The 57,671-nt window shown below is 64.5% G+C and carries 53 protein-coding genes, 2 tRNA genes and 2 pseudogenes (1 of these 57 running past the window's edge); 37 read left to right on the top strand and 20 right to left on the bottom strand.

Annotated features, from left to right (window positions below):
* A protein-coding gene (locus tag IEW02_RS07285; protein ID WP_188544166.1) for a helicase HerA-like domain-containing protein crosses the window boundary here: on the bottom strand, positions 1-57 show its start. It extends 1,599 nt beyond the left edge of the window; 57 of the gene's 1,656 nt are visible here — the first part of the coding sequence; its start codon is at positions 55-57; its stop codon lies beyond the left edge, outside the window.
* A 113-nt stretch (positions 58-170) separates the two neighbouring features.
* Between IEW02_RS07285 and orn the strand changes: the two genes are divergently transcribed.
* The 3 genes from orn to IEW02_RS07270 all read left to right on the top strand — a co-directional run bounded on the left by orn (position 171) and on the right by IEW02_RS07270 (position 2,121).
* Complete coding sequence (gene orn / locus IEW02_RS07280; RefSeq protein ID WP_188544164.1) at positions 171-782, top strand: oligoribonuclease; 612 nt, start codon at positions 171-173, stop codon at positions 780-782.
* A gap of 49 nt (positions 783-831) precedes the next feature.
* Positions 832-904: transfer RNA gene (locus tag IEW02_RS07275), tRNA-His, on the top strand.
* A gap of 392 nt (positions 905-1,296) precedes the next feature.
* Complete coding sequence (locus IEW02_RS07270) at positions 1,297-2,121, top strand: M23 family metallopeptidase (protein WP_229745871.1); 825 nt, start codon at positions 1,297-1,299, stop codon at positions 2,119-2,121.
* A gap of 3 nt (positions 2,122-2,124) precedes the next feature.
* Here the strand turns inward: IEW02_RS07270 and IEW02_RS07265 are convergent, their stop codons facing one another.
* The 4 genes from IEW02_RS07265 to IEW02_RS07250 form a co-directional block, all read right to left on the bottom strand.
* Positions 2,125-3,336: a L,D-transpeptidase gene (locus tag IEW02_RS07265; RefSeq protein ID WP_188544163.1), complete on the bottom strand. Its 1,212-nt coding sequence runs from the start codon at positions 3,334-3,336 to the stop codon at positions 2,125-2,127.
* Between the two features lie 162 nt (positions 3,337-3,498).
* Positions 3,499-4,020 (bottom strand): hypothetical protein, encoded by a 522-nt coding sequence (locus tag IEW02_RS07260; protein ID WP_188544161.1) that lies wholly within the window; start codon positions 4,018-4,020, stop codon positions 3,499-3,501.
* 1 nt (position 4,021) lies between these two features.
* Complete coding sequence (locus IEW02_RS07255) at positions 4,022-5,287, bottom strand: molybdopterin-dependent oxidoreductase (protein WP_188544159.1); 1,266 nt, start codon at positions 5,285-5,287, stop codon at positions 4,022-4,024.
* A gap of 70 nt (positions 5,288-5,357) precedes the next feature.
* Entirely contained in the window at positions 5,358-5,978 is a 621-nt protein-coding gene (locus IEW02_RS07250) for a TetR/AcrR family transcriptional regulator (RefSeq protein ID WP_268236713.1), read from the bottom strand.
* Positions 5,979-6,309: 331 nt separating this feature from the next.
* On the opposite strand from IEW02_RS07250, the gene IEW02_RS07245 reads away from it, so the two are divergent.
* The 6 genes from IEW02_RS07245 to IEW02_RS07220 all read left to right on the top strand — a co-directional run bounded on the left by IEW02_RS07245 (position 6,310) and on the right by IEW02_RS07220 (position 11,190).
* Positions 6,310-7,005, top strand: coding sequence for a hypothetical protein (locus tag IEW02_RS07245; RefSeq protein ID WP_188544157.1), 696 nt, complete (start codon positions 6,310-6,312; stop codon positions 7,003-7,005).
* A gap of 186 nt (positions 7,006-7,191) precedes the next feature.
* On the top strand, positions 7,192-7,608 hold the full coding sequence (locus IEW02_RS07240; RefSeq protein ID WP_188544155.1) for a TOBE domain-containing protein: 417 nt from the start codon (positions 7,192-7,194) through the stop codon (positions 7,606-7,608).
* Complete coding sequence (gene modA / locus IEW02_RS07235) at positions 7,605-8,411, top strand: molybdate ABC transporter substrate-binding protein (protein WP_188544154.1); 807 nt, start codon at positions 7,605-7,607, stop codon at positions 8,409-8,411. Before IEW02_RS07240 ends, modA begins: the two co-directional genes overlap by 4 nt.
* Positions 8,408-9,208: an ABC transporter permease gene (locus IEW02_RS07230; protein WP_229745870.1), complete on the top strand. Its 801-nt coding sequence runs from the start codon at positions 8,408-8,410 to the stop codon at positions 9,206-9,208. Before modA ends, IEW02_RS07230 begins: the two co-directional genes overlap by 4 nt.
* Positions 9,205-10,272, top strand: a complete 1,068-nt coding sequence (locus tag IEW02_RS07225) for a sulfate/molybdate ABC transporter ATP-binding protein (protein WP_188544152.1) — start codon at positions 9,205-9,207, stop codon at positions 10,270-10,272. The genes IEW02_RS07230 and IEW02_RS07225 overlap by 4 nt, the downstream gene beginning before the upstream one ends.
* Positions 10,273-10,425: 153 nt before the next feature.
* Positions 10,426-11,190, top strand: a complete 765-nt coding sequence (locus IEW02_RS07220; RefSeq protein ID WP_371829943.1) for a cyclase family protein — start codon at positions 10,426-10,428, stop codon at positions 11,188-11,190.
* Here the strand turns inward: IEW02_RS07220 and IEW02_RS07215 are convergent.
* Entirely contained in the window at positions 11,106-12,746 is a 1,641-nt protein-coding gene (locus IEW02_RS07215) for a GGDEF domain-containing protein (protein WP_188544147.1), read from the bottom strand. The two genes, IEW02_RS07220 and IEW02_RS07215, sit on opposite strands and share 85 nt — an antisense overlap.
* A gap of 157 nt (positions 12,747-12,903) precedes the next feature.
* On the opposite strand from IEW02_RS07215, the gene IEW02_RS07210 reads away from it, so the two are divergent.
* Positions 12,904-15,564, top strand: a complete 2,661-nt coding sequence (locus IEW02_RS07210) for a helix-turn-helix transcriptional regulator (protein WP_188544145.1) — start codon at positions 12,904-12,906, stop codon at positions 15,562-15,564.
* Here IEW02_RS07210 and IEW02_RS07205 read toward each other — a convergent pair.
* From IEW02_RS07205 to bcp, 5 genes are all read right to left on the bottom strand, one after another.
* Positions 15,529-16,308, bottom strand: coding sequence for an AfsR/SARP family transcriptional regulator (locus tag IEW02_RS07205; protein ID WP_188544144.1), 780 nt, complete (start codon positions 16,306-16,308; stop codon positions 15,529-15,531). The two genes, IEW02_RS07210 and IEW02_RS07205, sit on opposite strands and share 36 nt — an antisense overlap.
* 72 nt (positions 16,309-16,380) lie before the next feature.
* A complete protein-coding gene (locus IEW02_RS07200) occupies positions 16,381-17,016 on the bottom strand; it encodes a response regulator transcription factor (RefSeq protein WP_229745869.1) in 636 nt (211 codons plus the stop codon).
* Entirely contained in the window at positions 17,013-18,212 is a 1,200-nt protein-coding gene (locus tag IEW02_RS07195) for a sensor histidine kinase (RefSeq protein WP_188544142.1), read from the bottom strand. Before IEW02_RS07195 ends, IEW02_RS07200 begins: the two co-directional genes overlap by 4 nt.
* On the bottom strand, positions 18,209-18,769 hold the full coding sequence (locus IEW02_RS07190; RefSeq protein ID WP_188544141.1) for a DUF3159 domain-containing protein: 561 nt from the start codon (positions 18,767-18,769) through the stop codon (positions 18,209-18,211). Before IEW02_RS07190 ends, IEW02_RS07195 begins: the two co-directional genes overlap by 4 nt.
* 127 nt (positions 18,770-18,896) lie before the next feature.
* Positions 18,897-19,370 carry a thioredoxin-dependent thiol peroxidase gene (gene bcp / locus IEW02_RS07185; RefSeq protein ID WP_188544139.1) on the bottom strand — a complete coding sequence of 158 codons (474 nt, stop codon included), beginning with the start codon at positions 19,368-19,370 and terminating at the stop codon, positions 18,897-18,899.
* A gap of 92 nt (positions 19,371-19,462) precedes the next feature.
* On the opposite strand from bcp, the gene IEW02_RS07180 reads away from it, so the two are divergent.
* A complete protein-coding gene (locus tag IEW02_RS07180; protein WP_188544137.1) occupies positions 19,463-19,684 on the top strand; it encodes a DUF3618 domain-containing protein in 222 nt (73 codons plus the stop codon).
* Positions 19,685-19,754: 70 nt separating this feature from the next.
* Positions 19,755-19,827 (top strand) — tRNA-Lys (locus IEW02_RS07175).
* A gap of 77 nt (positions 19,828-19,904) precedes the next feature.
* Here IEW02_RS07175 and IEW02_RS07170 read toward each other — a convergent pair.
* The 7 genes from IEW02_RS07170 to IEW02_RS07140 form a co-directional block, all read right to left on the bottom strand.
* The gene (locus IEW02_RS07170; protein WP_188544135.1) at positions 19,905-21,098 is read right to left on the bottom strand and encodes a tyrosine-type recombinase/integrase; all 1,194 of its coding nucleotides are present in this window, start codon (positions 21,096-21,098) and stop codon (positions 19,905-19,907) included.
* Between the two features lie 534 nt (positions 21,099-21,632).
* Positions 21,633-23,054 carry a cytochrome P450 gene (locus IEW02_RS07165; RefSeq protein WP_229745868.1) on the bottom strand — a complete coding sequence of 474 codons (1,422 nt, stop codon included), beginning with the start codon at positions 23,052-23,054 and terminating at the stop codon, positions 21,633-21,635.
* A gap of 9 nt (positions 23,055-23,063) precedes the next feature.
* Positions 23,064-24,233, bottom strand: coding sequence for a DUF6545 domain-containing protein (locus tag IEW02_RS07160; protein WP_188544133.1), 1,170 nt, complete (start codon positions 24,231-24,233; stop codon positions 23,064-23,066).
* A gap of 7 nt (positions 24,234-24,240) precedes the next feature.
* Positions 24,241-24,705 (bottom strand): regulator, encoded by a 465-nt coding sequence (locus IEW02_RS07155; RefSeq protein ID WP_229745867.1) that lies wholly within the window; start codon positions 24,703-24,705, stop codon positions 24,241-24,243.
* A gap of 59 nt (positions 24,706-24,764) precedes the next feature.
* Entirely contained in the window at positions 24,765-25,160 is a 396-nt protein-coding gene (locus tag IEW02_RS07150) for a hypothetical protein (RefSeq protein WP_188544131.1), read from the bottom strand.
* 23 nt (positions 25,161-25,183) lie between these two features.
* Entirely contained in the window at positions 25,184-25,657 is a 474-nt protein-coding gene (locus tag IEW02_RS07145) for a hypothetical protein (protein ID WP_188544129.1), read from the bottom strand.
* 329 nt (positions 25,658-25,986) lie between these two features.
* Positions 25,987-26,421 (bottom strand): helix-turn-helix transcriptional regulator, encoded by a 435-nt coding sequence (locus IEW02_RS07140; protein ID WP_268236727.1) that lies wholly within the window; start codon positions 26,419-26,421, stop codon positions 25,987-25,989.
* Between the two features lie 378 nt (positions 26,422-26,799).
* Here IEW02_RS07140 and IEW02_RS07135 point away from each other — a divergent pair, with 378 nt between their 5' ends.
* The 14 genes from IEW02_RS07135 to IEW02_RS07070 all read left to right on the top strand — a co-directional run bounded on the left by IEW02_RS07135 (position 26,800) and on the right by IEW02_RS07070 (position 42,404).
* On the top strand, positions 26,800-27,789 hold the full coding sequence (locus IEW02_RS07135) for a hypothetical protein (RefSeq protein WP_188544126.1): 990 nt from the start codon (positions 26,800-26,802) through the stop codon (positions 27,787-27,789).
* A gap of 297 nt (positions 27,790-28,086) precedes the next feature.
* A complete protein-coding gene (locus IEW02_RS07130; RefSeq protein ID WP_188544124.1) occupies positions 28,087-28,446 on the top strand; it encodes a DUF8176 domain-containing protein in 360 nt (119 codons plus the stop codon).
* Positions 28,443-30,332, top strand: coding sequence for a cutinase family protein (locus tag IEW02_RS07125; RefSeq protein WP_188544123.1), 1,890 nt, complete (start codon positions 28,443-28,445; stop codon positions 30,330-30,332). The genes IEW02_RS07130 and IEW02_RS07125 overlap by 4 nt, the downstream gene beginning before the upstream one ends.
* A 33-nt stretch (positions 30,333-30,365) precedes the next feature.
* A complete protein-coding gene (locus IEW02_RS07120; protein WP_188544122.1) occupies positions 30,366-31,406 on the top strand; it encodes a C40 family peptidase in 1,041 nt (346 codons plus the stop codon).
* Positions 31,407-31,425: 19 nt separating this feature from the next.
* Positions 31,426-31,902 (top strand): hypothetical protein, encoded by a 477-nt coding sequence (locus tag IEW02_RS07115; protein WP_188544121.1) that lies wholly within the window; start codon positions 31,426-31,428, stop codon positions 31,900-31,902.
* Positions 31,899-32,270 carry a hypothetical protein gene (locus IEW02_RS07110; protein WP_229745865.1) on the top strand — a complete coding sequence of 124 codons (372 nt, stop codon included), beginning with the start codon at positions 31,899-31,901 and terminating at the stop codon, positions 32,268-32,270. Before IEW02_RS07115 ends, IEW02_RS07110 begins: the two co-directional genes overlap by 4 nt.
* Positions 32,170-33,015: a DUF8175 domain-containg protein gene (locus tag IEW02_RS25550; protein WP_503633833.1), complete on the top strand. Its 846-nt coding sequence runs from the start codon at positions 32,170-32,172 to the stop codon at positions 33,013-33,015. Before IEW02_RS07110 ends, IEW02_RS25550 begins: the two co-directional genes overlap by 101 nt.
* A gap of 28 nt (positions 33,016-33,043) precedes the next feature.
* On the top strand, positions 33,044-34,465 hold the full coding sequence (locus tag IEW02_RS07100; protein WP_188544117.1) for a TrbL/VirB6 family protein: 1,422 nt from the start codon (positions 33,044-33,046) through the stop codon (positions 34,463-34,465).
* A 19-nt stretch (positions 34,466-34,484) separates the two neighbouring features.
* The gene (locus tag IEW02_RS25465) at positions 34,485-35,981 is read left to right on the top strand and encodes an SCO6880 family protein (protein WP_188544115.1); all 1,497 of its coding nucleotides are present in this window, start codon (positions 34,485-34,487) and stop codon (positions 35,979-35,981) included.
* A gap of 103 nt (positions 35,982-36,084) precedes the next feature.
* Positions 36,085-37,596: a putative type IV secretion/conjugal transfer ATPase gene (locus tag IEW02_RS07090; protein ID WP_229745863.1), complete on the top strand. Its 1,512-nt coding sequence runs from the start codon at positions 36,085-36,087 to the stop codon at positions 37,594-37,596.
* 37 nt (positions 37,597-37,633) lie between these two features.
* Entirely contained in the window at positions 37,634-38,263 is a 630-nt protein-coding gene (locus IEW02_RS07085; protein WP_188544111.1) for a hypothetical protein, read from the top strand.
* Positions 38,257-40,104, top strand: a complete 1,848-nt coding sequence (locus IEW02_RS07080) for a type IV secretory system conjugative DNA transfer family protein (protein WP_188544110.1) — start codon at positions 38,257-38,259, stop codon at positions 40,102-40,104. Before IEW02_RS07085 ends, IEW02_RS07080 begins: the two co-directional genes overlap by 7 nt.
* Before the next feature lie 32 nt (positions 40,105-40,136).
* Positions 40,137-40,499 carry a DUF4913 domain-containing protein gene (locus tag IEW02_RS07075; RefSeq protein WP_188544108.1) on the top strand — a complete coding sequence of 121 codons (363 nt, stop codon included), beginning with the start codon at positions 40,137-40,139 and terminating at the stop codon, positions 40,497-40,499.
* A gap of 228 nt (positions 40,500-40,727) precedes the next feature.
* On the top strand, positions 40,728-42,404 hold the full coding sequence (locus IEW02_RS07070; RefSeq protein WP_188544106.1) for a hypothetical protein: 1,677 nt from the start codon (positions 40,728-40,730) through the stop codon (positions 42,402-42,404).
* An 85-nt stretch (positions 42,405-42,489) separates the two neighbouring features.
* On the opposite strand, the gene IEW02_RS07065 is transcribed toward IEW02_RS07070, so the two are convergent.
* Positions 42,490-43,509, bottom strand: coding sequence for a hypothetical protein (locus IEW02_RS07065; RefSeq protein WP_188544104.1), 1,020 nt, complete (start codon positions 43,507-43,509; stop codon positions 42,490-42,492).
* 511 nt (positions 43,510-44,020) lie between these two features.
* Positions 44,021-44,500 (bottom strand): hypothetical protein, encoded by a 480-nt coding sequence (locus IEW02_RS25095; protein WP_229745861.1) that lies wholly within the window; start codon positions 44,498-44,500, stop codon positions 44,021-44,023.
* A gap of 48 nt (positions 44,501-44,548) precedes the next feature.
* Here IEW02_RS25095 and IEW02_RS07060 point away from each other — a divergent pair, with 48 nt between their 5' ends.
* The 11 genes and pseudogenes from IEW02_RS07060 to IEW02_RS25090 all read left to right on the top strand — a co-directional run.
* Positions 44,549-46,477, top strand: coding sequence for a hypothetical protein (locus IEW02_RS07060; RefSeq protein WP_229745860.1), 1,929 nt, complete (start codon positions 44,549-44,551; stop codon positions 46,475-46,477).
* A gap of 237 nt (positions 46,478-46,714) precedes the next feature.
* Entirely contained in the window at positions 46,715-47,710 is a 996-nt protein-coding gene (locus IEW02_RS07055; RefSeq protein ID WP_188544100.1) for an MFS transporter, read from the top strand.
* An 81-nt stretch (positions 47,711-47,791) separates the two neighbouring features.
* Positions 47,792-49,471: a TnsB C-terminal domain-containing protein gene (locus IEW02_RS07050; protein WP_094648402.1), complete on the top strand. Its 1,680-nt coding sequence runs from the start codon at positions 47,792-47,794 to the stop codon at positions 49,469-49,471.
* A gap of 4 nt (positions 49,472-49,475) precedes the next feature.
* A complete protein-coding gene (locus IEW02_RS07045; RefSeq protein ID WP_121113358.1) occupies positions 49,476-50,414 on the top strand; it encodes a TniB family NTP-binding protein in 939 nt (312 codons plus the stop codon).
* A complete protein-coding gene (locus IEW02_RS07040; protein ID WP_229745858.1) occupies positions 50,411-51,643 on the top strand; it encodes a TniQ family protein in 1,233 nt (410 codons plus the stop codon). Before IEW02_RS07045 ends, IEW02_RS07040 begins: the two co-directional genes overlap by 4 nt.
* Before the next feature lie 505 nt (positions 51,644-52,148).
* Positions 52,149-53,351: pseudogene (locus IEW02_RS07035) on the top strand (site-specific integrase).
* A 101-nt stretch (positions 53,352-53,452) separates the two neighbouring features.
* Positions 53,453-54,442 carry a site-specific integrase gene (locus tag IEW02_RS07030; protein WP_052059180.1) on the top strand — a complete coding sequence of 330 codons (990 nt, stop codon included), beginning with the start codon at positions 53,453-53,455 and terminating at the stop codon, positions 54,440-54,442.
* Between the two features lie 259 nt (positions 54,443-54,701).
* Positions 54,702-55,688, top strand: a complete 987-nt coding sequence (locus IEW02_RS07025; RefSeq protein ID WP_080729192.1) for a DUF302 domain-containing protein — start codon at positions 54,702-54,704, stop codon at positions 55,686-55,688.
* Positions 55,689-56,240, top strand: a complete 552-nt coding sequence (locus IEW02_RS07020) for a sigma-70 family RNA polymerase sigma factor (protein ID WP_027494238.1) — start codon at positions 55,689-55,691, stop codon at positions 56,238-56,240. It begins immediately after the preceding gene.
* Positions 56,237-56,914 carry a zf-HC2 domain-containing protein gene (locus IEW02_RS07015; RefSeq protein ID WP_027494239.1) on the top strand — a complete coding sequence of 226 codons (678 nt, stop codon included), beginning with the start codon at positions 56,237-56,239 and terminating at the stop codon, positions 56,912-56,914. Before IEW02_RS07020 ends, IEW02_RS07015 begins: the two co-directional genes overlap by 4 nt.
* Positions 56,915-57,418: 504 nt before the next feature.
* Positions 57,419-57,671: pseudogene (locus tag IEW02_RS25090) on the top strand (uracil-DNA glycosylase); the annotation flags it as partial.

Below are 57,671 nucleotides of genomic sequence, written 5' to 3'. Positions count from 1 at the left end.
GGCCGCGGCGCGAGCGGCGGCCACGCGATCGGCGGGACTCTGGGGTGCTTCGCTCATCGAGTTCGACTCTTCTCGTCGGGTGCGTGGGTCCACCGCAGACACTAACGCCAAGCCGGGAAGGCCGGAGGCCGGAGGCCGGTCGTTGAGCAAGCCCCCACTACTGTGGAGCCGTGCAGGACAAACTTGTGTGGATCGATTGCGAGATGACCGGGCTCGACACCGGATCGGACAAGCTCATCGAGATCGCGGCTCTGGTCACCGACAGCGACCTCAACGTGCTCGGCGAGGGTGTCGACATCGTCATCCACGCCGACGACGATGCTCTGGCGGCCATGCCCGAGGTTGTGACGGCGATGCACGCCAAGTCGGGGCTCACCGAGGAGGTGCGTAACTCGACGGTCAGTCTGCGAGAGGCCGAGGAGCAGGTGCTCGCCTACATCCGTGAGCACGTGACGTCGCCCGGGACGGTGCCGCTGGCCGGCAACTCGATCGGCACCGACCGCGGATTCATTGCGCGCGACATGCCCGAGCTCGACAATTACCTGCACTACCGCATGATCGACGTGAGCTCGATCAAGGAGCTTGCTCGCCGCTGGTTCCCGCGGATCTACTTCGGTCAGCCGCCCAAGGGATTGGCGCACCGAGCCCTGGCGGACATCAAGGAATCGATCCGCGAGCTGCAGTACTACCGCCGCACGGTGTTCGTGGCCGAACCCGGCCCGTCGAGCAGCGAGATCGCCGCGGTCGTGGAGTCGTTGACACCCGCAGCCGATACCGATTAGCCGTAGCCCCACGCGGCACGCTAATATTCTTCCGCGCGCAAGCGTGATGGTGGCTGTAGTTCAGTTGGTAGAGCACCAGGTTGTGATCCTGGCTGTCGCGGGTTCGAGTCCCGTCAGCCACCCGAGTAGAGGCCCCGGTTTCCCACAGGAAGCCGGGGCCTTTTCCGTGCCTTCGGCACCTGTGCGCGATGTCCTGAAACAAGGCAGTACCTCGGGAGGTATGAAAAGGCGCACAGGCGCGAAGCGCCTAATTACGTTGTTGTAATTCATCATTCGAGTTACCAATGGGTACTCGTGTGACGTAACGTGACCTTTGGCGCTCTTGGGGAAGGTGCGCACTGAGTGACTGCATGATGCTTGTGAGACGTTGCGGGAAGGCCGGAGGCCGGCCGTAAACTCTCGAGAAGGCCGGAGGCCGGTCGCAATTCTTGGGAAGGACGTCTGGCTTGCGCGTGCTGGTTGCCGCCTGCCCTCCCCCGACCGCGCCGTCAGCGAGTCGACTCGGAGGTAACTGATGGGCCTGGAACACACGACACGAACCGCGCGCCGACGCCGATGGGGATCCGGCGTCGTCGCGGGTGTGGCCGTCACCGGTTCGCTCATGTTCGTCGCACCACCCGCGGCGATCGCGGCGCCGGCACCGCCGTCGCTGCCTGCCTTTCCGCTGGACGCGTTGCTGCCCTACCTCGACCTGTCGTCGTTCGACCTGACGACGCTGTCTGCGTTCGAGATCCCCGCCATCACGATCGACGCCGCACAGCGCGCTGCCATCCTCGCCGCCGTGTTCGACGCGACGGGTGTGCTGATCCAAGAAGTCGCCGGACTCGTCGTCGGTGACACCACGACGATCGTTCCCGACGTCACCAGTCCCCTGCCGTCCGCGGACGTCCCGGCGACCGTGGGCGTCGGTGGAGCGCGACTACCCCTCGACCGTGGTGCGTACCGGCTGACGTCCAACTACGGAGTGCGCGACAACCCGACGGGTGCCGGCCGACGTAACCACCAGGGCATCGACCTCGCCGCGGACTCGGGAACCCCGATCTACGCGGTCACCGGTGGCACCGTGGTGCAGGCAGGCGACAACGGCGACGGCTACGGGAATCTCGTGCGCATCAAGAGCGGCAACACCGAGGTGTACTACGGGCACCAGTCCTCGGTCGGCGTCAACGTCGGTGACACCGTCGCTGCGGGCCAACGCATCGGATCTGTTGGCAGCACCGGTAATTCGACCGGGCCGCACCTGCACTTCGAGGTTCGTCGCGGTGGAGCCAGCGTGGACCCGACGGGTTACCTCACCGCCCTGGGACTGAGCGTCGCAGGATCGTCCGCTCGCGATTGAGGCCTAGACGCTGGAAGCGTTTCCTGCTCTCCACGTCTCCCAGGGAACGTTCCAGTCGCCGAGTCCGTCTGTGCCCGAAAGCGTTCCACCGACGGTGTTCTTGACGACGGCGATGTCACCGCGCTTCATGTTGTCGTAGATCCACTTGGCGTTGCTGGGGCTCAGGTTCAGACACCCGTGACTGGCGTTGCTGTAACCCTGCTGTCCGACGGACCATGGCGCGGAGTGGAAGAAGATGCCGCTGTAGGACATTCGTGTTGCCCAGTCGACTTCGGTGCGGTAACCCGCAGGTGAGTCGACGGGTACGCCGTAGGTCGACGAGTCCATGACGAGGTGCGAGAACTTGTCGCCGACGATGTAGACACCGTTGTCGGTCGGGGTACTGTCCTTGCCCATCGACGTGGGCATGGTTCGGACGTCCTGACCGTTGATGTTGATGGTCACCTGCTTGGTGTTGTCGTCCGCGGTGGCGATGATCGCATCGCCGATGGTGAATCTGGTCGACGCGTCCTCCTGACCGAACAGTCCGTCACCGAGGTTGCGGCCGAACACCTTGACGTTCACGTCGACCGTGGTGCCCGGCACCCAGTAGTTCTGCGGGCGCCAGCGAACTTCCTTCTGGTTGACCCAGTAGAAGGCGCCCTCGACGGGCGGGTTCGTGGTGATGGTGATGGCGTTCTGCGCGGCGATCTTGTCCGGGATGGTCTCGTCGAACTGGATGGCGACCGGTTGCCCGATACCGACGACCTCGTTCTCCGACGGCAGCAGATACGGCTTGGTGTAATTGCCGGGTGAGGTGGTGGTGAAACTGGACGCGGCGCTGGTGGCGCCGCCGAGGCCGTACGCGTCGGCGCGCAGTTGGTAGGTGGTGTTGTACTTCATCGGCTGGGTGTTCACCCACGACAGCCCGTCGGGCGCGATCTCACCGGTCAACGGCACACCGGCCGGGTCCAGCAACGACACCGCGGCCAGCCGGCCACCGTCGACACGAGCAGTCACGGGATCACCCGGCGAGAATCCCACCGAGGCGTCCAGTGCGGACAGTTCGATCTTCGGCTTGAGAAGTTCCGACAGCGGGTTGGAGTCGATGGGAACGACGGGAGCCTGTGCGGCCGGCGCCGACTGACTGCACCCGGTCAAGAACGCCAGTGCGACCACGACGGGTAGAGCCGCCATCCGCATCCGCCGTCGACCCGTCATTGCACGCACGCTCATTCTCGATCTCGCTCCACATCATTTCATCGAACCGACGCCCTGAAACCGACGCGTTGGTTCTCATGGTGCCAGGGCGCACACGCTTCTTCCACCTGCAGCGAGGTAACGGCGATAACGGGTCAGTACCGATCGAGCGACGGTGGTTTCGAAGCCGACCAGCGCTTATCGTTCGGTGGCGGAAACCGGGCTCGATCCCCGTTTTTGAACAATGGCGCACCGAATTGCGTACAGGACCGCACTCGAGGCAAACATCACCGCGACGAGCACGATCCACCTCAGCAGGTACGGCTCCTGCGTCAACCCGGTGGCGGCAACGTAGGCCTCCTTCCCCTGCTCGATGATGCCGGGAAAGAACATCAGGAACGTCAACCCGGTGGCCAGCACGGGCACGCGAATGTAGTTGAGCACCGGCACAAGTGGCGGACGCGAGCGACGTCGGCCGCGCATGGCATCGAGCCCGGACCGCAACGACAGGTCGGCGACCGCGTACAGCGGAAAGAGCACCAGATCGTGCGCTACGGCCGCACCGACGAACCAGACCGCGATCGACTGCCACCAGATATCGGTGTTCCAGAACGTCATCGGTCCGGCCGTGTAGACAACCGCCAGGCCGAGAACGAAACAGAAGATCATCGCCAGGAGATGCAACGGGTTGGCGCCGTAGAATTTCGCGAATTTCGTCATGTCACACCTGCCTGAATTCGATCGACCGGACCCATTTCGTTTGGTGAACACCCGGAATTCCAGGAATCATGATGCGCGCCGGAAATCCATGGTCGAGCGAAAGATCGACGCCGTTGACCTGCAGGGCCAGAAGCGAATCTCCGTCCGAGAATTGGTTGGCGGGGAAGGTGACGCGATTGAACGAACCCGCCCGCTCCAACGACTGCACCTCGGCGTTGTCGATGCTGTCGACTCCGACCGCTGCCTGCAGGTCACGTAGGCGGACCCCGGTCCACGTCTGCACCGTCGACCAGCCCTCGACACACGCGATGGGTAGTCGCACGGTGGTTTGCGGCATGGCCTGAAGTTGCGCTCGTGTCATCTCCAGCGGAGCGTCGCCGCCGAGGAGTGTCAGTCGCCAGCCGTCACCGACCTGGTCCGCTGTGACCCCGGCCGCCGCCGACGTCCTGTTGACCTGGAAGTCGTTCGGGCCGTCTCCGTACGAGCGTCCGCGTGGAAGCAGGATCGCAGCGTTCCGCAGAAACCCGCCCGTGGTCTGCCCCGCCGTGAGCACCGCGACGAAGAGCGCTCCCCCACCGACCAGCGCCAGGGCCCCGCGCCGACTGACGGTGGCGGGAGCAGGGTCGGTCGCGACGAGGCCCGTGTCGTCCCGCTGTTCGGGTTCGGTGTCCGCGACGCGCTGACGCATCACGTCCATGAACGAGCGACCACGCAGGGTGCGCACCATCACCGGTACCTTGACCACGACGTGCGCGACGAATCCACCGATGAAGACCCATGCGCCCCAGTAGTGCGCGGTATAGAAGCTGAACCCGAAGATGTAGTCGTACTGGATGTTCAGAACGCCGGTGACGATCTCGAACAGCACTCCGCCGACGAGGGCCAGCAACGACACGCGCTCGAGCGCCTGCGCCGGAGACCGCACCGGCGGGAACTCGAAGAACTTGGGAATGACCGACCACAGCTTCGCCAGGACGATCGGCACCAGCACCAACCCCAGCCCGACGTGCAGACCTTGGTTCAGCCGGTAGATCCACGACGGTCGCGTCGGCCAGTCGAAGTACGGCAGATGCAACCACGCGACGTCCCCGGGCATCGACTGCCCGAACCGCGGACCGTAGGCGACCCAGGACAGCAGACCGGTGACGGTGACGACGGGCAGCGCGATCAGCAGGACCGCTCCGAACACCGAGGTGAGCCACGGCCCTCGAAGAGGGCTTCGGAAGCGAGGACCACGCGGCCTTGACCTGTGCGTCGTATCGGTCATGTCGTCTGCCCGCTTTCTGTACTGTCCGGTACAGCTTGGTCGATTCCGGACGCTCGGTCAAGGGTGCGCATCATTTCGCCCGCAACTCGGCAACGCGACTGACCGCAGCGTCGAGAAGGTCTCGTAGCGGCGCGACATCTCCGGCTATGCGCCCCAACAACATTCCCCCTTGCAGTGCCGCCACGAGCATGGCCGCGAGCCGCGACGGGTCGGCGTTCACGGCCAGGTCACCTCGTGTCTGCATCGCCGTCAAACCGTCCGCCAACGGCTGCTCCCATCGCCGAAAGGCGGCGTCGACGACAGGTCGAAAAGTGGCGTCGTTCTTCAGCTCCGCGGCAAGCGAACCCAAGGGGCATGCGAACGGACCGCCCTTCGCCGTGTGCTGCCTGACGACGGCGTCGGCCCACGCCGTGATGCCCTCGACAGAACCCACGCGCGCGAGCTCCGGTTGCGCATTCAATACCGAGTCACGCTGATGCTCGATCACCGCGATCACGAGATCCGCCTTGTCTGCGAAATAGTGGTACATCTGCGATTTCCCGGTCCCGGACGCCACCAGGACGTCGTCGAGACTCGTTGCAGCGACCCCTCTCTCGTACATCATGTCCGCCGCCGCGTCGACGATCGCAGCACGAGTACGCCGCCCACGTGCGGTGGCGGGCAGGGCCCGCGCGGGTCTCTCAGCGCTCACGTACCGAACAGTACATGCGCCGTGGACCTGCGGAAACGTACCTTTTTCTTGTTTCTCGCAGTCTTTTGGATTTGCTTGCGATCCGGATAGCGATCGGTTACGAATAGGAGATATCGGGATCCTTGATTTCGGTAGATCGACCCACTCGCACCCGATGGTGTGGATGGCGAACTATTAGCTGTGGAAGCCAAAAATTCGCTGCTCCAACGTTTTTCGATTTGGTTCACGGTCCGGTCCTCACCCGATTCGGATGTCGTTCCAATCCGGAGCACAGGGGGCGCCGAATTACCCACATCTTCAAGCCGACTACCACGAAGGGCAATTCAAGAAAATGTTCACTCTCCGCAAGGCCGTAGTAGCCACCGCCATCGGTGCGCTCGCCATCGTTCCGCTCGCAGCGTGCTCGTCCAGCGACGACTCGTCCACCGCGACCACGTCGTCGGCCTCCTCGGAGTCCTCCGAAGCAGCCACGACTTCCGCCGAGCCGGCTCCGGCCGCAGAGGTTCCTTCGCTCACCGGTCGTGACACGGCAGTCAAGCTCGACGCCGGATTCGCCGAAGCACTCACCACCCTCGGACTGACCCCCGGCACGGTCGGCACCGCGACCCTCGTCGACGGATCGCTGATCTTCCCGATCACCGGCGGCAACGTGAAGTACTGGACCCCCGGTACTGTCGACCCGTACGTCCAGGGCGAGATCCTGCACAACGGAAGCGGCTTCTCCCTCACCGCCGGTGGAACCACCGTCGAGCTCACCAACTTCGACATCGATCCCGGCACCTCGGTGCTGACCGGTGACGTCGCCGTCAACGGCCAGAGTGCCGCCACCGGCGCCGTGTTGTTCGACCTCGACGGCCGCACCCTTCAGCCGCTCGCCACCGGACCGGACAACACCGCGATCCTGACCGGCACCACCGTCCACATCTCGGCCACTGCAGCTGACCTGCTGAACACCACGTTCAACACCACTGCCGTCACCCCGGGCCTGCTCGTCGGCGTTGCGACCATCACGGTCAACACCGCGTAGTCACCCCTCTCCACTGCACCAGCCACGGGCGGTGCGTCGAGCCTTCACCGGTTCGGCGCACCGCCCGTTTCGCATGTGCGGATCGCGGCGGTGTACGTCGTTCCCGACCCACTCTCGGCTAGAGTTTCCTCTCGTGCCGCATCTACGACTCTTCCGTGTCGATCGACCCGCAGATGCGGAGTCGGTGTGAGCACCATTCGGATCAAGGACGCAGCCGATCTCCTCGGCGTCAGCGACGACACCGTCCGCCGCTGGATCGATCACGGCAGCCTCACCGAACACCGCGACGACTCCGGTCGCAAGGTCGTCGACGGCGCCGAACTCGCCCTCTTCGCCCGCGACCATGCGACGCCTCCCGCCGACCCCTCCAGCGGGACGAGTTCTGCGCGCAACCGCATGGTCGGCCTGGTCATCAAGGTCACGCTCGACACCGTCATGGCCGAAGTTCAGATGCAGTGCGGCCCGTTCACCATCGTCTCGCTGATGAGCGCCGAATCGGCCACCTCGCTCGGACTCGAACCCGGCACGGTCGCCGTTGCCGTCGTCAAAGCCACCACCGTCATCGTCGACAGTCCTCTGAACACCAGCAAAGGATCATCATGAAACTCGTACCGGGTGCGGCTCTCGCCGCGCTGTCCGTCCTCGCCCTGGTCGCCGGTTGCAGCTCGGACTCGGGCAGCGAAGCCGACCCGTCGACGACTGCGGCGCAATCGAGCTCGGCCGACGCCGTGACCGGAGACCTCACTGTCTTCGCCGCCGCATCGCTGAAGTCGACGTTCACCGAACTCGGATCGCAGTTCGAAGCCGCGCATCCCGGAACGACGGTGAACTTCAGCTTCGCAGGATCGTCGGATCTGGTCACCCAGCTCACTCAGGGCGCACCGGCAGACGTGTTCGCCTCCGCCGACACCGCGAACATGACCAAGGCGGTCGACGCGAACCTGGTGTCCGGTAGCCCCGTGAATTTCGCGACGAACACGCTGACGATCGTCACCGCAGCCGGAAATCCCAAACGCATCACCTCGTTCGCCGATCTGAACAAGCCCGACACCGCGGTGGTCGTGTGCGCGCCGCAGGTGCCGTGCGGTTCCGCGACCACCAAGGTCGAGCAGTCGACGGGCACCGCGCTGACACCTGTCAGCGAAGAGTCGTCGGTGACCGACGTTCTCGGCAAGGTCACCTCGGGTCAAGCCGACGCAGGCCTCGTCTACGTCACCGATGCGTCCGGGGCCGGAGACAAATTGACCGCAGTTCCGTTCCCGGAAGCGAGCGGCGCCGTCAACACGTACCCGATCGCCACGTTGACCGGAACGACCAACGATGCTGCTGCGCAGGCCTTCTTGGATCTCGTCACCGGAGAAGACGGTCGGAGAGTACTGGCGGACGCCGGATTCGCAGGGCCGTGAGAGGGTCACCCGATACCTCGGGCCGCCCACCCCGGTGGGTGCTCGTACCCGCCGTCGTCGGCGCGCTGTTCGTGGTCCTTCCTCTCGTCGCCATGATCCTGGCGGTCGACAGATCCCGGTTCATCCCCCTGATCACATCCGAATCATCGCGCGCAGCACTCTTTCTCAGCCTCAGAACGTCCACTGCGAGCACCGTCGTCTGTGTGATTCTGGGCGTTCCGATGGCGCTGGTCCTCGCGCGATGGGATTTTCCCGGCCGCACGCTCGCTCGCTCGCTCGTGCTGCTGCCGTTGGTTCTTCCTCCGGTGGTCGGGGGCATCGCTCTGCTCTACACCTTCGGTCGGCAGGGTCTGCTCGGTCAGCACTTCGAGGCGTTCGGACTTCGGATCGCTTTCTCGACCACAGCGGTGGTGATCGCTCAGTCGTTCGTCGCGTTGCCGTTTCTCGTGTTGAGCCTCGAAGGTGCACTGCGCACCGCCGGAACACGATTCGAGACCGTTGCCGCGACGCTCGGCGCCGGCCCGTCCACCGTCCTGTGGCGCGTCACCCTCCCGCTGGCGTTGCCCGGTCTCGTGTCCGGAGCAGTCCTGGCCTTCGCCCGATCGCTGGGTGAGTTCGGCGCAACCCTCACCTTTGCAGGATCTCTGCAGGGCGTCACCCGCACCTTGCCGCTCGAGATCTATCTCCAACGCGAGACCGACCCCGATGCGGCCGTGGCACTGTCACTGGTCCTCGTGGTCGTCGCGGCGCTGATCGTGATCGTCACCCGCGGACGCCGCATAGCGGGCGCGCTGTGACCGGATTGGCCGTCCGTGCCCGAATCGCGGTGCGCAACATCGACTACGACATCGAGGCTCCGTCTGGTTCGGTACTGGCGGTCATCGGCCCCAACGGGGCGGGCAAGACGTCTCTGCTGTCGATCGCCGCCGGCCTGCTCCGGCCGGACGACGGGCGAGTCGAACTCGACGGTCGCGTCCTGACCGACACGAGCGCAGGTATTCACGTTCCGACCCATAGACGCGGGATCGCGACCCTGTCGCAGCAACCCTTGCTGTTTCCGCACCTCACCGCGGAAGCGAATGTGGCGTTCGCCCCGCGCAGCGCCGGCGTCGGGCGCTCGCGATCGAAAGAGGTTGCGCGTGAGTGGTTGTCCCACGTGGGCGCCGCCGAGCTCGCCGGCAGGCGTCCCTCGGAATTGTCCGGTGGTCAGGCACAACGAGTGGCAGTCGCACGGGCACTGGCCGCCGACCCCGCTCTGCTCCTGCTCGACGAACCGTTGGCCGCGCTCGACGTCGAGTCCGCCCCGGCGGTTCGCCGACTCCTACGGACCATGCTGCAGGAGCGTCGACGAACCGCCGTGCTGGTGACACACGACGTTCTCGACGCACTGGCACTCGCCGACACGGTCGTCGTGATCGACGACGGACGCGTCGTCGAACGTGGGCCTGTCCGTTCCGTTCTCGCCGCACCGCGCAGCACCTTCGCCGCGCGTATCGCCGGTCTGGACCTCGTCGACGGCACCGTCGTTGCGCCGGGGACCCTGCGCACGCCCGACGGCATCACCGTCATGGGGACGGGTGACGTCGAGGTCGGTTCCGCGGCCGTCGCCGTCTTCACCCCGAGTGCGGTCGCGGTGCACGCCGAGCCACCACACGGGAGCCCACGCAACGTCTTTCGTGCCACGGTGTCCGATATCGAGGTGCGTGGCGCGAGCGTGCGCGTGACCGCGCGGGTGTCGTCGACTCTCGCTCTTTCTGCCGACGTCACCGCCGCCGCGGTCGCCGATCTCGACCTCGTTCCCGGTCACATCGTCCACCTCGCGGTCAAGGCACACGAGGTCGCGCTGCACGGCGCGCCGTAGAAAGGCTGCCGGCCCGAGCGATTCGACGTATCGTCCCTCTCGAAGCACGATCCGTCGGGGGTCGTTCCGTTGGAAGCGATGGATCTCGGTATGGACAGACGGCGCCTGTTGGGCAGCGCAGCAACGGGTCTGGCGTTGGCGGTGGGTTCGCAGATGGTGAGTTCGGGAACGTCCGAGGCACTTCCGCTTCCGACGGTTCCGCTGGACAGGCTGCTGCGGATCGTGTCGCTCTCGCACGTGAACGACCCTGCGACCACACCGATCTTTCCCGGTGACCCGGAGTTCACGCTCGAACCGGCCGCCACGATCGCCGCCGACGGCTTCTACCTCCAGTACGTCAAGGAAGGCGAACACACCGGCACCCATTGGGGCGCACCGGCGCACTTCCAGGAGGGAGGGCGAACTGCCGACCAGCTGGACCCCGAGGACCTGTTCCTGCCCGCGGTGAAGATCGACATCAGGACACAGTCGGCGGGGAACGCCGACTACGCGGTGACGGTCGAGGACCTCGTCTCCTTCGAGAGGGGCAACGGACGCATTCCCCGCGGCGCCGCGGTGATCCTGTGGACCGGGTGGGAATCACGCTGGGGCACAGCCGCATACGCCAACGTCGGTGCCGACGGTCTGCCGCACCAGCCCGGTTTCAGCGCCGCGGCGGCGCAGTGGCTCATCGACACCGGTCGCCTGGACGTGCGCGGCGCACTCGGTACCGACACCTTCGGGCCGGATCTCGGCAACGACGAGACGTATCCGGTGTCGACGGCTCTCTACGACAAGCGTCGCATCAGCCTCGAGAACATGAACAACTTGAGCGCCATCCCGGCGACGGGTGCCTACGTTCTGGTCGGCGGCGCCATCAATCGTGCCGGTTCGGGTTCACCCGCAACGATATTCGGATTGGTTCCCCGACTGCCCTGATGCTCGGGCGGGACGAGCGCTTCGAAGGTGTGGTCTGCTCGGTACAGGAATGCGCGACCCTTGCCGTCACGCTTCGCCTCGTACATCGCGCGGTCGGCAAGGCGCAACAACGCGTCCGGCGTCGGCTCACCCATGACCGACCCGAATTCGACGACACCGACGCAGACCCCGGTCGACATGTGCTGACCGTCCACGTCGAGCGTCCCGGAGACGGCGTCGACGATCCGGAACACGATCTCCCCGGCGTGGTCGGCCGTCGAGTCGACGAGCACGACGAATTCGTCGCCCCCGAACCGCGCCACGTGGGCATGGGCTCCCGACGCGGCGGCGAGCCTCTCGCTGACCAACTTGAGCGCTTTGTCGCCGGCCGCATGGCCGTATCTGTCGTTGATGGTCTTGAAATCGTCGAGGTCGGCGAGCATCAACACGTACGGGTTGCCGGTGCGGGTGAACACCTCGATCGCGGCGCTCAGGTGCTCGTCGAACGACACGCGGTTGGCCAACCCGGTCAACCCGTCGAAATGGGCACGGTACGTAAGTTCCGATTGCGCGTCGAAGATGCGGCGTAGAAGAGCCTCGTTCTCGAGCAGTGTCAGGACCTGACGTATCAGCGACAGGGCGAGGACGAGGACTCCGATCACCACGACGACGGTGTCGACGTTGCCGACGGTCAGCCACTGCAGGCCCACGATGGATGCGATGACCAGGATGAGGACGTACGGAACGAGCAACTGTGTGCGTCGACTGCGCCACGTCGCGGTCGATCGAACCCCGAGCCGCGTCCGGCTGGCCGGTACCGATGCAGCGAGTGCGATCAGCGGCGGCCCTGCAATGTATCCCGCGTCGGCGAGCGGTGACACCGTGTTCCCCCCGGCCGCAACCAGATACGCGTATGCGCTGTCCGAGAGCGCCAGCGCCACCATGCCCGCGAGGAGCAACCACAACTGTGCTCGGAACCGGGCGACGACCTTCGGAATCACCGCCAGGATCAGAACGATCCCGACCAGAACGAGGTCGGTGATGGGGTACATGACCGCGACCAGGAATCCCAGTGACGACTCCGGCGGCGAATGGGCGAGGGCTCCCAACGCCGTCGTCCAGGACAGGACGAACAGCGAACCGACGATGACGGACCCGTCCAGGATGGCGAACGCCCACATCCGGGTGCTGCCCCGAGGCCGCACACGCTGCGAGATGACCAGCGTGAGCAAGGCCGGTGCGGCGAACACGGGAAACACGAAGAAGCCGATGTCTGCGATCGACGGAGACGGCAGCGGGGAGTCGAACACGGTCCGGTACAGACCCCAGAACACCATGCCGATGCTCCATCCGAACATCCCTGCGCCCATCAGAATGCGCCACCGCCGCTCGGCTCCGAGCCTGCTGCGGGCCGTCCACCAACATGCCGCGGTGGCAACCACGCCACCCACCAACTGGGACACGTCGTCGAGCATCACCGAGTGACGGACGTCCAGCAGACCGGAACTCGAGATCAGGACGATCACGACCACGATTGCGAGAACGATGCGGACGCGCGTCTTCAGAGAGTCGACCATCGAGTCTCCTCACCGGCGCGGATCTGAGTGGAAAGGCCCCCCGGTCGGTGCCAGTGTACTGAGAAGTGGGTACCGCGGACCTCACTGCGACATACTCGTGAGCCGAACTCGTCGAGTGACGGTCGCCTCACCGCCCGAGGACCCTCATAATGCGTCCATGGACCCACTCCCCCGCGGTGAAGTACCGCTGGTCGGGCGGGAGAACGAGCTGGCCAGAATTCTCGAGTCGGCGGACCGATTCGGCGGAATCGCGGTCAAGGGTGTGCCGGGAGTGGGACGCACCCGATTGCTGACCGAGGCCACCGCGAGGCTCGGACGTCTCGGTTGGACCGTGATGCGCATCGTCACCTCGGCCCCCGACGACGGTGGCACCGGCCTGAAGGTCGGTATGCGCACCGAGGCGACGCTCACCCACGTTCTCGACTCGGTGCGCGCGGGGCATCGAACCCTGGTGGTGGTCGACGACTCGCACTGGATCGACGTGGCCAGTACGGACTCCTTGGCGCGATTGGTGTCGGCACCCAACTTCTACGTCCTGCTCGGGGTCAGCTCGGGTCGACGACGAACGCCTGTGATCGATTCGCTCTGGAAGGACGGGCTTCTCGACCGCATCGACCTGAGCCTGCTCGGTGACGACGACTGCGCACGGATCGTCACTCGGATCGTGGCGGACTCGGGCGACACCGTCGATGCTGCGGCAGTCCATCAGTTCACCCGCATGGCCCGCGGAAACCTCGTCGTGTTGCGCGAACTGATAGCGGCGGCCGTCGATCAGGGAACTCTCGTCCGGCGCGGCGACCTGTGGAGACTGACCGGCGAGCTCCCCGTCTCACCGGGCATCGACGACATCGTCTGGGCGTACCTCGAGGAGTTCATCGCTCTGTCGCAACTCGACGGGTCGACGCCCGCCCACCGCCGACACATCATCACCGCCCTGCAATACGTCGCCCTGGCGGATTCACTGTTGTTGTCGGCGGCGTCCGCCTTGATCGACGATTCGCTCCTCGAAGAGCTCGACACCGGTGGCATCGTGGTGGTGACCACGGTCGACGGTGTCGACCGTGTCGAGTTCGCCACGCCGGTGACGGGTCCGGTCATCCGCGCCAACCTCGGGCAGCTGAGAAGGCGTCGCCTGTCTGCATCGCTGGCAGTCGCGTTGGAAGCGGCTGCCGCACAGGGCCACTCGGGACCGCGAGAGGTCGTGCTCGCCGCGCTGTTGCGACTCGACGGTGGCCTCCGTCTCGACGCCGCGTCGGCGGTGACCGCCGCACGACTGTCCTGGCGCTTCTATCCACCCGACATTCCGCGTCGACTCGCGGAGGCGGCCGACGACGCGGGAGGCGGCTTCGAGGCGCAGCTGATTCTCGCTACCGCCGAGGGTCAGCTCGGACTTGTCGACGATGCCCACGCACGGCTGATGCGACTCACCGACAGCGCGGCGACCGACTTTCAGCGCGTCGCCGCCGTGACCGCCTGCGCGGACAACCTCGTCCTGCGTATCGGCGACGGAAAGCAAGCTCTCGCACTGAGTTACGCGACAGAACTGACGTTGACGGACGACGATGTGCGCACCCAGTTGATTGCTCGCCGCGGACTCACGATGCACGCCATCGGCGATTCGGCGGGTGCTCTGTCCTTGCTCGAACCCCTGCTCGACGATCTGAGCGGACCGACCCTGATCTCTGCCTGCTTCGCCGCGGCCACCGGGGCGACGGTCATCGGCAAGCTGTCGTCCGCCTACGCAGCATTGGATCGGGTGCCGTTGTCCGACGATCTGACGGTCGGGCCCTTGCACAGCATGATCGACCTCTGCCGGTGTTTCACCTTCGGTTTCGCCGGAGACTTGAGCGGGGCGCAGGATCTCGCCCTTCGCCGATATCGCGAGGGCATCGAGATGTCCTCGCCGTTGCAGCAAGCGTGGTTCAGCTGGGCCAACGGTGGGCTGCTGATCACGCGAGGCCTCGCCGCCGAGGCGGCAGGGTGGCTACGCACCGCACACAGTCTCGCGGGCGAACTGGGTCAGGGTTCGATGGTGCACATGGTCGCGTGCGATCTGGTCCGGTGCCTCGCCATCGCGGGCCGCACAGCCGACGCCGACGAGTTGGTGGCCGCAGCCGACCTCGACGACGCTGCGTCACCGACGTTGTTCGGCGCCGGTGGAACTCGGCACATCGCGCTCGGGTGGCTCGCGGCGGTGAAGGGCGACATGACGAGCGCCGAACGATCACTGCGAGCGGGTGCAGATGCGCACGCCGGCAACGAACATCACCTCGCCACCCTGCACGCCTACGCCGACCTCGCCCGCTGCGGGTATGCCGAGGACGTACTCCCCATGGTCGAGCGGCTGTGGTCCCTGGTGGAGGGCGAACTCGCGACGGTCCTCCTCCAGGTGGTGCGGGCCCTGGCGTCGACCAGTGGCACCGAATCCCTGTCGGCAGCAACCGAAGCGGAGAAGATCGGGCTGTGGTTGCACGCCGCGGAACTGTGCATGCACGCGGCGCGAATGTTCGACGCCGACGGAGCACCCCGCGACGGCGCCGCCGCTCGTCGACGCGCGAACCTGCTTGCACGACAGTGCGGTTCGCCCACCACTCCCCTGCTGCGGACGGGCGGGGGCCTCACCCTCTCGTCGCGCGAAAAGGAAGTCGCCCGACTCGCCGCCGACGGATCGTCGAACAAACAGATCGCCGACGTGATGGTGTTGTCCCCGCGCACCGTCGAAACTCATCTGTCGAAGGTGTTCGCAAAGCTCGGGATCGGAACGCGTGCCGAGCTGGCGGCGCTACCCGACCAACTGTTCGACGACTCGGACCGGTGACCATTCGAGGGTCTGGTCGTGCGCGCGGACACGGCGATACGTCTCCTCGAGACGTTCACCCGGTGCGAGATCGGCTGCGTCGAAGAACGCGGACGCGGCACGCCCGTACACGGCCAACGCCTCCGCCCGTCGACTACCGCGGTGTAGCGCGATCATCAGTTGACACCAGAGTGTTTCGCGCAGCGGCGTCCGTCGTAGCTGGGCCTCGATGTCGTCGACGATCTCGGTGTGTCGACCGAGATCGAGAGCCGCAGCGACGAACCCCTCCACCACGCCCGCTCGGTCGTCCTCCCATCGGTCCCGGTGTCCGCGGGCGAGGTCGAACTCCTGGGTCGGCCGCTCCCGCCACAACCGCAGCGCGGCGGTGAACAGCCTGTCGGCGCCCGACGCATTGCCGGTGTCGAGTGATCGACGACCGCGCTCGGCCAGCGCACGAAATTGCTCCACGTCGAAGAAGTCCTGGCCGAGATCGAGGCGGTAGCCGATCGACGTGGTCACGATGCGCGGGGGCACTCCAGGTTCGTGGAGGACGCGTCGCAAATTGGTCAGGTAGGCGCGCAACGAGACAATCGCCTTGGCAGGTGGCCGCGGACCCCACACGTCGTCGATCAGGCGGTCGGCGTCCACGGCGCGTTCGTGATCGAGCAGCAGCGACGCGAGAACGGTGCGCTGTTTGAGCCCGCCCAGGGGCACCGGACCGCTTCGGCCTCGCACGTCCATCTGGCCGAGCAACCTGTATTCCATTCCCCGATGCTGGGTGCGTGCAGCGCGCACGGCCTCGGAACTACGTGGTCGATCCGCCCGATATACGTAGTCTCACGGCAGTTCTCCGCGGTCCAGCGCGGTGGTGACGGCTGCGGTGCGGTCGGAGACGTCGAGCTTGCCGAAGATGCGGAGCAGGTGCGTCTTGACGGTCGCCTCGGTGATGAACAGTGCGGCGCCGATGTCGCTGTTGGTCTTGCCGTCCGCGACGAGAGCGAGCACGGCCTTCTCCCGCGGTGACAAGGATGCGTTCTTGGGTCCTCGGATCGATCGAACGAGCCGCGCGGCGACATTCGGCGACAGCACGGTCTCGCCTCTGAACACGCCGCGAATTGCGCCCGTCAGTTCGTCGGGCCGGGCGTCCTTGAGCAGGTATCCGGTGGCGCCTGCTTCGACTGCCCGCAGGATGTCGGCATCCGTTTCGTAGGTCGTCACCACGATCACCGCAACGGTGGGGAACCGCTTCTTCAATTCTCTGGTGGCCGTCACCCCGTCCCCGCCCGGCATCCGCAGGTCCATGAGGACCACGTCCGGAGCGGTCGAGGAGACCAATTCGACTGCAGTGGCGCCCGATTCGGCCTCGCCCACCACGTCGAGGTCTGGTTCGTTCTCCAGCAGCGCGCGAAAACCCGCGCGCACGATGGGGTGATCGTCGACGAGCGCGACGCGAATCTTTTGTGTCTCCGTCACAGTGGAACCTCCACCGTCAGAACGGTTCCCGATGTCCGGCCCGGCTGGATCACGAGTGTGCCGCCGAGCTGCTCCACCCGCGACCGCATGCCCCGTACCCCGAAATTCTCGGCCGTCGCAGGGCCGCTGATGCCCACCCCGTCGTCGGCGACAACCAGGGAGACGAACTCCGCGTCCACATCCAGACGCACGCTGATCACCGACGCGGAGGCGTGCTTGCGCACGTTCGTCAACGCCTCCTGCGTCACGCGCAGCAATGCGACTTCCAGCGGGCGGCTCAGTGGCGGCACGGGGTCGACGATCTCGACGTCGCAGACGGCGCCCGTTTCCGCGCTCGCGCGCTGCCCCAGGCGACGCAACGCCTCGCCGAGTCCGTCGTCGTCCACGGGGGCTGGCGACAACTCGGCCACCATCGCGCGCGCCTCCTTCAGATTCTCCCGGCACGTATCGGAGGCAAGGTCGAGGTGCCGGGCCGCCGTGGCGCGGTCGGCGGTCGCCCTTGCCGCCTGGATCAGCGCGAGGACGCTGGTGTACCCCTGCGCGAGAGTGTCATGAATCTCGGCTGCCAATCGCGTTCTCTCCGTGATGGTTCCGGCGTCGTGCGAGAGGCGGGCCACCTCGGCGCGGCTGGCGTCGAGCTCGGCGATCAGAGCGGCGCGCTCGTTGCTCTGCCGCGCGATACGATCGATCCAGGCCGACATCACCGCGGACCCGGCCGTGATGGCTGCGGCGATCCACACCGCAGACGCGTCGATGCTTCCGAACCGGAGGTACTCGACGGCCGGACCGACCAGGTTGACCGCCGCTACGCTCGCGACCGCAAAGGGCCACCGCACCAACATGTATGCCTGCACGGACAGCGATGCGACAAACCAGGTTGCCGCTCCGGCGTACACCGCAGCCGCAGCCATGAGGGCACCGGTCGCCGCCAGGTAGAGCAATCCCGGTGCGGTTCGCTCGTCGCGCCGGAGGATGAGCCGTCGACCCCAGAGCGCGTACGCCGCACCGAGAACGAGCAGCAGACCGACGGCGCCGACGCGGGATTGTTCGGCGGATGTTCCCAGCACCACGCCGACCGCCACGACGAAAACACACGCATGGAACAGATCCCAGAACCGAAAGTCCGGGCCCGATACGACGAGTGAGGAGGCACCGGGCATCACGCCCCGCACCTCCTCGACACGGCCCTCGCTCATGCGCTCACGGCCTCCTGCATCTCGTCGTCGGCGGTCACAGAATCGATGTATCGCTTCATCGCCACGATCGGTACGGCGATGCTGGCCGCGATCACGACGAACGTTCCGCTGTCGACACCGTTCCACTGCAGCACAACCAACACAGCGGTTCCGACAGTGAAGCTCGCAGCCCACATGGCCGAGATGATGCAGTTGAAGCGAAGAAATTCGGGAGTGTCGATCATCTCGGCCGGCGCCTCACCCCGTGCGAACACCTCGGTGAACGGCGTCCGCGCGGCAATCGAGCCCCACATCAGAAGTGCGATCCATCCGTGCGAGAGGGTCTGCGTGTACGCCTCGACCGTGCCCTGGCCGAGCAGCGGTGACGCCGCCAGCATGACGACGAAGAACACGACGCCGCCGATGCTCAGGAAATCGACGGGCTGAGCCGAGCGGTACTTGTACGCGAGTACAGCCAGCGTCACCGCCAGAGCGCCGGCGAGCGACAGTGTCCAACTGACAGTGCTCTCCAGGATGGCGTAGACGATCCAGGGGGCGAAGGAAACGAGGATCTGCATGAGATGTCCTTTGGCTCGAAGACATTCGGTGTCGATGTCGATGAACCAAGTCTGTTCGCCGGAGGGCTGTTCTCGCGCCGGTCGTCCGGAGGAGGCCGCGTGTCAACCGAACGGTGGACAGCGGGCCCTACAGTTTCATGTCCCGGACGAGCTTTGCGACGTGGCCAGTGGCCTTGACGTTGTACTGTGCGAGCTCGACCTTGCCGTCCTCGTCGATCAGGAAGGTCGACCGGATGACTCCCTGAACGGTCTTGCCGTACATCTTCTTCTCCCCGAACGTGCCCCACTCGCCGAGAACGGCCTTGTCGGGATCGGAGAGCAGCGGAAAGGTCAGGCCCTCCGCTTCACGGAACTTCGCGAGCTTGGCAGGCTTGTCGGGTGAGACACCGAGTACGTCGATGCCCGCTCCGTTGAGCTGCGCGAGACTGTCCCGGAAATCGCACGCCTGCTTGGTGCAACCAGGCGTTCCGGCCGACGGGTAGAAGTACACGACCACCTTGCGGCCGCGGAAATCCTTCAGCGACACGTCGGTGCCGTCGGCGTCGGGCAGGGTGAAATCGGGCGCAGCATCGCCCACGGCCAGCTTGATGTTGTCGGTCACGCGAACCAACTTAAACGACGGGTGCGTGCCGGGGCGAGCACGTCAACTAGGCTTCGTCGGTACTTACATGAAGTTCGGCCTTGGGAGGGCACGTGGCACGTAACACCGAGAGCATCGAACGCGACATCGAGGCGGCTCGCGACCAGCTCGCCTCGACCCTCGACGAACTGAGCGTGCGGGCCAACCCGAAGCGCATCGTCGAGAGCACCAAGGCAAGCATCCTCGAGACGCTGAACACCCCCGCAGTCAAGTTTTCCCTGATCGGAGCCGGTGCTGTCGTCGCCGTCCTGGTGGTGCGGTCCATCCTCAAGTGAGGGTGGGGGCGCCGATTTCCGTTCGGCCCGCCCCAGCTGTTAATGTCTTGTCCGCAGCAAGCACGACCATGCGCCTATAGCTCAGTTGGTAGAGCAAGTGACTCTTAATCACTGGGTCCGGGGTTCGAGTCCCTGTGGGCGCACAAGAAAAAGCCCGCCACCAGCAAGTATGCAGGTGGCGGGCTTTTTGTTTCTCGACACACGAGGGCCAGGTCATGACTTACTCATGACAAACGTCCTCATCGGGGGCGAAAGTAATGAGTGCCGAGGTCATGTCGGGCGCAACGTTCACCCGCTGGATGTAGTGCGCTTCGGTCACCCGCGAGTTGGAGTGTCCGAGCTGAACCTGCGCCCCCTCGACGCCGTACTGAGCCTTGATCATGGTGGCAACCGTCTTCCGCATCGAGTGCGGTTTGACCCAGGCGAGTTCGTCGCCGAGTGCCAGCCTCCATGCCCGACGGACGTTCGACGCCGAGACCCAGTTCCCAGTCGTCGTCGCAAAGACCGCATCTGCTGCCGACCCACGACCTTGCGGGGTCAGGATCCGCCGACGGAGGACTTCTACGGCAAACGCCGGCAAGGTGAGAGTCAGCGGCGGGGCGTCACCCTTTCTAAAGTCTTGTCGCCGAAGTGACTCGCCCTTGTAGCGAGGTGTGATTAGCGTTCCGTTTATCTCAAGGCTGGGAGGTTCATCGTCGAGCCGAACATCCGCCCACCGCAGAGCTAAAACCTCGCCGATGCGTGCCCCTGTTGAGATCAGGATCGTCAGGACATCCTCGAGATCCGTGGACGGTTTTGGACCGTGCAATTTTTTGCCGTCGGAGCGTGCCGACGATCCGCAGTATCGCGCGATTGCGTTCCGTACAGCAGCGAATTCTCCCAGAGTCAGCGCTCGTACGTCGTTGCCGGAGCGTCGACGCGAATTGGCCTGCGTCTCGGCAGCAGGGTTGTTGTCGATCAAGTCCAGCCTAACCGCCAGCGAGAACATTCCAGAACACACGACGCGGGCAGAGCGGGCTCGACTCGGCGCGATCCTCGCCTGGCGCTTGAAAAACGAATCGAGTGTTCCGGTGCGGACCTCGCGAATCAACAGCTCTCCAATAGCCGGCTCGCAGATCCTTGTCCAGATGTCGGTATAGCCAGTAAACGTTTGGTCGGTGACAGACGCCTTCTTCTCTGACAGCCAATACGAGGCTAAGTCTCTAACGGTCGAGGACTTCGTCAGCTGGCCGGAGTGGTCTGGCGTTACTCGCTCGCGCAACCTGGCTTGAAGCTTCCGACGCGCATCATCCGCGGACTTGCCCTGCGCCTCAACCAGTCTGCGTTTTCCGTCGTGGTCTCGTATGTATGCACGGGCGTAGGGAACGCCGTTGCGAGACTTGACGACCAGCTGGCCCCATTCGCCTGGTTCCATTCGCGGTCTAGGCATAGCGGCAACTTGAATAGGGACGACCCATCGGGCAACCAGCGCGGAACAGCGATACACCAACGGACGCGATCGAGGGCTTAGGGCGTCGGAAAACTTGACTACATCGATGTGCGGCCCATAAGTACACGACCCTGAGCATAGGTACCGCGTCTTGTACACACAACCTGCGCTCAATCCAGCCCGTAATGGAAGTAATACACGCAACGCGGTCGATCGCGCCAATATGGCCCACCAGGTGACCGCAGCCCCTGCGGCATCGCAACTACTTAGAGGCTTCGTCCCCGACTAGTTTTTCTCGACACGTGAGACCGTCGTTACCGACCAAGTAGTCGTTGACCATCCGCTAAGTGCACGACGCGCGGCCAATAGTTCGTGCCGAAAATTTCGGAAAGGAGCGGCTAGTAGACCGCGGCGATCTCGTCTCGCAGACGCACCGCGCGCGGTATTGTCATCCAACGCCCAATGCAGAGAGGGTATTTAAGGTGAGCGACGCTGCAAGCACCGGAGGGCAACCATCCTTCAGCCCATCCCAACGGTCCGCGCAGAAGACGCCCGCAATGTCAGCCCATCCGGCTTCAACGTAATCGTCTCCTCCACCCGCAACTCGTACCCCGGATCTGCCTCCAGCTCGAAGTTCTGTAGAACCGTTGCCAGCACCACCGCAATCTCGTGGTACGCGAACTGCCGGCCGACGCACGCCCGCATTCCTGTGCCGAACGGCTTGTACAGTTCGTTCAGGTTCTTGGGTACCCGGTCGCGGCTGAACCGATCCGGATCGAACAACTCCGCATCCGGCCCCCACGCGGCATCACGGTGCAGTGCAAGGAGGACGACGAACACCCACTCTCCCTTCTCGAACGGATGCTCACCGCCAATCACCGTGTCTTCGCGTGCTTTACGAAAGTAACCTGGCGCTACCGGCCACAGTCGCAGTGTCTCGTCCATGACCCGCCGCAGGTACCGCAACTTCCCGACCTGCTCGAACGTCGGAGCAGAGTCGCCGCACACGGACATCACTTCGCCCCGCGCCTTGTCCGCGATCTCTGGATGTTGCGACAGGTAATGCAGCGCGAACGCCATGACTCCAGCGGAGGTCTCCTGGCCGGCTGCGAGGAACGTCAGGATCTGGTTCCGGATGTTCTCGGTGCTCAACGACCGGCCCGTCTCGGGGTCGGACGTCTCCAACATCAGGTCGAGCAGATCGCGGCGGCCGGTGCGGGGTCCCTGTTCGCGTCGACGGGCAACGATGTCGTCGACGAGCGACTGCACCCTGCTGATGTCGCGACGATGCTGATCACGCTGCTTGCGAAACACCGTCGCCTCGACCATCGGATGCGAGTACGCAGCGCGGTTGATGTACCGCATGATCCGCAACATCGCTTGTACCAATTCGTGCGGCTCGGATGCAGTGAACGGCGCGAACTCGTACCCGAAGGCCACCCGACCGATGATCTCGAGCGCGACCTTGTTCATGTCCGAGGGGACGTCGAGCCACGTTCCTTCACCCTGCTTGCGCCAGTAGTCGACGAGCTCGCCGGCGGTCTGCACCATCGGGTCGTGGTAGTCGCGCATCGCGGCCTGCGTGAACGCGGGCGCCAAGATGGCATGCGCCGTAGCCCAATTGGGCTCCGAGTTGTGCGCGGTGAACATCCCGTCCCCGGCAACAGACCTGAGGTCGCGCACCGGGACTCCGAGGAACTTCGCCCACTTCTCCTCGTTGTTGATCTCCGCGATGAGGTCCGGGCCGGACACATACGTCACTCGGGCACCGAGAATCTTGCGCTCGTAGATCGGGCCGTACTCGACCGCCCCCTTCCACCCCCACTGACTCGAATCGGTGACGTGCAGGTCGAGCACGTCCCCCAGCATCGGAAGCCTTCGCGGCGGGTGCGGCAGCACCCGATCCTGCGATCGCACAACGGGTTTCATCATGTCAGTCATCTGGTCCCCCTAGACCGGTGAATCTACGTATCGGTGCATGTCCTGCCCCACCGCAGCACGAGCCTGCGGCCACACTTTCGCCAGTCGCGACAGGCTTCGTAACTCCCCACGAAGGTCACGCCCCGCCACGAGCGTAGAGGCCACCCCTACCTGCGGACGCGCGCCGGCTCGCTTCCGTGCAGCTGCCCCCGCAACGGCGACCGCCGCCGCCAAGGTCGCATCTCCGATGGTCGGATGGTCGGTGCAGGGTGCGTAGCGCGTCAGAATGACCATCGCGTCGCGCATCTCGATACTCATCCGGTGCGCGCGGTGCCGAGGCGTGAGGTTCGGGTCGCTGTCGTCGACCCTGTTCAAACGCACTTCGGGACACGCATCGGTGAGGTCCCCCCACATCGGCAGCAGTCGACGATGCGCTCGGGTCCACGTGTCGACGCCATGACGCTCCGCCAGCCGTTGCAGCGGAAGTAGCGCGCCGCATACCGATCCGATCAAGACGAGGTAGATGGTGTTGTTCTCGTTTGCCTGAATCTGAAAGTCCACGAAGGACTTGCCGGTTCCCGACGCAGCCAACACCGCGCAGATCGAGATGGAGAGAGACTCCTTCATGATCCACCCGCCCAGAACGAGTACAAGCATCAGCGTCAGGACATGGCGAGTCGGCAAATTCCCGCGTTTGAGCTCGCCGATCGACGCGGCCAGGGTGACGACGCCGAGCGTGGTGGACCAAATACCGAACAGCGTGAAGTATCCGAGCGTTTCCCATCCCGGCGTCCGGTCGATGTAGGTGTTCAGCGACCGTGCGTGTGTGCCCAGGGCGATCATCAGCACTCCGCTGAGCGACCCGAGCGAGTACAGCACGGCGGCGACACCTCGCCCTGGACGTTGATGCCCAGGAAACCACGAAATCGTCACCAGCAGAAGCGGAACAACGACGAGCATCAAGGCAATCGAGCTCAGCTGCTGCATCAGCGGGGTGTCGATCGAACCGCCGGTGGCATCAGTGACCACCTCGTGCACACCGGTCTCTCGCAGGAGACAGCAGACAACGCAGAGCACCAGTGCTGCGGTGATCCGCCGAGCGGAAATCGACGTGTTCGGCAGGCTCAGTCGCGCCAGAATGACGACGATCGCCAGCAGAATCACGGGGTACGCGATCAGCGGGGGTACCGAGGAAGTCATGACGTGCTCACCCCCACAGGTCGTCCATCGAGCCGGACTTGCGAAATCGCGATACTGCCGACGCCATCAGCATGTCCGCAAAGGTCTCGGCCTCGATCTCCTGGGGATCTTCGAAACGCGATCGTGCCATCACCGACTTGGCGGCAGCGATGTCGACGTCGGGGAACAGCTTGGCAAGACTGGCATTCACGCCGCCACAGGAGTGGTGGTCCAAGACCATGTGTCCGACTTCGTGAAGGATTGTTTGGTCGGCATGATAGTCGGATGTGTTTGCGTCGTAGATGATCTGGTCGTATTCCTCAAAGACGAGCCACACTCCGCACGGAGAACCTCGCAGGACTGGTGAGTCCATCGCCGTCAACCTGATGGTGCGCCCGCGGTAGTCACCCACAGCGGCGACGAACCGTTCGCGGTTCCACGGACGAGGAATCAGCGGCTGAACCTCACGCATCGTCTCGACCACTTTGAGCATTGACTTGTCCACTACTGCCCCCGCACACGTGAGGCCGTCGATTTGACGGCCATGGCCCATCAGTTGTTCGAACTACGCTCTCGCAGCTGACGCAGCAGCTCGGCCATACCCACCGCGTCGACATGGAAGTCCCCGCCCCTGAGGTGGATTCCTTTTATCCCCGATGTTCCTACTTCACGCAGAAGCACGAGTTGGTCGTGCAGCGCCACCGCCTCATCCGACAGCAAATAGCTTTGATCGACGCCGAATTCCGCCGCGATCGCGCCGAGTACGTCCTTCTGCAACACGACGGACCCCGCGCGGGCGGCGACAAGCGCCTCCGCACTGAGATCAAGCCCTGCAGCGGAAACGGCCCGCGCAACAGCCTCATTGGATCGTTCGGTACCACCCGGCTCGCGCCATACGCTGAACAACAGCTCGATTCTCTCGTTCACCGGCGGCATCGACCCGTCCACCGAGTCAATCCTTTTCGACGTCATCAGGCCCCCCTGCCAAGTCGCTTCTCGAAACGTTCAATCGTCTGGTTGTCGACGCCGTCGCTTCGGCCCGCGAGCCACCGCCGGTACATGCGTTCCTCGTACTCAGCCGGATTCTCGGAATCGTTCGGCTCGTCCAGCAACCTGCTGAACACCGCGAACACCGGCGACAGGGCACCGTTGGCGCGACGGTTCTCCTCGAAGAGCCCGGTGACGAACTGCCCATACAGCGGGTGCAGCGCCTTGTGTAGTCGACGTACCGCTGTGTCCAACCCGTCTATTTCCGGATTGTCTGCAAGGAGTTTTTCGAAGTCTCCGGATGCGGCGATGAGTTCGCTGATGACGGGCAGCGAGACCAGTACCTCGTCCGGGCCCGGCACGAACGGTGTGTGGCCGGTGCCCGATCGCACTACGGCCTCTCCGCCGTCCATCAGTCGCACTGCACTTCCCGGTTCCCAGTCGAGTGCTGTGTCCAATTTGCTCAGTGTGGTCGCTGAGAGTGAGCTACCCCCCTTCGACTCAATACTGCGCAACGTGGGTTCGGAGGGACCCCCACGCTCGCGTACCTGATCTCGGGTGAGTCCCAGCTCGGTACGGCGCGCGAAGACGCTCGACGCCAATCGTTCAGGACCGTTCACGGGAGTCAGAGTAGGCGCACACTTCCAGAACCACAAGAAATCAAAAGAAAATACAAACATGCGCGTCCCTGCCGTGGGATATCCACAACATATCTTGCGCATTTACTATTTTCTTGGTTTTATTTGGTCTCTCTTCAACGCAGTCGGGGGCAGACCATGCAGACAATTCACCCAGGAACGCCGATCGGGCGATCACGAGCACGCTCGTACGCACGCTCGACCACGTCTAACTCGACCGCGAGCGCGGAAGCCAGTTTCGCGGCCACACCGTCCGACAGTGGGGCTTCTCCCCTCTCGATGGACGCAAGGCTGCTGGTGGATATGCCGACGGTGGCAGCCAGATTGGGCTGCACCAAGCCCCTGAGGGCGCGGAGATCCGACAGATACCGCTCGGACTCGGGTACGACGATGACGGCCTCGATCGGTAGCCCGAGCACTTCTACAGTCCGCGCGAGTGAGTCGACCTGCGGCGTGGCGCGGCCCGTCTCCCAGGAACCAACCGCGCCGATGCTGACTCCCACAGATCTGGCGACGTCGCCTCGCGATAGCCCCTTCTCAAGGCGCGCTTCAACCAGTCGCTCTGGCCTGAAACCCCGGAGCACTCGTCGGCTCACGGCGTTTCACCACTCATACGTCAGCACTCTTCCGGACAAACCCGTTGACGTCACAGATTGATGGTTTAGAATGACGTAATAGATTGACACGCGAACATCGATGATCGGGAGCCAACAAATGCCCCACGGCGAGGAATCCGCGCCTCTCATCTCGCGTAGGCGAGAGACGTGTGGCCACACCGCGACACATGCGCTGTCGAATCACCGGATCGCATGCTCTAAGTGGGCGGACCACGCCGGGCCGCACGAGGCCCTGAGCGCCGACGGGGTCCTCCTCGCCTACTGGCGGAGGCGCCCCACTCGACCCGACCAGCCCAACCCCACAGAGCCAAACACCAATCATACGAACCGATCTGGAGTACTCCGATGACATCTCCCCACATACTCCGTGCACTCGCTGTCGCCCTCACAGTGCCTGTCGCCGTGATGCTGGGCTCCGCTACTGCGGCGCTGGCCGCACCGGGACAGCCTGGCGTTGATTCGACAGCCACCGATCAGGCGGGAGTGACCAACAGCGTCCCCTCGACGGACGATTGGGAGTACCTCGGCGGAATCAACCCCGACGCGCAGTTCGAGGACGCGCCAACTCAACCAGTGCCGACGAACTCCGCGCCGCTCCGCACCTACACCGCTCCACAACGCGCACGGACCTCGCCGGCTGGTGCGGTCGAGCCCGTAAATCCAGCACCGGCACCTCAGGTACGTGTTGCACCCGTACAAGCAGCTCCGGACACGCTTCGTTTCGGCGCCAACGTCATTCAGCGGCCCCCTTGGCTACCGCGTGACCTCGCCGACCAGAGCAACAACACCTTCGCCGTGATCGAAGCGTCCGGGGACACTGCTCTACGCACAGCCGGCATCGACGCACCGCGCGCGGATCGCGTCGCGGCCGGGTCGGTGGCCGGTGCCGTTGGCGGAGGCCTGCTCGCCGCGGCGGTGGTCGGTGTCCCCGCTGTCGCTCTGTCCTCGGGCGGGGGTGCTTTGATCGGCGCTGCTGTCGGTGCGGCAGTGACAGCACCCGTTGCTGCCGTCGCCGCTCCAGTCGTCGGAACTGTGCCCGGGGCAGTTGCGGGAGCTGCGGCAGGCGCACTGGTCGGCGCGGCCGCGGGTGCCGCTGCAGCCGTACCGGCAGTCGTTGGGGCGGCCGGGGTGGGCACAGTTGTCGGTGGCGTCGTCGGAGGCGCGTTTGCCGCTGGGAGCGAACCGGATTCGGCGCAGCCCATGGCCCCGACGGCGTCGCCCTCTGGAGCACCCACATTCGACCAGGTGACTGCGTCAGCGCAGCAATCGCTACGCCCCTTGACGGACCAGGTCGACCAAGTGATCCGGTCGCTTCCCATAAACCTCCCCCGCTGACGGATGAAATGCGACATGCCCCAGACCGAGGAGTCGACAACGTGGACTCCACCGACGTGGTCTGAGCGACCACCGTCCCGTCCGACGGCTAAGACGGTCGGCAGCGCAAGCGGTGACAAACGCGGCACACGTCACCGGGTTGTTCTATGTGCTGCTGCCATAGGCATCGTCGCGACAACACTCGGCGGGGCCTCGATATTGGCCGGTTCTCGGCAGACCCAGCCGTCGGAACCACCGCTGCAGGCTACGCCGATAACAGCTACGCATGCACTGGATCAGAGCGCCGCATCCTGCCCGATGGTGCACTCGCCGTCCCTGGTTCAGGATTCCGGGCCGGGCAGTACGTCATCGGGACCGGATGCAATCCTCGGCTTCCAGTACGCGTATTACGTGCTGAGGTCGGGAGTCGCTGCACGGCAGTACGTCTCTCCCGACTCGAGTGGATTGGTTCCGTCGACCATCCAGGCCGGAATCGACTCGGCCGTTCCCGTCGGGACCACTCACTGCGTTCGCGTCACCCCAGTCTCGGCCACGTCCTTCTCGGTGGTCGTGACCGAACATCGCCCTACGGGCGACAATTCGATCCATCTGCAGGTCGTCGACACTCGGACGGACGCAGCAGGGCGCGCTTTGATCACCAGAATTTCGACAGCATGAACGCAACAACGTTGCAGTGCAGATTCGCAACGGTGTCGGTAGCCCTCACCATGCTCCTGGCGGTTGGAGTCGCGCCGGCGCACGCCGCCAGCCCAGGCTCGTCCACCGATTGTCCTCGGATCGCGGCGGAGTTCGTCCCCGGCACCTGGGAGACCGGCAACACCGCAGACCCTTCGGTGTCCGTGGGACTTCTTAAACCCATTGCCGACGAACTGGACCGACGCTTCCCGGGTCAGATCCGATCCTGGTTTGCTCCCTATGACGCCCAGGCATTCACCGCCGGCGTCGCCTACGCCACGTCGGCAGCCGATGGCCGTCAGAAGCTGAACGACGACATCGCCTCCCTGGCCGGATGTACCAACACACGATGGCTCATCTTCGGATACTCCCAAGGAGCCGACATCGCGGGCGACGTGGTGGCAAACATTGGCTGTGGAAGCTCCCCGATCCCAGCAGACCGTGTTCTCGGGGCCGGTCTGATCGCCGATCCCAAGCAGGCAAACGCCGATGGCAAGGTCGTGGGCCCACAAGTGAACGGCCACGGCATCGCCGGAGCTCGACCAGGTGGCTTCTGCTCGATGACCTCTCGGGTCGCGGAGCAGTGTGACCGAGCGGACTTGTACTGCACCAACGACACCGCAAAGAATCCGATCCTCGCTGCAGTAGGCCGCATGGTCACGCAACCACCGGGGTCTTTCGGAAGCTCAGCTATCACCAGCTCGCTCACTTCAAATTTGTCTGGCTCGCAGGCCTCGCAACTCCCAAGCGACGTCTCGGAGATCAGCACGCAAACCTCCAGGAATGAGCTCACCGACCCCGACGCCGTTGCCGCAGCAGCCACGCGGACAGCAAACACCTTGAGCGGGCTGAGCGATGCCGCGTCGTGGGCCACGGCGAACAAATCCCTACTCGATCCCAAGAGAACTGACCCGGGAGCCAAACAGCTTCTCGCGAAGTTGAACGGCATCGATCTCAGCGCCGCTATCAACAACGCACAGTCGATAGCGCACACGGCAGGCGCGGTCGCGTCGGGCGGGGAACTGCCTGCGAACGTCCTCGACCAGCCAGGGCGAGAACTAGCCGCGGCAACAACGCCACTGACATCGACTCCCAGCAGTGCTCTGGGTGCGGCGAGCGGCGCACTTGCCGTACTCAAGCCATCCGTCGTGATCGATCAGCTCACGAACGCCGGCACCAACCTTGTCGAGTTCACGGCGAACATCCCGGGCATCATCGACGCACTCCGAGAGCTTGGGCAGATCGTGATCGACCCCGCCCTACTCCTACCGGGTGCTGCTCAGGCGGACCTGATCAAGAAAGCACACGCCCTGTCAGGCGACCTCAATCATCTGTTCGAACCCGTCGTACGATTCGCCGCTGGCGCCGACCTACAGGTTGTGTCCAAACTTCTTCAACTCATCCCAGACCCGTCGGGTGCGGCCGCCATCGCCTCCGTCGTCGTGAGCCTGCTGGGTCAGGTAGACGTGATCCGACTTGCCAATAGCGTGGGCGCTCTGCAAGAAGCGCTATGGCACGGCCTTGAAACTGGAGACTGGATCGGAGCCGCAGGGCGCGCAGCCTCAGCGGGACTCGAACTGACGACGGTGGGCCTGTCGGCTCTCACTGGGTCCATAAAAACACCTGACAGCGCTCTGGGGTCGGTCTCCGACGTAGGATCGCTTGCCTCCCAGCTGACCTCGCTGATGAGCTCGCCGGGAGCGGATGCGTTGTCCAACATCGCATCCGAAGGGATGCAGGCAGCAGCGTTCCTCGCGTCCGGAGTGCACGTGTCCTCGTACACCGACAAGCCCATCGATTCGTCCGGGCATACGTCCGTGAGCTGGATGACCGAGTGGGCCGCCGCAAAGATCGCGGCGCTTACATGACCACGTTCAGTCCGACCAGTCGCGAGGGACTCGATGAGCGCCAGAATCGTGTCCGTCTTCTGCGTACTGTCGGCCCTCGGCCTCTTCGTAATGTTCGCGGCGGCACTCGGATCGAACTCGCCGGCGGTATCGACCGGGGGATCACTCCTGCCTGGGACGGTCCCTCCCGAATACGAAGCGTGGGTCATCAAGGCGGGCAGTCAATGCACGGAGATCACGCCACCGCTGATTGCGGCCCAGATCGACGTGGAATCGAACTGGAATCCTCGCGCCCTCTCGCCCGCGCGGGCGAAGGGCCTCTCGCAGTTCATGGACGGCACCTGGCCGACCTATGGACGCGACGACGACCTGAACGGACGATCGGATCCCTTCGATCCTGCCGACGCAATCATGGCGCAGGGTCGATTCGACTGCGCTGCAGCAGAAACAGCGAAACGCGACCTCGCCTCCGGACGAGTCACCGGCGAACTGCTGGACATCGTGATGGTGGCTTACAACTGCGGGTACGGGTGCGTTCTGGACCGCGGCGGCCCACAGGGCACGACCGGTGGAGCGGAATCGGACTCCTACCCGAGCAAGGTGAAAGCTGCGTTACCCAAGTATTCCTTGCCGAGCACACCAGTGGGGCCGGGCTTCATTCCGGGCGGTCCCTTCGGCACCAACGTCGTCGCGGCGGCAATGACCAAGATCGGGCTCCCGTACGCATGGGGTGGAGGGGACCGCAACGGACCCACGCGCGGCATCTCCGACGGCGGTGTAGCCGACAGCTACGGAGACAGCATGAAGACGGGGTTCGACTGCTCCGGACTAGTGCTCTATGCGGTCGCCCAAGCCTCCGGCGGTGCGATCCTCCTATCGCATCTCGACAGCGACCAGGTGGCAGACCCACGGGGACAGCGCATTTCGGACCCGGCACAGCTCCAGCCCGGCGACATCATCCAGCCGCACTCCGGTCACATCTTCATCTGGCTCGGCAACAACTCCGTCGTGGAGGCTCCGCAATCCGGGGACTTCGTGAAGGTCTCTTCATACACGCCGTCGGCCTCCGGTCTGGTGGCAAGGCGGTTCGGATGACGCGAATCAAGGAGCTCACATGACGGAAATCCGTATCCCCCACGTCAGCGGCGTCGCCGGCGGCGTCGGAACCACACTCGCAGCCACACTTCTCGACATCAGGAGCGACTACGGAGTGCGACGTCACGGTGAGACCGTCGACGTGCTCGTGTGTCGGTCCGTCCCCAGCCAGATTGCGCAGTCCATTGCAGCCAGCATGTCGCAGGGCCGTCCGCCTGTCCTGGTCGTTGTCGATGACGGTCCCCTGCCCTGGCCGCGAACATCGAAACAGCGAATCGAGATGGCCCGGCCCAACATCCCGCACATCGTGCGGATCCCCTGGATCGACCGGCTGAGGTCACTCGACGATCCGCACGCATCCATCTTTGAGGCGCTGCACGGGCACGACTACCTGGATGAGCTTCCGCGATGGATTCGTCCCGTTCAGATCGCTGCGGAACAACTGACCGCGGCGGTTACTGCGGTCCTGACCACAAGAGAGAAGGCACAACAATGATCCTGCAGACACTGAGCGAGGCCGTCACCTCGATTCCGCCCGCACAACTCGTCGCGGCCCTGGTCGACGCACCTCGCCGCACGCTCGAGCAGGGAGTCACGCTGTTCGCGCAGGACATTCCGGATCCCCCGGCGAAGCCCATCCCAGGACTCGAGCAGCCGATCAACGACTGGATCGGATACCTCAAGACGGCCTGCAACGTCTCGGCAATGATTGGACTGCTACTCGCCGCGGTCATGATGGGCGTAGGCATACGCGGACGTTCGGATGTCGCGAAATCAGCTCTGTCACATGCCCCGTGGGCGCTCGGTGCCGCAGTGCTGGCCGGCGGGTCGGCGGAACTCATTCGACAGTTCACGGGCTCCTGACGTGCTCACCGCTCGGGGCAGAAGCCCGCTCGTCACTCGCGAATTCGGCGACGGTAGCAAGCGTCGCGGTCTGCTGCTCTCTGCTCTCCTCGCTGCACTGATCGTGGGTAGCGCCGTCGCTGGCTTCGCGATTCTCGGCGGCGGGGATCAACCTGCACCGTCAGAATCGACTTCCCCTGCAGCGGCCGATTCGTCGAATTTGGCTCTACCGGAGCAGGACCTGAGCAAGGTCCGGTCGCCTTCGGACGATGACTGGATGACCGGAGCGCCTGCCGACTTGGTGTGGCGTCAGGAGGACAGCATCGCTCTGCCCTTCACGGCAGCCGACGGACCCCGATCCGTCAACGAGACGTCGGGCGCGGCAACGGGGTACAGCCGGACTCCCCAAGGAGCGGTTGTGGCCGCGTACCAGATTGCAACCCGCATTGCGTTGGGCCCGCACTACGCCGAGGTGGTCGACGCCCAGACCGTCTTCGACGCGTCCGCAGCGGCAAATGTCAAACAGCATCGTGGATCGCCCGATCCATCCGCGCTCGGAGACGTCCACCCCTCCGCGTTCAAGGTGCTCGCTTATCTGCCGTCGCAGGCGACCGTCCAGTACGCCCTGCCCAACCCGTTCGACGGCTCGTACAACTCGTACCAGTTCACCGTGGTTTGGACGGACGACGACTGGAAGCTGGTCGCGCCGAGCGAGACGGCGGCTGCCCAGTCACTGTCGAGGGTCGACGGGTTCACCCCGTTTTGACCCGTCCGATCGAGCCGAGGGAGGCCGCATGAGTTGGTGGGACACCATCAGCAACGGCGCACGATGTGCGACCGGGGCCAACCTGACGGCATGCCGAGACGCCGCGGGCGCCATCGCAGATCGCGCTGGACAAGCACTCGCGGCGCCCGCCATCTCAGCTGCCTCGGGGACGTTCGAGAAGTTCGCGGAATGGATCGGCCAGGCCGCGGGCGACATCCTGACGTCCTCCATGACGTGGTGGATCTCCACTGATTCGATCAACATCGAGCCCGCCGGCCTTCTGTCCCAGGCACGGCCGATTCAGGTCGTGATCACGTTCATCCTGATGGCCGGCGTGCTGTGCACCTCTCTCCTGCTTGCCATAACGCGCCGAGGCGCGCCGTTGGTCGAGATGCTCTCCGGTGCGGTCAAATACATGGTCATCTCGTCCCTGGCCCTTCTTGTTCTGTCGCAAGCGCTGTCCGCCGGCGACGCGGCCGCTAACGCACTCGTTTCGGATGGCGCCAAGAACTTCGGCCCTGACGTCTCCAAAATGCTGGGTATCACCGCGATCAACAACCCCGCCATGCTCGCACTGATTGCCCTCATAGTCTGGGTGCTGTCCCTGATCCAATGGGTGTTCGGATTCATCCGACAGGGCGGCATCATCGTTCTCGCAGCGATGATTTCGATCGCTGCGGCAGGACAGTTGTTCCCGTGGGGACGTCAGTGGTTTCCTCGAATCGCGTCCTCGCTCATTGCCCTGGTCCTCTACAAGCCGATGGCCGCCATGATCTACACCCTCGGCTTCACCCTCGTGGGCAACGAGACGACCGGAAACCAGGTGCAATCGGTCATCGTCGGCACCATGGTCCTCTGTATCGCAGTAATTGCGCTCCCGGCCATGATGAAGTTCTTTTCCTGGGTCGGCGGTTCTGCTGTGGCAGGCGGTTCGTCGGGCGCGTTGGCGGCTGGGCTTGCATCCGTGGCGCTCGGGGGCAGTGATCTGCTGCGTGAGAGCACTCAGTCCGGCTCAACGGACAGCGGTACGACGCACAGCTCCGATCCCATGAGTTCCTACATGGAGAACAACGGCCCCGGGACAGGACCTTCGGACATCGATCCCGGCCCTGGCGGCCACAACCTTCCGGATGGTCAACCCTGGGAATCGCCCAACGCTGCTGCAAAACCAGCTGAGTGGGACAAGTCAGAAAACCCGTCCTCAACGGGCGGGGATGGAAACGCAGCCAGCGGCGTCGGAGCACAGGACGCAGAGAACGTCGGAGCTGCCGCAGCAACCGGAAGCGCCGGCACCACGGCAGCTGCGGGTGCAGCTACCGGTGGAGCTGCTCTGGCGGCGGAGGCCGCGGTGACCGCAATTCATACCGCCGGGCGGGCCGTGCACGACGCCGGCGAATCTGCAGCCGCCACCATGCGCGGCGACGACACGGAAGGGCCAGCTACATCATGACCGTCAGAAAGGTATCCCGATGACTGCCACGACTTTCGGCCGACTGAGGCAGGCCCGCGGACGTTCCTTCGTCCGAAACTGGACCGGCAGACAAACCGCCATAGTTGCGTGCGTCGTCGTCGCGCTCGTCGCCGTACTTCAAATCTCTCGCACTGCAGCCTTGCTGGCATCGCTGGTATCGGTTCCGATTCTGGCAATAGCGGTAATACCGTTCGGGCGATCCGACCGAACATTGGTAGACCGCGCACTCTGGATCGGTCGGGGTTGGAGGTCGCGAGCCGAGGGAAGCGATCAATTCGCCGCCGGCCCGCTGTCGACAGTCGATCGCGGAGACTCACTGCCCGGCGTGGCGGGACCCCTCCTGCCCTTGGACGTCGAAGACGGGCGCGGTGGTCGACAGATTCTCATGTGGAACAGGCGAACTGGCCTCATGTCAGCCCGGCTACGAGTATCTCCTGTAGGGCTCGCATTGGCTGACGATCGAGATGCGGAGACCTGGGTGTCAACTTACGGGTCTATGTTGGCTGACTTCGGATATAAGCGCTTCATCGACCACGTCAGCTTCGACGTCGAATCATCGCCCACCGGTGGTGTCAATCAACGCGACTACACCCTCGGCCGTATCGCTCCCACCGCTCCTGCGATATGCAAAGAGATCCTCCACGAACTCGTGCCCCGACGAGGTGCCACGACTGCTGACGTATCTACCTGCGTTACAGTGCATTTCGACCCGAGCAAGTTCACTCCTAAACCGACCGACCTTACCGAAGCCGCAGTGCAGGTCGTTCGATGGTTGCCGGGCATCGAGTCGGCATTGTCATCGTCCGGCGCTGCGGTCCGAGGTAGGGCAACAACAGCATGGGTGATCAGACGTATGCGTGCGCAATTCGACCCGGCGATTCGAGGCGATGTCCTCGCGTCCGACTCCCCTGTCGACGACGACGGCGAACTTCTTTCTTGGCGCGACGCGGGCCCGATCCGGACCGGTGGGACCGACAACGTCTACCGCACCGACTCGGGCCACCATGTCTCCTGGGTATTGGAGGCACCTCCAGAAGGTATCTTTCGATCCTCCGTCCTTCTCCCCCTGCTGGCGCCCGGCCCGTTCTATCGGCGCGTGTCGATCGTCTACCGCCCGTACGGCGCCGCGGAGGCCGCCGACGTTCTGGAAAACGAGGTGACCGGCGGGACACTCCGCGCATTCTGGGCTCAGAAGACCAAACGAGACGAGACGCAGCGGGATCGGGACGACCGAGCCAAGGCACGGGCCGACACTCGCGACGAGTCGATGGGAGCCGGCGTAGGTCGGTTCACGCTCTACGTCACCACGACCGTCGCCAACCCCGATTTGCTCGACACCGCGGTGGCCGACGTCGAAGAACGAGCCGGGACCTCCAAGATTCGCCTTCGCCGTGCTCGCGGATCGCAGGCCGCGATGTTCGCCGTGTCGATGGGGTGGGGGATCGACCCGACGCAGGCGCTCGGCCGTCCGGGAACAGAGCGATGGGGAGCATGAAATGAACACAAGAGCAACAAGTTACGATGGCGCACCTCTACTGGAACGTCTGCTTTCTCGGGTCGGAGTAGCCCCGGCCTACCGCACTCACCACGTGGCCGGGATGACCGGTCAGAACCGCGACAACGCCATCTTCGACTACATGCCTGCTGGGTATCTACCTGGTGAAATCCCGCCAGTGAGAGGCCACCGACGCGCTCGCGGCGGCTACCAGCCGAATGTCGACCGAGGAAGCTTGTGGCAAGGAACCACCGCTCAGCTCGCCGGCCTCTACCCGTTCGCAGCAGCAGCCGGAGCGCAGGTGCGGGGTGTTCCCCTCGGCCGCCACTTACACACAGCCGAGCCCATAGGTCTTGATCCCGCCCAATGGCTAAAGGACGGATTGGTCACCAACACCGGCATCTGGGTTCAGATGCAACCCGGCGTCGGCAAGTCCACATTGCTCAAGAGACTGGGGATGGGACTGGTCGGCTTCGGATTCATGATGGTGGTTCCCGGCGACCTGAAGAACGAATACACACCCCTGGTCAACGCAATGGGCGGGCAGGTGTTCGAGGTCGGACGAGGGCTGCATTGCGTCAATCCACTCGACCTCGGTCCCATGAGAGACGCCATCACCGCAGCCACCGGTTCCACCAAGGACCAGCTCCTCGAGACCGCGCGAACGCGGCGACTCGACTTACTCGAGGGCCTGTTGGTCATCGGCGGATCCAAGCGTCTCGACCCCACCTGGCGCCTGTACCTCGCCCGGGCCGTAGACCTCGTCGACGACGCACGCGAAACGTACGGTCTCGACCACACGATCCCAGACATTCTGAACGTGATGACCCAAGGGCCGCAGGCCCTTCGAGATGTCATAGTCGCCGACAACGACTTCGACTACCGACGCGAGACCAGAGACTTCCGAAACACGCTGCGGCTCATGGTCGAAGGACCCATCCGCGGATTGTTCGACCGCCCGTCCAGCTTCGAGATAAGCAGAGACAGTCCCGCCCTGTCCCTGGGGCTCAAAGCAATCGAGCGCGATTCCAGCGACGTCGTTGCTGCAGCAATGCTATGCGCCCAGGCATGGTGCTCCGCCGTCATCGACTCCCAACAAGCAGTAGGGACCCGCCGGAACATCTACGTGCCCAGAGACGAGATGTGGCGCGCACTGCGATCCGGTTCCGGCCTCGTCGATCTGATGGACCGCGGCACCCGAATGGACCGCAACGACGGCGTGGTCACGGCATATTCGACCCACTCAATGACAGACCTCGACGCCCTCCCGACAGAACAGGACAGAGCCAAGGCCAAAGGCCTGGCTGCCCGCAACGGAATCAAGGTGTACGGCGGCATGGATCACGCCGAGCTGAGCAGGGTCAACGAAATCAGTCCCCTAACAAATCGTGAACGCTCGCTACTCGCGTCCTGGCAAGCACCACCGACATGGGTTCCTGGACAAGCGCACCCAGGCCGCGGGAAGTACATCATCAAATCCGGTGCCCGCTTGGGCCTACCGGTCGCGGTGACCTTGACCCGTTCTGAGCAGGTCCTCTACGACACCGATCAAGCGTTCGCCGATATCGAGCGCAGCGACGTCATCGCCCACCTACGCCGCGGACGGGTGGCCTAGGTGAACCCCTTTCTCCTCCAACGCATGCGAGGCACTCATGACTGCACCTGAACTACTCCCCCAGACCGCCGCGCTCCAGCGAGCGGCAACGATCTACCGGATGACCAAAACAGCGGCCGAACAACTTGTCGGCGACCGCGCCGAATCGCCCGTAGACGATCGTCGAGCCACGATGACGAGGGTTCGGGAGTTCTGGGTCTCGAACCACCACGGCTTGTCACGCTCCGACGTCGCGGCGGCGTATCTGGCCGCAGCCGAAACGGCGCGCGACGAGGCGCGAGCCGCGGAACATCGAGTTGACCGGGCGACGATCAGCGAGCTGGCCACAGCGTCGTACATCGAGGCAACCAATACGGCGCATGTCGACGCCTGGCAGAGCGAACTGGCGTCAGCCGGAATCGATCCGGAGCTGGTGCGACACCTGGCGTTCGCCGAGGTTCCGGTGACGGTAGCCGGCGGAAAAGCGCTTGCTGAGGTCTCAGCACTGGATACGCTCGACGAGATTCGAGCACGCCCATACCCGGACCCCGCTATCAGCGAGCTGCTGAGCGCCAGCCAGTCGGTCGGCACGAAGCGACGAAACTCCGCTTCCGGCAACGAACTTTCACCGCTTCACAGACCTGGATTCGAGGCCCAGCGCGACAACGGAATCGATGCGTCGTGGTGAAGAACGGGCCCGCGTCACGAGATAGATCGTCGATGGTTCACGGCGGTGCGACCTTCGGGCTTCTCGGCCTGATCGCGCTTGTCTACGCGTCGTTCCGCTTCGGTCGCTGGGTTCAACGAGTCGACGACCCGATACCCCCAAACCCGGTGGCCGCACTTGTTCAGGTGGCCTCCGGCGACGCCGTCTGGCCGGTTGCGTCTACAGCCACGCTGATTGCGTCTCTTCTGACCATCCTCGTCTCAGCAAGCCTCGTGATCGCCTGGCGCCGACAAGGGCGAGACCACGGTGTCGACGACAAAGCTCACTCGATGGCATCACCGAAACTGCTCCGCGAGGTGACCGGTTCACAAGCCGCTGAAAAGTCGGCACGATTGCGACCGACCTCTGAGCCGGGAAACGTCAGCGTCATCGGGATCGAGGTAGCCCGAACGGTCGTCGGCAACCGATCGCTTTACATGTCGTGGGAGGACATGCTGGTGTGCTTCGCTGGGACACGAATGGGGAAGTCATCGGCCCTGGCAATTCCCGCCATGTGTGCGGCTCCCGGGCCCGCCCTGGGTACGTCGAACAAGCGAGATCTGCACGACCACACCAGAGGCGTCCGAGAAGAACTCGGGACCGTGTGGGTCTCCGACCTGCAACACATCACCGGCGACTCGCTCGGCTCCGGCCAACCGTGGTGGTGGAACCCGTTGCGCGACATCACCAACCTCAAAGGTGCGCAGAAGCTCGCGTCGTACTTCGTGTCCGCGTCTCGAGAGGACAGCGCTCGAGTCGACGCCTACTTCGACGGCGGGGCGCAGGAGCTCCTCGCTCTGTACATGCTTGCCGCTGCTGTCGGCGACGGCGACCTGCTCCACGTGTACGGCTGGCTATCTTCTGACGACAACGAATTGGCCAAGGACATGTTGCGCGTTCGTGGACACCAAATGGCTGCGCTCCGCATCGAAACCGCGCAGGGACTCAATCCACGCCAGAAGGACGGTCTGTACGACATGGCACGGCGGTTCCTCGCGGTGCTTGCGGACCAGCACTATGCATCGTCCGTTCTCCCGCCGCGCCGCCAACTCTTCGATGGCGACAGTGCTCTCGGACAGCTGCGGCTCACCCACGACAACCCGGAGTTTGTTCCGGCGCAATTTGCCTCAACGACCGACACCCTCTACGCGTTGTCGATGGAGGGTCCCGACTCCGCCTCGCCGTTGACGACCGCACTCGTGGGAACCGTCTTCGATGCGGCGACAGTCGAGGCTCGGCGAAGCCCGAATGGGCGGCTTACGACACCGCTGGTAGCCGTGCTGGACGAGGCAGCGAACGTGTGCCGACTTCGCGAGCTCCCGAAGTGGTACAGCCACTTCGGTTCTCAGGGAATCAACATCCTGACCATCCTTCAGTCCCCTGCTCAGGCCGCCGAAGTTTGGGGTAAGGCGCGACTATCGGAGATGCGCCAGGCATCCAACTTCCACCTGTACGGAGGCGGGCTCGACGACACGGATTACTTGCGGGAGTTGTCGACTCTGGTCGGTGACCAGGACTCGGAACGGTGGACGACCAGCCACAGCGGGTCTGGATTGCTCGGTGGACGTGACTCGACGTCGACCTCGCAGTCTTGGATCAAGGAGCCGATACTCACAGTGACGGACTTAGCCGGCCTGCCCAAGGACAGGATGTTGGTCATCTCGTCCGGCAACGCGCCGATTCTGGCCCGGAAGGTTTTCTGGTCCGACACTCAGTGGGCCGACGCAATCAACCGGTCCCTACTCGCTTACGGGGTTGCCACACAACCGACTTCGACTGGCCCGGTCGAACTCACCAAGAGCGGAAGCGGTGTTCTACCGTGACCGTTCCTGCGCCGTAGGCACCGGAGCGGCCAATGTACGACGACATGAACGAGTGGTTCGAACTCTGGTTCTCCCAAACCATCACACGACGGCTGACCAGTGTGAACGGGCGCGGGCTGGTGTGGTGTCCGCAATGGTGGCGGCACAACGAAGTCGTGCTGCGTCTCGACTCGCTGTGGCGGGCCTGGGAGGGGGCACGGATGTCGGACGATCCGTCGGCGATGAGCGGGTGGTGGATCTACCACGCGGATTCCCATCTCAGAGTCCTCCTCGACTCGCAGGCTGGCCCGATGTTTCGGTGCAGCAAGGACGAGCACGTGAAGCCTGAGGCCCTGGCTCACCAGGTTGTGTGCGTCCCTCCAGGATGGACGTCGTCCGGTTCTCGTTCTCGATGACTGGCAACCGCGCTCGTTCTAGCGATGCTGAACCTAGGGGGAACTTTTAGGTGCCCAATAGCTGAAGCTGCTGTCGCCCGCCGCTTCTAGGTCTTTCTGGACATCTATGGATGTTTATGGGCACTTATGGGTTCCCTCGGGAAAAATAGGCCGGCTACGCCGACCAATCACGACGCAGTCAACAGGGCGGCCGGTTGCTCGTGGCGGTAGACGTCCGGCAGCCGGCACGTGCTGGACCCCCTCGCCACAGGTACCGCGCTCGCCGTCGAACACATCGCGCCGCTGATGCGCCTGCTCGCCGCCCACCTGCCCACCCTCGACATCACCCCCATGCTCAACCCCGCCACCGGGTGCATCACCGCACCCGGATCCGCCTGCCGCGAAGGCGGACACCGCATCCTCCTCGGCACCCTCGACGACGCCGTCGACGCGCTGACCGTTCGGTCCGAACCGGGTCTGGTCGCCCGCATGATCGCCACCCTCGGCGGCGGAACAACCCCACACAACACAACGCAGCCAGGCGCGGCTCACGCCGAGGCAGTGCGCGCCGCGGCCGCAGCGCTCGATCACGACGACCGCACCACCGGCACAGGCGAGCACGAACGACTCAGTTCAGTCCACCAGCGACGCTCCCCCATCCCCGCCGCCGTCGCCGCCTACGCCGCCACCGGCCACCTCGACCCCACCCGGTGGCGCTCACACTCCGAAGCCCGCCAGTCCGTCCTCACCCACGCCGTGATGCGCGGCGCCAGCACCGCCGACGTCCTGGACGCTCTTCCCAGCCCCGAATGGTCGGGCGTGCGGGCTGCATACGCCCGCTACGCAGACCCCGACACCGCCGCCGCACGGGACGTCACCCGCGCCTTGACCTGGGCCGCCGCCACCGCAGAAGAATTCCGGCATCCCACACACGAGAACAAGCACACAGGGGGGCACAGTTCTTTCATCGACGATCCCGTTCGACGACGCTGGCTCGCTCACTCGCTGGTGTGGGCCGATCACGAATTCACCGGCACCAAGATCCGATGGTCCGTCGCTGCTGTCCTGCAGGCACTCGCCTACGCATCAGGGGTCGCCGGAGAACTCGTCGACGGTGTCCCCGTGGTAGCCATGGGCGGCCGCGGACTCTCCCACGCCGCCGGACTCATGACCGAAACCACCGTCTTCGCTGTCCTGCGCATGCTCCGCGAACGAGAAGGATCACCGCTGCTGCTCGTCACCCGCGGCGCCGGCCACCTCGCCGACCGCTACGCCCTCACCACCCCCACCGCAGCGCCCCCCACGACCGCCCAGATCGCCGCGGCGCGCGTCGAAGCCGTCCACCCCGCCTGGTCCGTACTCGGGCTCCGGTGCCGGCGCCTCTACGACGAGATCGCCGCGCGTCAGAACGACGCGGCGCTGCGGCACCCACCGCCCAACCCCCACCACGACACCGCGGTCCGCACCGGGTGCACCGCCGCGAACCTCTTCGCCGCCGCCCGCATCGGCACCTCCAGCGGCTACGACATCCTCGCCGACCTGACCGTCGCCGGCCTCGTCACCTCACCCCGCCCCGGCACCTACGCCGCCGGACCCCGCACCCTCGACGACATCGCCGTCAACGCCGGCATCGCCCGCATCCGCCGCGACCGCATCACCCGCCACCGCGCCGAACGCCTCCTCTGGCGGGCATGGCTCGAACAGCGTTTCGCGCCCCCACCGCCCGATACCGCCGCCCCGCACCACGATTCGATCCCTACGGTCCCCGACGACGCCTCGGCTTTGTTCGGCGACGAGGAGCGGTACTGGACCTCGCTCATGGCCACCGGACCGCCCGACCACCACACCCCCGACACCGGAGTCGAAACCACCGCCACCGCCATCGCCCTCCTCGGACACCTCCTCGGCGCCCGCATCCTCACCTGACCCCACGTCACCCGAGTACGCGCGGCGACCCCGGCCGACACCGACTGCGCTGCAGGGATGTTCGATAACCTGTGGGAGCGGCTGCTCAGGGCGGATCCGGCGACTCCACAGCGCCCCCGAGCAGATCCAGCGTCCGCTGCAACAACGCCTCGATCCGCTCGTCCACCTCGTCCGCCAACCCACCCACATCCGCCAACACCGCGTGCGAGCGCCGGCGGTCAGCCACACCCCGGCGGTAATACCCCGGATCCAACACCACCGAATCCTGCTCGACCACAGCATCTGTCAGGATCAGGTCGTCCTGGCGTTCGCGGTTGTCGGCGCCGCGGGTACGGCCAGCAGGTGCGGCGATGTGCGACGGGACAGTGCCCGTACGGTGCGCCGCCACCACCCCCGCGATCGCCGCCGCCGTCATCGACACCGGCAGAAACGGCAAATGCCCCCACCGATCGATCGGCACCGCCACCGGACCCGGACGCACCTCCAACCCACTCATGTCCGGAAAGCTGTTGTCCCGCAATCGTTTCAGGAGCACCATTGTCGAGGGGTAGCGGTCGGAGAACGCCAGCACCTGCGTCCACCGGGCCCAGATGTCCGCCGGAGACGACCCATCCGGGAAACCCTCCGCGGCGACGCGGACCCGGTGCGCACCGCCCACCCACAGATCACCGCCGTCCGCGGCGACCTCGGAGCGGTCCAGGCCCGCGATCGCGGTGTAGGACAGACCCGCACCGGCGAGGAGCAACAACACCGCATCACGGCGACCGAACAACGCAGCATGAGACCCCGACCACGGCAACGCAGACGCCAACAACCAGTCCTGCGCAGCACGGCGTGCGACACGGTCCGCGCGGGCCCGATCCAGCGCCACCCGCATCGACGTCACCGACCCCGGCGCAACACAGCCCGCATCGCGGTGCCGACGGTCGATCGCGGCGACTCGGCGGCGCTGTGCTGCATCCGATCCCGGATTCTCACCCAAGAACTCCGCCAACGTCACCGACGACGCCGGCAACGCAGACACCTCCGCCGCCGCGCACCAATCGACGAACAACGCCAACTCGTAGCGATACGCAGCCTGCGAGGCTGCTCCACTGCGCGACACGGCTCGGACGCTACCGGCCGCCACCGACATGACATCCCGCAACGCGACAGTCCGGACGCCGGCGCCAGCGCAAAGATGCGGTCCGCCGATCATGTGGATCGTTGTAACCAGCGCGCTACCCGATCCTCGACCCCTTGCGAATCCATTCGATGTCGTACCTCTGGTGGATAATTCTCACATGCGGCAGGAACTGACCCAGCTTCTCATCATGACGGAGTCGGTAATCGTCGTTACAGGAGACACGGGGACCGGCAAGTCATCGCTGCTCGCCTCTCACCAAGCTGGCAGTTCCAAGAGTGGGTCCGTGATCGCGCCGAGTCCGAGTACATGCACACACGACACCGGTGCACTACAAGTAGCGATCTTGGATGGATTGGTGGCAGCGCTCACGGATTCGGCTGCTGACCGCAGCACCTGGCGGGCTATTCAACACCGCCTGGACAACGCGAGCAAACAGATGGCGGTGGCGGTAGGCAAGAGTTTGGCCAAAGCCGTTGTATCGGAAGTGATGTCACAAGTGAAAGCTCGGCTTGGGGAACATGCAGGGGAAGGAATAGCGGCCTTCTTCAAGAGCCTGCGCGAGGACCCAGCCGACGATTTTCGGCGGGACCTTCAGTCCCGCAGCGATAGCAACGTCGTCAGGATGTTGATCCGACTGTGCGACGAAGTCGCGTCGGTACTCAAGCGAGACCTCGTTCTTGCCATCGACGAATGCCAGCATCTCACCGACGACGACCAGCGAGCTCTGCTGACACTTGCCGACGATCCCCCCAAACGCGCACGGTTCGTGATTGCGTGGTCGAGTGCCGAGCGTGGACACATTCTGACTCAGATACTCGACACCAACGCCGGCCGCCTCGTTGTGGGCGGGCTCGATCGAAACGAAATCATCGACATGCTCAGGGCTGCGCGAATCGACCCTGCGCACGCTGATCGAGTCATGTTCCTGAGCAACGGATTCCCGATCATCGTCGAAGGACTTATCGGTCAACTCCGCAGTGGTGGTTCGATCGACGACTACACGCCTCCAACAGCGTTTGTGAGAACACTCGAAGACGCGTTGGCCCGCCTACCCGTCGACGCCCAGGTCGCGGCGCGGCAGCTGTCCATCTTCGAGCTGCCACCGTCCGAGGCAACTCTTGCTTCCTACCTCGACCTCACGGCAACCCAATGGGGAGTGCTGCGTAACTCGCTCGAGAGGGAGAACATCCTCACCGTCGACCGCAACGGTCAGCTGTGGTTTCACGAGGCGCGGCGCTCGCACTTGTGGAACCGGATGCTGGGCGAGGAAGAGCGTTACGAGATCGGCCAACCGGCGTATACGGCTCTGATCGATCAGTACCGGCAGAGCGTGGCGTCTTCGACCGGTCTGATGGTGACAATTGCTCACGCAGCTCGTTACGCGCTCCACAGTCAACAAACCCAGCCCATCCTTCTGCGGCTGCTACAGCTCACGCAGGCGCAGCTGGCTGTGCTGGCTTCGGTGATCGAACTCGAAATCACCGATCCTCTCGACGGGGCCCATTGGACTCCTCCGGAAACCGCGCTCATATACGCGCACAACACATTCGGCGCGGACCGCCTAGCGGCGCTCGATGCACTGCCATCTCTGCTCGATCAGGGGTTCATCCGCGAAGTGCCGGAGACAGGCAGTGCAAACGCCGACCCGAACATCAGTTGCACGCTGGTCGAAGACGAAACCGACGAACTTCAGATCGTGCTGCGGGGCCGAGTCAGCGACGTCCTGGGCAAATCGGTGATCGCCCAGATAACCAGACGGGTAGTTCACGAGCAGTACGAGGCCCTACGGCTGGAGTCCTCGCGCGTTCTGTCTGATCCCGGTCGAACGGACGTGATCGACCTCGTCAGACGCGTGGACAAAGAACTCTTCTACAGGTTCGATCTGCGTGACGGGTCCGTATGCCCGATGCTGGCGGTCACCGTCGATTACGGCGGACAACCGATCAGCATGGCCGCGATCTTCAACCGAACCGACTATCGCAGAGCGGCCAAGAAGTCGGCTGCCGCTGTCGACGAAATGTCATACGGGCGACGCGTCAAGACGACCCGAGCGTTCGAAGATCAGATCTCGACGATCCCCTCTCAAAAATTGTTTCAGGCCGCCTATCTTGCCTCCGGGCGCCCGATCGAGGCGGATGGAAGGGGGACATGGTGGATGCGGAACCCGGCTCCCCCGTTGCCGATTCACGAGTATGCGTTCCGGCAACGGACGTTGGCCGAAGTACTTCGAAGCCGACTCACCGACGTCGAGCAGGAGATCTACGCGCTCAGGGAACCCAGAGGCTACGCAGTGGGGCGTGCGCCCGACGACACCTACCTCTTCGTGGAATTGAGAGGTACCACGAGGGTCCTCGATCTGACGTTCGAGCAGATGGAGCTGTTGCAGGACGACAAACCCTTCACGTTCGCGCGTCTCGAACATCACCTGAACCTGCGGCGAGGTGAAAGCACTCATCTGTTCACCGGACGTACACAACCCGAGGGACTGATCGACGACCCTGTCATCAGCCTCATGGCCTCCTTCTGGCAGCAAGCGCGTGACTTCAACAAGCACCAACCGCGCTATCGGATCAAAGCCCGCGCCGGCGCACTCACCCAAGCTCTTCGCTCCGCCCACGCCGACACGGCGGCGCTCGCCCGCGCGCTGTCGGAACAGCTCACGATCGGCGGCATGCGGGGACACAGGCCACAACATGGATTGCGCGTCGCCGTTCACCTCGGACCGACCGAATCTTCGTCGCTCGTCGCCTACACCCAACCCATCGGCGACCCGTCCGACGTCCAGGTTCGTTTCCTCGCACCTACAGTCGAGCCGAGTGGGCTCGACGACCTGTACGGCAGCGTCTTCGACAACCCGTTCGGTGATGAGATATTCGGGGGACCCAGTGCGTCGACGGTCGCCAACCTGCTCGGATACGACGACGACGAGATCGAACTCGTAAGGTAAACCTGAAAAACGTGACGCTAGGCATCGGAGTTTTCAGCTTCATTTGCTTGCCCAAGTCAACGCACGAGTTTATTTCCGTCGCCTGGACGCGTCTACATCGCGGGCTGGGCGCCATGCGGACAACAAGAAGGTCGCAAGACACGGCCAAGGCGCGTGTTGCGTGCTTAGCCCGTAGATTTGGTCGGTGGATATAAGCGGTAGCCCTTCCGACCCTGCTCCCCGCCGCGCGGGTCCGCGGTGCGAAATCCATGGCAGCACATCGGTTTCCGGTGGTTGTCTGTTGGTCAATTGGTGTCTCTGACCGGTGGATCGATGACACCGGTGGCACTTGCATTCAGTGTGCTCGAAGCGTCGGACCGCAGTAGCGATCTCGCTCTCGTGCTCGCGGCGCAGAGCGTTACAATGCTTTTCTTTCTCCTGATCGGCGGCGCAGCCTCGGACCGCTTCTCGCGCGGAAAAGTACTTATGATCTCCAACCTTTGCGCAGCCGCCAGCCAAGGGATGGTTGCCGCTCTATTGCTGGGCGGGCATTACCAGCTCGGCGTCATCATCGCGCTCGAGACCGTGAACGGCATGTCCGTAGCGTTCACCATGCCTGCGCTGCGCGGGATCCTGCCGCAACTCGTCGACCACGAATCCCTGCATCGCGCGAACTCCATTCTATCGACCTCGCGCAACGCGACCAAGGTGCTCGGGCCCACCATCGCCGGCGTAGTGGTCGCCACTATCGGCGGGGGCTGGGCCATTGCCATCGACGCAATGAGCTTCTCGATCGCTGCCCTATGCATGGCCCAACTACGGCTGGCAACACAAACCGTGACCCGGTCTGGACAGTCCGGCCTGGTTCGGAATGTGAGGGAAGGATGGATCGAGTTCCGAACTCGATCGTGGGTCGTGGTGGTGGTCGCGACGTTCGCGGGCTGCAACTTCATCCTGGGCGGCGTTTGGCTGGTACTGAGACCTAGCATCGCCAATCAGACCATAGGCAGCGCCGGATGGGGAATTGTACTCAGCACCAGAGCAATCGGCCTTCTCGCCATGGGACTTGTCCTCTATCGCTTCTCCCCCAGGTATCCGTTGCGGTGGGGGCAGGCCGGCGCCGCACTGTTTACCCTGCCCATGCTTGCGCTGGGCCTCACCATGCCTACCGTGTGGCTAGCGTCCGCGGCGCTCCTTGCTGGCGCTGTCAGTTTCAGAAGACGGCTGCACTCTTTGCAGGCGTTTCGAGGGTGAGTGCACGTGTCTTCTGACATTCTGATGTCAGAAGTGCGGTGCACGGTCGCGTTCGGCTCTCGGTGATAGGGGAGGCTTGTGATGGACCCCGACAAGCTCGCCATCGTGGAGACCGGTGTGCTGACAGCGTCGGGGGAGCGGTGGTCCCAGGCCGAGGCCCGTTTCGGTGTCCTGGCTCCCTTGCTGGAGATGCATCCGGTGCGTTCGGAAGCGGTCGACGCTGCAGCGCAGCGCTTGGGACTATCCAGGCGGCGGGTCTACACGTTGATCGGCAGGCTCAGGAACGGGACGGGGACAGTCACCGATCTTCTGACGAAGGTCTCGTCGGGTGGGCGTGGCCGCAGCCGAGTAGCGGCTGAGGTTGAGGAATTGATCGGCGACCATCTCACCCGATATTTTCTTCATCGCCAGAAGTTGAGTGTCGCTGCGCTGCATCGACGTATCGCGCTGGCGTGTCACCGCGCGGGTCTGCCAGTGCCGGCCAGAAACACCGTCACCGCACGAATCGCCGCCCTCCATCCGGCATCGGTGGCCAGGTCCCGCGGAGGACCCGATGCCGCCCGCCCGCGTCAGTCCGCCGGCGACAGTCCACCGACAGTTGCGGGGATTCTCGATCAGGTCCAGATCGACCACACCGTCGTCGATGTGATGATCGTCGACGAGTACGAGCGGCAACCGATCGGTCGCCCCTACCTGACGATCGCCATTGATGTCTTCAGCCGTTCCGTACTCGGGTTCGTCGTCACTTTGGAGCCGCCGTCGTCGATATCGGTCGGGTTGTGCCTGGGCCGCGTGTGCTGCGAGAAGCAGACATGGCTGGAGGCATGCGAGCTCGCTGAGCAGGTGCAGTGGCCGATGGCAGGGAAGCCGAAGCAGTTGTATCTCGACAACGCCTCCGAGTTCAAAAGCGAAGCGCTGCGCCGCGGATGCGCCCAGCACGCCATCACCCTCGAATACCGTCCTCCGGGCCGACCGCACTACGGCGGGATCGTCGAACGCATCATCGGGACGGCGATGACGGCGGTGCACGAGCTGCCTGGGACCACCTTCTCGAACCCAGCGGACCGAGGAAGCTACGACTCGGACAAGCATGCGGCGTTGACATTGCGTGAGTTGGAACGCTGGCTGGTCCTGGCCATAGCCTCGTATCACGCGAGTGTTCACGCAGGGATCGGGAACACTCCGGCCGCGGTGTGGGCCGGCGGGGTCGCCGCAGTTGGTCATGCCCCTCGTGTGGTGCTCGGCGAAACCGCGTTCCTGGTGGACTTTCTTCCCGTCATCCGGCGACGTCTGACGCGTACGGGCTTCGTTCTCGATCACGTGCACTACTTCTCGAACGCGCTCAAACCGTGGGTTGCGCGGCGAGAGGATCTGGGGCGGTTCGTGATACGACGTGACCCACGCGATTTGAGCAGAATCTGGGTCCTCGAACCAGACGGTGCCGGCTATGTCGAGGTGCCGTACCGGACGATGTCACATCCCGCGGTGACACTGTGGGAGCACAGAGCTGCTATCACCCGTCTCCGCGAACAAGGTCGGTCGAACGTCGATGAGGGCGCACTGTTTTCGATGATCGAGCAGATGCGCGAGGTCACCGACCGCTCGCAGAAAGCCACCCGCAAAGCCCGGCGCAACCGTGCCCGCCGCATGCATCTCACCGGCGCCGCGTCTGCGCCGATCCCGGCGATCTACCCGCCGGTGGAGCCTCGAGCGGACGGCGGCACCGCAACGCCGGTCTTCAGCGATATCGAGGAATGGTGAGCCGATGACCGCATCGACAGGAAGCAGCGACGAAGCCACCGAGTCGTCCGGTGAGGATTTGGGGCACCTGCGGGAGTCGGTTCGTCCGCTCGCCGCACTCGACGACGCGGACAGGATCCGGTTGATCCGGTCGGAGAGGTGGATTGGGTATCCGCAGGCCCGTACGGTCATCGACCATCTGGAGACGTTGTTGTCGTGGCCGGACCGACAGCGTATGCCGAACCTACTGTTGCTCGGTCCGACGAACAACGGCAAGTCGATGATCATCGAAAAGTTCCGGCGCACTCATCCGCCGATCAGCTTGTCCGATCGCGAGCAGATACCGGTGTTGTGCATGCAGATGCCCCCGGACCCGTCACCCGGCCGGTTCTACCTCGCACTGCTCACAGCGTTGGGAACACCGACCAGGCCCCGCAATCGGGTCCACGAACTCGAACAGCAAGCATTGATGCTGCTCCGCGTCACCGGCGTACGGATGTTGATCATCGACGAGCTCCACAATGTTCTCGCCGGCCGCGACAACGTGCGCCGCGAATTCTTGAACGTGCTGCGGTTTTTGGGCAACGAACTACGCATTCCTCTTGTCGCTGTCGGCACCCGTGATGCTTACCTCGCCATCCGGACCGATCCCCAGTTGGAGAATCGATTCCATCCCATGACTTTGCCGGTCTGGACCAACACTGCCGACACCAGATCACTGCTGGCCAGCTTCAGCACGAGCTTCCCCCTCCGCAAACCCTCGCACGTGACATCACTGGAGATGACCGACTACCTCCTTACTCGCTCCGAGGGCACCATCGGTGAACTGGCAACGTTGCTCACTGCCGCAGCAGTGACCGCCGTCGACAGCGGAGAGGAAGCGATGACCTCATCGGTGCTCACGCGCACTCCGTACCTCGGCCCCACGGAGCGACGCCGCCAGTTCGAACGCCACCTCGCGTGAACGCGCGGCTCGCACCGATGCCCGGTGATGCGTACGTTCGCCCGTGGCCGCTGCACCCGCAGCCACTGCCAGGTGAGGTCCTCTCGTCATGGTTGGCCCGGATATGCGAGCTGTATCCGCACATCAGGCCCTCTGACCTTCTTGCAGAACTCGAAATCGATTGTGCTGTCGAAGATCTCGACCGCTACACACCGGAGCCGATACTTGCCGAGCTGGCCGGTCGCGGTGCAGTCCCGGTAGAGAGGGTGCGGATGATGACGTTGGCGGGGTGGACACCGTGGCTGCTCGACAGCACCGACCCCGCCGGCTGCGACTTCGACACCTACGTCCACCAGTTCTCGATCCTGCTACCGGCCGACCTCGCGAGGGAGGATCGACGACGTCGCACACCCACGAGCGAGGCATGGTTGCCGTGGGCGAGCACTCCGCGTAGTCGGGCATGCCCGGCATGTGTCGACAGCCTCGAATCCACTGCTGGTATCAACATGGCTCTGCTGCAGCAATATCCGGTGCTGAGCAGCTGCCTCGACCACCGTTGTCGACTCGAACCCTGCTCTGTTTTCCCTGGTCATGCGATCTTCTGGGATCAGGTCCGGTTCGGTTCGGACGAACGGGTCTCGCCCGTTCCGGTTCCCTCGGCGGTCACGGACCTCGATCGGCGCAGCACCGAGGCCCTGACGACGGGATGGGTGGAACTCGGCCCAGGCCGGGTACATGCCGCAGTGTGGTTCCGGCTTCTGCGCACCGTCGTCGACGAAGTGTCCTCGCCACTGGTTCGCACCGGACGGTGGGCGACGAGGCTCGTTGCGATCTGGAAGGCCGCCGGTCGTTCTCGCCCGTTGCGGACCGCGTGGGTTCCGTTCGAGGACCTGCACTGGGACGAGCAGGCGAAAGTCCTCAAGGCCGCGGCGATCGCCATTGCGTTGGTCGAGAGCGGTGAGATCGATGCCGGCGGTGCGCACGCATCTCTGCTGAGCCCACGACCCTATGAGCCGGTCGATCCCGGGACAGCTCCGACGCGCTCGTCTTATCCCGCACCCGAGCGCGACCTGTGGGCTGACGCGCACGCTGCGGCCGAGGCCGCCATCGCGGCGGCGCGTGTCGATCCCGCATCCGCCAGTTCGTTGTACAACTTCCTGCGCATGGGGTGCCGCACCGCGGCGGAGCTGGATGAGACGGTGCAACTGTTCCTTGACCACGGGATCCCGCTGCACCATCCGCCGACATAGCTCTCGCCCGATGGAGCGGGGTCGTCCGCGATGTGAAGTGACACCGAAGTTGTCCAATCGGACCAGGTAGTTGTCCACCGCGTTGCTGGGGGAATGCCTGGTCGGGTGCCAAATAACCTGTCCAATGATCGAAAATCTTCGGTCTCTGCGCGTGTTGTCAGTGAAGTTGTCCAACGTGAAGACCAGCCGGAGCCCGTCCTCGTGTTGGCGATGAGGGGGTCTGGACCTGCGGCGATGACAAGGAAGCTAGCGCGGCCGTGGGGAGCTTTCATGCGGGCGGTCTTCAGGAGTGGACATGCCCTGGTCACGATTGGACAGAAAGGCTGTCAATTGGACAACCAGCGTGTCACTTCACACGCGACGCACACGCGGCGATAGCAGAGGAGCCCGTTTTCGCGCCGGGGTCATAGTCACCAACGTTATTTGTGCGGTGACCGACGAGAATTTTCCTTCCCGCACCGTCTCCGCGGAAACGCCTGCTCAGCGTGCTTTCGGCCTGAGAAGTCTGTCGGGAGGGCCCGCTACAGTCCAGCCATGACAGATCGCCAGCTCGTAGACGGCCCGACCACGATCCCGGCTGTCGTGCCGGGTGCCGCGGCGGTGTTTCCAGACCTACCGCCCGAGGTTGCTGCTCGGATCGAGCGTTCCATGGCCGCGTCCCGCTCGACCGGTACCCGCCGGGCCTACACCTCGGCGTGGCGACGCTTCGAGACCTGGTGCACCGTCGCCGGGCACCACGCGTTGCCGGCGCATCCCGCGACAGTGGCGGCCTACCTCGTCGCCGCGGCCGACACGCTCACCGTCGACGGGACGCGGGCGTACGCGGCCGCGACGTTCGGCAAGTGGATTGCGGCGATCGCCGACCGCCACCGCGCTACCGGACACGACAACCCGTGCGGGCACGAGATGGTGCGCGCCACCCTCGCCGGTATCCGGCGGGACTACGCGTCGGCGGGGGAGCGGCCCCGCAACCCGCGCGCACCGCTGCTGACCTCCGACATCACCACGATCGTCGACCACGCCCGACGCACTACAGCGGGGTGGGCGTCGGAGGTGCTCGAACGCCGCGACACCGCGCTGCTGCTGATGGGATACACCGGCGCATTTCGACGCAGCGAACTCGTAGCGCTGGAATGCCGCGATGTGCGCCGCGACCGTCTCGACGGTGCGCACGTACGGATCCGAAGATCGAAGACCGACCAGGACGGAACCGGCATCGGAACGGTGAAAGCGCTTCCGTTCACCGACTGCCACGAATCCTGCCCGGTCTGCGCGTGGGTGCGATGGCTGCAGATCGTCGCCGCGTTCGACACCGGGGGGCAGAGCCGCCGTCATTCGACTGCTTTCTCGCGCAGCACAATTCGACTCCCATCTCTGCCGCGGCACCCTGCCGACCGCCGAGAAACGGTCGCCGCTGTTCCGGTCTGTCCGCAAGAACGGCAACCTCTCCGACACTGTGTTGTCCGGGGCAGCGGTCCATGCGGCGATCCGCCGCCGCGCAGCTCACGCCGGGTACGACCCCGAGACTGTCATGCAGCTCGGCGGCCATTCCCTGCGGGCAGGATTCGTCACCCAAGCCTTCCGTAACGGTGCCGATGCACATGCGATCATGCGCCAGACCGGGCACACCACACCCGCAATGGTCGAGACATATGCCCGCGAGCACGCCCCTCTGGTCGGCAACGCGGTCACCGAACTCGGTCTATGACCGGGCGTGTGACTTCACCCGTGAACGCCGATAGGGCGACCGGGGTAGATGCTGACCACGACGACTGCACCGGTTCGATTCGACCAGCGGATATCACGAACGTGGCGGTGCCGAAGCGGGATCGGCACACGTGGTCACTGTTCGAGGACTGGTGCACCGCCCATGACGAAACACCACTGGCGGCCTCCCCGGATTCACTTGCTCGGTTCCTCTCGGCGCACCCCGCGGCGTCCACGACCCAGCGCCGCCGGATCGCGGTGATCGACGCCGCCCATTCCCGGCACCTGTTACCCCAGCCGGGCCGTGCGGAGGTCGTCCGGGCTGCGCTGGACGTGGCGCGTACGGCGCGCCTGCACGAGCTGGCAGCCGTGATCGGCGGCGTCATCGCGCGCCTCCCCGAATCCGGTTGGCCGTCCGAACTGTTCGCGCGGCGAGACGCCCTCGTCCTGGTCTTTGCCTCGACCGGTCTGCCGTACACCCAGATCGCGGCCCTGCGGCCCTGCGACGTCACCGCCGATCCGAGGATCGATGCCCTTCGTATCGACACAGGCCGCGGCGTTCGCACCGTCACTCCTCTCGCACTGATGGAGACGGGTATCTCGCCGCGGACGGTGTTCCAGCGCTGGTTGGAGGTGCTGGGCCATCACACGCGGTACCCGAACACTCGAATGCTCGCCGACGCTCTCGATGCCGTGGGCGGTACCGGGCTCAGCGGATTCGACCGGTACGTCGATCCGGCCGGTCGACAGCCGCTGTCGACCGCAATCGACCGGTGGGGTCACACCCCGCTGACTGCGACTGCACTTACCGCCCATGCGGTCGCCGACATCGTTCGAGCGCACCTGGACGGACGAGCACCTGTGCACCGACACCATTCGGTGCAGGCACGGCAGCCGAGCACAGATCTCGTACCCAAGCCCGCCTCGGCTTCGCTACTCGACCCCGGCTACTACGAACACGGGACTCGGGCACGCCGAGACGCACACCAGCTACTCGGTGGCGTCGATTCGACGCTCGACGACGTCGAAGAGCGTGCGGATTCACTGTTGAAGCGGCTTCTCGAATTCGTCGAGGCAGAAGTGCCGCCGTGAGGTCGGCCGTTCGTGCCGCGAAGATGGTCCCTGCACCCGTTCAGGCCGCTTCTGTGGCGTGGAGACGCTCGACGAGACCGGGGTGAACCGATCGATCAGATCTCCGCTTGCGTGAACTCGACTGTGTCGCCCTCCGGTGCACCGACATTCCGGGAGCAATCGCCGGAGGGAACTTCGGTTCGGGTGAACCCCTCAGGCTCGGTGTGCGTACACCACAGTGAAGCCCACCGCTGGCGTGGGCACGAGGACAGGACACGTGATGAGCACTTCAAGGTTCCGTATGGCAACGTCGCTGCTCGCGTCGGCGGCGGTGATCGCCCTCGCCGGGTGCGGTTCCACCGAACCCACCGGTTCGGTGGCGGTGTCGAGCACTCCGGTGTCCACGTCGGCGGACGCGAAGGCTGCGACACCCGATGTGGCACCGTCCGAACCCGGACTGGTGGTGTACGCCAGTAACTACTCTGTGAGTGACACGGTCTCTCGGGTACAGCGCGCGCTGGAGACGGCGGGAGCTGTGGCAGCCACTGTGGATTTCGAGAAGTTGGCACAGGGAGCAGGTGAGACGATCCGCCCGACCACCGTGGTGATCGGGGGGAATCCGAAAGCGGCGTCGCCGTTGATCGCCGCGGACCAACGGGCCGCGATCGACCTTCCACAGAAGTACCTGGTCTGGCAGGCCGCCAACGGAACGGTGTTTCTGGCATACAACTCCGCCGAGTACATCGCGACGCTCGCAGGCATCCCGGTCTCGTCCGACGCCCTCGACGGACTCCGGGCCGGCTCGGCATCGACCGCGTCCGATGCGACGGGATCCTCGGCGGCCGCCGCAGAGGGCACCGATGTGTCCGCAGCGCCGGGATACCTGGTCGAGAAGACCAGTGATGCATCGGTTGCAGCGTCCATTGCCCGATACGAGGCAGCGTTCGCGGCCAAGAATCAGCCCACAGTCGCAACCGTCGATCTCGCGTCCGCCGCTGCCGAGACACCTCTGAGGCCCACCATGGTCACCTACGTCGGTAATCCTGCGGTCTCGACTGCGCTGGTCGGAGCGCAGCAGACCATGGGGATCGACCTCCCCGCCCGATACGTGGCGTGGCAGGATGCCGAAGGGATCGTTCACGTGGCTCACCCCGATATCCGTGTACTCGCCGCTCGGCATTCGATCTCGCCGACCAATCCTGTTCTCGACATGGTCGCCGCCGCCACGACCGGTTTCACCGATGCCGCTTCCGGCTCGGGCAGTTAGGTGGACGGTGTCGAATCCGGCTCACAGCACAACCACCAGCTCGTCGATGCGTCCGAAGTCGCCATGTCGGCGCTCTTCCGCGAGCACCAGCACGCAGTGACTCGATTCGTCAGCCGCTACACCCAGACCCGCGAGCAGTGTGAGGACATCGTCCAGGAGACGATGTTGCGCGCGTGGCGCGGGATCGACCGCATCGATGTGACGGCAGCATCGACGCGGTCCTATCTCATGACCATCGCGCGAAACGTACTCACCGATCAGTGGCGGGCGAGCACGAGCAGGCCGACTCTCGTCCACGATCAGATCGCACTCGCCGCCGAGTGCATCGACGACGAATTGGGCGGGGTCCTCGACGGGTGGCTCATAGACGAGTCGCTGCGTCGGTTGTCCGAGGAGCATCGAGCAGTCATCGTGCTCATCTACTACGAGGGTCGAACCGTCTCCGAAGTGGCCGCGCACCTCGATATCGCGGTCGGCACGGTCAAGTCCCGCTCCTATTACGCTGTGCGTGCCCTACGCCGGATCTTCGACGAGTTGGGATTGATTCCATGAGCTCAGCGCACGACGAGATCCGACCACTGCTCGGGGCGTACGTACTCGACGGACTCGAGCGCGACGACCGAGCAGCGGTACGACGACACCTCGACGACTGCCTTGCCTGCCGAACCGAAATCGACGTCCTGGCACCCGTCGCAGGAGTGCTTCGACGTCGCAGGCAGCCAGCAGATCTCTCACCGGTGCACTCGACGGCCGGTGCAGACCAGCGACTCGACCACCTGCTGAGCGCGATGAGGCATCAACGGACCTCCGAGAAGAGGCGGCGGCGAGTGTGGACTGCGGTGTCGGCGACCCTCGTTCTGGGAGTCGCTGCGGCGATCGTCCCGCTCAGTACCCTCGCCCGCTCCGACGATTCGACAACGGTGAACGATGCGGGTGCCCGCCCGCTCGTTCTGTCGAGCACCGTCGGGGCCACAGGTGACCTCGAGCTCACCACGAAAGCCTGGGGCACATCGATCGACGTCGACGTTCAACAACTCCCCGGCGCAGGCATCCTCACTCTGCAAGTGGTCGGCAACGACGGGACTCGACAACAAGCAGCTCAATGGTCGGTCACCGCGAGCCGAGCAGCAGCGGTGACCGGCGCAACGTCCCTTTCTGTCGAGGACATCCACTCGATCGTGATCGACGATCCGGCGGGCAACACGATCGCGCGGGCCTCTCGCTGAGACCGAGTCGTCACGGACACGGGCAGGTTTCGATGCGGTGCCTCGGACAGCGTGTCGGTCGCGTGGCCGCCCGAACGGCTGGACCGCGGTCGAGTGAGATCGGGACGCTGACGACGTACCCCGGATCGACATCCGAGTCCGAACGCGCTGGCTCTGCGTTCGCCGCACCGCATCGGTCCGTCGCTCGTTTTCCGGACTCATTCCAGAAAAGTCGTGCATACTTTCGGTCGGTTCGGTACCCACTGTGGCATATACCAAGGGGGGTATGTAAGTACCCTAGGGGGTATCCGACCTGATCTGGAATCGAAGTCGATGAGAAGACGGGTGCAATAGGCACCACACGGCCTGTCGTGGTTATCTCATAGGTGTGTTCAGGCAGCGGAGTCGTCAAACGCTCAGCAGTGGTCGTCGAGGCGAGCCACCGAGAGCTGGCGTCTACGGCTCACGGTGCGTTTCCCCATGGCCAGCAGTACGTGTGGCGTGGGTCAGCAGTGAGTGCGGCGTATGACAGATGATGACGTGTGGTCCGGAAAGCACGCCCGAGCGCACGATGCCCCGGTCCGCTCACTCAATGCGTCGGTGTTGCGATGGAGGATCGACACTGCACGGTCCATTCCACTGTTCGATCCCGACGACGGCGGCGACGCGGCTCGCTGTCTGGTGCTGTTGGAGTCTCCGGGGCCGAAAACGATACGTCCGGGCGGGACCAACATGTGTTCGTTCGACAATCCAGATCGAACGAACCCCGTGCTGAAAT

Source organism: Rhodococcoides trifolii (genome assembly GCF_014635345.1).
GTDB lineage: Bacteria > Actinomycetota > Actinomycetes > Mycobacteriales > Mycobacteriaceae > Rhodococcoides > Rhodococcoides trifolii.
The sequence above is the reverse complement of the archived record's forward strand: the minus strand, read 5'-3'. Positions and strand labels throughout refer to the sequence as shown.

What these genes read in the sequence shown, in the direction of transcription:
- IEW02_RS07215 (WP_188544147.1), bottom strand. Translation starts at nt 12,746, where the DNA reads ATGGTCGACTCTCTGAAGACGCGCGTCCGCATCGTTCTCGCAATCGTG.
- IEW02_RS07170 (WP_188544135.1), bottom strand. Translation starts at nt 21,098, where the DNA reads ATGGAACCAGGCGAATGGGGCCAGCTGGTCGTCAAGTCTCGCAACGGC.
- IEW02_RS07260 (WP_188544161.1), bottom strand. Translation starts at nt 4,020, where the DNA reads ATGACGAAATTCGCGAAATTCTACGGCGCCAACCCGTTGCATCTCCTG.
- IEW02_RS07265 (WP_188544163.1), bottom strand. Translation starts at nt 3,336, where the DNA reads ATGAGCGTGCGTGCAATGACGGGTCGACGGCGGATGCGGATGGCGGCT.
- IEW02_RS07270 (WP_229745871.1), top strand. Translation starts at nt 1,297, where the DNA reads ATGGGCCTGGAACACACGACACGAACCGCGCGCCGACGCCGATGGGGA.
- IEW02_RS07075 (WP_188544108.1), top strand. Translation starts at nt 40,137, where the DNA reads ATGTACGACGACATGAACGAGTGGTTCGAACTCTGGTTCTCCCAAACC.
- IEW02_RS07110 (WP_229745865.1), top strand. Translation starts at nt 31,899, where the DNA reads ATGATCCTGCAGACACTGAGCGAGGCCGTCACCTCGATTCCGCCCGCA.
- IEW02_RS07100 (WP_188544117.1), top strand. Translation starts at nt 33,044, where the DNA reads ATGAGTTGGTGGGACACCATCAGCAACGGCGCACGATGTGCGACCGGG.
- IEW02_RS07135 (WP_188544126.1), top strand. Translation starts at nt 26,800, where the DNA reads ATGACATCTCCCCACATACTCCGTGCACTCGCTGTCGCCCTCACAGTG.
- IEW02_RS07115 (WP_188544121.1), top strand. Translation starts at nt 31,426, where the DNA reads ATGACGGAAATCCGTATCCCCCACGTCAGCGGCGTCGCCGGCGGCGTC.
- IEW02_RS07045 (WP_121113358.1), top strand. Translation starts at nt 49,476, where the DNA reads ATGACCGCATCGACAGGAAGCAGCGACGAAGCCACCGAGTCGTCCGGT.
- IEW02_RS07210 (WP_188544145.1), top strand. Translation starts at nt 12,904, where the DNA reads ATGGACCCACTCCCCCGCGGTGAAGTACCGCTGGTCGGGCGGGAGAAC.
- IEW02_RS07220 (WP_371829943.1), top strand. Translation starts at nt 10,426, where the DNA reads ATGGTGAGTTCGGGAACGTCCGAGGCACTTCCGCTTCCGACGGTTCCG.
- IEW02_RS07195 (WP_188544142.1), bottom strand. Translation starts at nt 18,212, where the DNA reads ATGAGCGAGGGCCGTGTCGAGGAGGTGCGGGGCGTGATGCCCGGTGCC.
- modA (WP_188544154.1), top strand. Translation starts at nt 7,605, where the DNA reads ATGAAACTCGTACCGGGTGCGGCTCTCGCCGCGCTGTCCGTCCTCGCC.
- IEW02_RS25550 (WP_503633833.1), top strand. Translation starts at nt 32,170, where the DNA reads ATGTCGCGAAATCAGCTCTGTCACATGCCCCGTGGGCGCTCGGTGCCG.
- IEW02_RS07120 (WP_188544122.1), top strand. Translation starts at nt 30,366, where the DNA reads ATGAGCGCCAGAATCGTGTCCGTCTTCTGCGTACTGTCGGCCCTCGGC.
- IEW02_RS07190 (WP_188544141.1), bottom strand. Translation starts at nt 18,769, where the DNA reads ATGCAGATCCTCGTTTCCTTCGCCCCCTGGATCGTCTACGCCATCCTG.
- IEW02_RS07015 (WP_027494239.1), top strand. Translation starts at nt 56,237, where the DNA reads ATGAGCTCAGCGCACGACGAGATCCGACCACTGCTCGGGGCGTACGTA.
- IEW02_RS07125 (WP_188544123.1), top strand. Translation starts at nt 28,443, where the DNA reads ATGAACGCAACAACGTTGCAGTGCAGATTCGCAACGGTGTCGGTAGCC.
- IEW02_RS07085 (WP_188544111.1), top strand. Translation starts at nt 37,634, where the DNA reads ATGACTGCACCTGAACTACTCCCCCAGACCGCCGCGCTCCAGCGAGCG.
- IEW02_RS07165 (WP_229745868.1), bottom strand. Translation starts at nt 23,054, where the DNA reads ATGACTGACATGATGAAACCCGTTGTGCGATCGCAGGATCGGGTGCTG.
- IEW02_RS07245 (WP_188544157.1), top strand. Translation starts at nt 6,310, where the DNA reads ATGTTCACTCTCCGCAAGGCCGTAGTAGCCACCGCCATCGGTGCGCTC.
- IEW02_RS07130 (WP_188544124.1), top strand. Translation starts at nt 28,087, where the DNA reads ATGGTGCACTCGCCGTCCCTGGTTCAGGATTCCGGGCCGGGCAGTACG.
- IEW02_RS25465 (WP_188544115.1), top strand. Translation starts at nt 34,485, where the DNA reads ATGACTGCCACGACTTTCGGCCGACTGAGGCAGGCCCGCGGACGTTCC.
- IEW02_RS07160 (WP_188544133.1), bottom strand. Translation starts at nt 24,233, where the DNA reads ATGACTTCCTCGGTACCCCCGCTGATCGCGTACCCCGTGATTCTGCTG.
- IEW02_RS07050 (WP_094648402.1), top strand. Translation starts at nt 47,792, where the DNA reads ATGGACCCCGACAAGCTCGCCATCGTGGAGACCGGTGTGCTGACAGCG.
- IEW02_RS07255 (WP_188544159.1), bottom strand. Translation starts at nt 5,287, where the DNA reads ATGACCGATACGACGCACAGGTCAAGGCCGCGTGGTCCTCGCTTCCGA.
- IEW02_RS07025 (WP_080729192.1), top strand. Translation starts at nt 54,702, where the DNA reads ATGAGCACTTCAAGGTTCCGTATGGCAACGTCGCTGCTCGCGTCGGCG.
- IEW02_RS07155 (WP_229745867.1), bottom strand. Translation starts at nt 24,705, where the DNA reads ATGCTCAAAGTGGTCGAGACGATGCGTGAGGTTCAGCCGCTGATTCCT.
- IEW02_RS07205 (WP_188544144.1), bottom strand. Translation starts at nt 16,308, where the DNA reads ATGGAATACAGGTTGCTCGGCCAGATGGACGTGCGAGGCCGAAGCGGT.
- IEW02_RS07090 (WP_229745863.1), top strand. Translation starts at nt 36,085, where the DNA reads ATGACCGGTCAGAACCGCGACAACGCCATCTTCGACTACATGCCTGCT.